General features: G+C 67.3%; 56 protein-coding genes. 34 read left to right on the top strand and 22 right to left on the bottom strand.

The window, feature by feature from the left end:
- The first annotated feature begins 70 nt into the window (after positions 1-70).
- The 3 genes from OE647_RS04000 to OE647_RS03990 all read left to right on the top strand — a co-directional run bounded on the left by OE647_RS04000 (position 71) and on the right by OE647_RS03990 (position 4,354).
- Entirely contained in the window at positions 71-1,720 is a 1,650-nt protein-coding gene (locus OE647_RS04000; protein WP_263720373.1) for an electron transfer flavoprotein-ubiquinone oxidoreductase, read from the top strand.
- 110 nt (positions 1,721-1,830) lie between these two features.
- Positions 1,831-3,531 (top strand): tetratricopeptide repeat protein, encoded by a 1,701-nt coding sequence (locus OE647_RS03995; RefSeq protein ID WP_263720372.1) that lies wholly within the window; start codon positions 1,831-1,833, stop codon positions 3,529-3,531.
- Entirely contained in the window at positions 3,521-4,354 is an 834-nt protein-coding gene (locus tag OE647_RS03990; RefSeq protein WP_263720371.1) for a 4-(cytidine 5'-diphospho)-2-C-methyl-D-erythritol kinase, read from the top strand. Before OE647_RS03995 ends, OE647_RS03990 begins: the two co-directional genes overlap by 11 nt.
- Here OE647_RS03990 and OE647_RS03985 read toward each other — a convergent pair.
- Positions 4,347-5,348, bottom strand: coding sequence for a polyprenyl synthetase family protein (locus OE647_RS03985; RefSeq protein ID WP_263720370.1), 1,002 nt, complete (start codon positions 5,346-5,348; stop codon positions 4,347-4,349). The two genes, OE647_RS03990 and OE647_RS03985, sit on opposite strands and share 8 nt — an antisense overlap.
- A gap of 54 nt (positions 5,349-5,402) precedes the next feature.
- Here OE647_RS03985 and OE647_RS03980 point away from each other — a divergent pair, with 54 nt between their 5' ends.
- From OE647_RS03980 to OE647_RS03970, 3 genes are all read left to right on the top strand, one after another.
- Positions 5,403-5,618, top strand: a complete 216-nt coding sequence (locus tag OE647_RS03980) for a putative signal transducing protein (RefSeq protein WP_263720369.1) — start codon at positions 5,403-5,405, stop codon at positions 5,616-5,618.
- On the top strand, positions 5,618-6,367 hold the full coding sequence (locus OE647_RS03975; RefSeq protein ID WP_263720368.1) for a tRNA1(Val) (adenine(37)-N6)-methyltransferase: 750 nt from the start codon (positions 5,618-5,620) through the stop codon (positions 6,365-6,367). Before OE647_RS03980 ends, OE647_RS03975 begins: the two co-directional genes overlap by 1 nt.
- Before the next feature lie 128 nt (positions 6,368-6,495).
- A complete protein-coding gene (locus tag OE647_RS03970) occupies positions 6,496-6,663 on the top strand; it encodes a YdcH family protein (RefSeq protein WP_263720367.1) in 168 nt (55 codons plus the stop codon).
- On the opposite strand, the gene yddG is transcribed toward OE647_RS03970, so the two are convergent.
- The 4 genes from yddG to OE647_RS03950 all read right to left on the bottom strand — a co-directional run bounded on the left by yddG (position 6,654) and on the right by OE647_RS03950 (position 10,588).
- On the bottom strand, positions 6,654-7,535 hold the full coding sequence (yddG, locus tag OE647_RS03965; protein WP_263720366.1) for an aromatic amino acid exporter YddG: 882 nt from the start codon (positions 7,533-7,535) through the stop codon (positions 6,654-6,656). The genes OE647_RS03970 and yddG overlap by 10 nt on opposite strands.
- A gap of 65 nt (positions 7,536-7,600) precedes the next feature.
- A complete protein-coding gene (phbB, locus tag OE647_RS03960; RefSeq protein WP_263720365.1) occupies positions 7,601-8,326 on the bottom strand; it encodes an acetoacetyl-CoA reductase in 726 nt (241 codons plus the stop codon).
- A gap of 119 nt (positions 8,327-8,445) precedes the next feature.
- Positions 8,446-9,621 (bottom strand): acetyl-CoA C-acetyltransferase, encoded by a 1,176-nt coding sequence (locus OE647_RS03955; RefSeq protein ID WP_263720364.1) that lies wholly within the window; start codon positions 9,619-9,621, stop codon positions 8,446-8,448.
- Positions 9,622-9,748: 127 nt separating this feature from the next.
- Complete coding sequence (locus OE647_RS03950; RefSeq protein ID WP_263720363.1) at positions 9,749-10,588, bottom strand: EAL domain-containing protein; 840 nt, start codon at positions 10,586-10,588, stop codon at positions 9,749-9,751.
- Between the two features lie 80 nt (positions 10,589-10,668).
- Between OE647_RS03950 and OE647_RS03945 the strand changes: the two genes are divergently transcribed.
- Positions 10,669-11,229 (top strand): DNA-3-methyladenine glycosylase I, encoded by a 561-nt coding sequence (locus OE647_RS03945; RefSeq protein WP_263720362.1) that lies wholly within the window; start codon positions 10,669-10,671, stop codon positions 11,227-11,229.
- Positions 11,230-11,250: 21 nt separating this feature from the next.
- Here OE647_RS03945 and OE647_RS03940 read toward each other — a convergent pair whose 3' ends face one another.
- On the bottom strand, positions 11,251-12,321 hold the full coding sequence (locus OE647_RS03940) for a Hint domain-containing protein (RefSeq protein ID WP_263720361.1): 1,071 nt from the start codon (positions 12,319-12,321) through the stop codon (positions 11,251-11,253).
- Between the two features lie 233 nt (positions 12,322-12,554).
- Between OE647_RS03940 and dapE the strand changes: the two genes are divergently transcribed.
- The 6 genes from dapE (at position 12,555) to OE647_RS03910 (ending at position 19,251) form a co-directional block, all read left to right on the top strand.
- Positions 12,555-13,715, top strand: coding sequence for a succinyl-diaminopimelate desuccinylase (dapE, locus tag OE647_RS03935; RefSeq protein ID WP_263720359.1), 1,161 nt, complete (start codon positions 12,555-12,557; stop codon positions 13,713-13,715).
- Positions 13,716-13,818: 103 nt separating this feature from the next.
- Entirely contained in the window at positions 13,819-16,071 is a 2,253-nt protein-coding gene (rnr, locus tag OE647_RS03930) for a ribonuclease R (protein WP_263720358.1), read from the top strand.
- 106 nt (positions 16,072-16,177) lie between these two features.
- Entirely contained in the window at positions 16,178-17,431 is a 1,254-nt protein-coding gene (locus tag OE647_RS03925) for a lytic murein transglycosylase (RefSeq protein ID WP_263720357.1), read from the top strand.
- 70 nt (positions 17,432-17,501) lie between these two features.
- Positions 17,502-18,407, top strand: a complete 906-nt coding sequence (trxA, locus tag OE647_RS03920) for a thioredoxin (protein WP_263720356.1) — start codon at positions 17,502-17,504, stop codon at positions 18,405-18,407.
- A 26-nt stretch (positions 18,408-18,433) separates the two neighbouring features.
- Complete coding sequence (locus OE647_RS03915; RefSeq protein WP_263720355.1) at positions 18,434-19,072, top strand: LON peptidase substrate-binding domain-containing protein; 639 nt, start codon at positions 18,434-18,436, stop codon at positions 19,070-19,072.
- Positions 19,069-19,251 (top strand): Trm112 family protein, encoded by a 183-nt coding sequence (locus tag OE647_RS03910; RefSeq protein ID WP_263720354.1) that lies wholly within the window; start codon positions 19,069-19,071, stop codon positions 19,249-19,251. Before OE647_RS03915 ends, OE647_RS03910 begins: the two co-directional genes overlap by 4 nt.
- Before the next feature lie 44 nt (positions 19,252-19,295).
- Here OE647_RS03910 and OE647_RS03905 read toward each other — a convergent pair whose 3' ends face one another.
- Together OE647_RS03905 and OE647_RS03900 are read right to left on the bottom strand one after the other, a co-directional pair.
- On the bottom strand, positions 19,296-19,715 hold the full coding sequence (locus OE647_RS03905; protein WP_263720353.1) for an ester cyclase: 420 nt from the start codon (positions 19,713-19,715) through the stop codon (positions 19,296-19,298).
- Between the two features lie 68 nt (positions 19,716-19,783).
- Positions 19,784-21,046, bottom strand: a complete 1,263-nt coding sequence (locus OE647_RS03900) for an FAD-dependent oxidoreductase (protein ID WP_412174926.1) — start codon at positions 21,044-21,046, stop codon at positions 19,784-19,786.
- Between the two features lie 48 nt (positions 21,047-21,094).
- On the opposite strand from OE647_RS03900, the gene OE647_RS03895 reads away from it, so the two are divergent.
- The 4 genes from OE647_RS03895 (at position 21,095) to OE647_RS03880 (ending at position 27,317) form a co-directional block, all read left to right on the top strand.
- Positions 21,095-22,423 (top strand): amidase, encoded by a 1,329-nt coding sequence (locus OE647_RS03895; RefSeq protein WP_263720351.1) that lies wholly within the window; start codon positions 21,095-21,097, stop codon positions 22,421-22,423.
- 153 nt (positions 22,424-22,576) lie between these two features.
- Positions 22,577-23,755, top strand: coding sequence for an aminotransferase class I/II-fold pyridoxal phosphate-dependent enzyme (locus tag OE647_RS03890; RefSeq protein ID WP_263720350.1), 1,179 nt, complete (start codon positions 22,577-22,579; stop codon positions 23,753-23,755).
- Between the two features lie 11 nt (positions 23,756-23,766).
- Complete coding sequence (locus OE647_RS03885; RefSeq protein ID WP_263720349.1) at positions 23,767-26,607, top strand: DNA translocase FtsK 4TM domain-containing protein; 2,841 nt, start codon at positions 23,767-23,769, stop codon at positions 26,605-26,607.
- 116 nt (positions 26,608-26,723) lie between these two features.
- Complete coding sequence (locus OE647_RS03880; RefSeq protein ID WP_263720348.1) at positions 26,724-27,317, top strand: LolA family protein; 594 nt, start codon at positions 26,724-26,726, stop codon at positions 27,315-27,317.
- Positions 27,318-27,323: 6 nt separating this feature from the next.
- Here the strand turns inward: OE647_RS03880 and OE647_RS03875 are convergent, their stop codons facing one another.
- On the bottom strand, positions 27,324-27,902 hold the full coding sequence (locus OE647_RS03875; RefSeq protein WP_263720347.1) for a transglycosylase SLT domain-containing protein: 579 nt from the start codon (positions 27,900-27,902) through the stop codon (positions 27,324-27,326).
- A gap of 245 nt (positions 27,903-28,147) precedes the next feature.
- Here OE647_RS03875 and hspQ point away from each other — a divergent pair, with 245 nt between their 5' ends.
- Positions 28,148-28,474: a heat shock protein HspQ gene (gene hspQ / locus OE647_RS03870; protein WP_263720346.1), complete on the top strand. Its 327-nt coding sequence runs from the start codon at positions 28,148-28,150 to the stop codon at positions 28,472-28,474.
- A 3-nt stretch (positions 28,475-28,477) separates the two neighbouring features.
- Here the strand turns inward: hspQ and OE647_RS03865 are convergent, their stop codons facing one another.
- The 3 genes from OE647_RS03865 to OE647_RS03855 form a co-directional block, all read right to left on the bottom strand.
- On the bottom strand, positions 28,478-30,055 hold the full coding sequence (locus tag OE647_RS03865) for a gamma-glutamyltransferase family protein (RefSeq protein WP_263720345.1): 1,578 nt from the start codon (positions 30,053-30,055) through the stop codon (positions 28,478-28,480).
- Between the two features lie 186 nt (positions 30,056-30,241).
- Entirely contained in the window at positions 30,242-30,730 is a 489-nt protein-coding gene (locus OE647_RS03860; RefSeq protein ID WP_263720344.1) for an ATP-binding protein, read from the bottom strand.
- Entirely contained in the window at positions 30,720-31,058 is a 339-nt protein-coding gene (locus tag OE647_RS03855) for an STAS domain-containing protein (protein ID WP_263720343.1), read from the bottom strand. The genes OE647_RS03860 and OE647_RS03855 overlap by 11 nt, the downstream gene beginning before the upstream one ends.
- 91 nt (positions 31,059-31,149) lie before the next feature.
- Here OE647_RS03855 and OE647_RS03850 point away from each other — a divergent pair, with 91 nt between their 5' ends.
- From OE647_RS03850 to OE647_RS03840, 3 genes are all read left to right on the top strand, one after another.
- Complete coding sequence (locus OE647_RS03850; RefSeq protein ID WP_263720342.1) at positions 31,150-32,328, top strand: thiolase family protein; 1,179 nt, start codon at positions 31,150-31,152, stop codon at positions 32,326-32,328.
- Positions 32,329-32,404: 76 nt separating this feature from the next.
- Positions 32,405-32,860, top strand: coding sequence for a GAF domain-containing protein (locus tag OE647_RS03845; protein WP_263720341.1), 456 nt, complete (start codon positions 32,405-32,407; stop codon positions 32,858-32,860).
- A 46-nt stretch (positions 32,861-32,906) separates the two neighbouring features.
- Positions 32,907-33,692, top strand: coding sequence for a GFA family protein (locus OE647_RS03840; RefSeq protein WP_263720340.1), 786 nt, complete (start codon positions 32,907-32,909; stop codon positions 33,690-33,692).
- Between the two features lie 18 nt (positions 33,693-33,710).
- On the opposite strand, the gene OE647_RS03835 is transcribed toward OE647_RS03840, so the two are convergent.
- Positions 33,711-34,133 (bottom strand): VOC family protein, encoded by a 423-nt coding sequence (locus OE647_RS03835; RefSeq protein WP_263720339.1) that lies wholly within the window; start codon positions 34,131-34,133, stop codon positions 33,711-33,713.
- Positions 34,134-34,249: 116 nt separating this feature from the next.
- Between OE647_RS03835 and OE647_RS03830 the strand changes: the two genes are divergently transcribed.
- From OE647_RS03830 to rpsO, 6 genes are all read left to right on the top strand, one after another.
- On the top strand, positions 34,250-34,873 hold the full coding sequence (locus tag OE647_RS03830) for a LysE family translocator (RefSeq protein ID WP_263720338.1): 624 nt from the start codon (positions 34,250-34,252) through the stop codon (positions 34,871-34,873).
- A gap of 10 nt (positions 34,874-34,883) precedes the next feature.
- Positions 34,884-35,780: a homocysteine S-methyltransferase family protein gene (locus tag OE647_RS03825; protein ID WP_263720337.1), complete on the top strand. Its 897-nt coding sequence runs from the start codon at positions 34,884-34,886 to the stop codon at positions 35,778-35,780.
- Between the two features lie 63 nt (positions 35,781-35,843).
- A complete protein-coding gene (locus tag OE647_RS03820) occupies positions 35,844-36,500 on the top strand; it encodes an RluA family pseudouridine synthase (protein ID WP_263720336.1) in 657 nt (218 codons plus the stop codon).
- Entirely contained in the window at positions 36,497-37,000 is a 504-nt protein-coding gene (locus OE647_RS03815) for a DUF1643 domain-containing protein (protein ID WP_263720335.1), read from the top strand. The genes OE647_RS03820 and OE647_RS03815 overlap by 4 nt, the downstream gene beginning before the upstream one ends.
- Before the next feature lie 114 nt (positions 37,001-37,114).
- Positions 37,115-38,056, top strand: a complete 942-nt coding sequence (locus tag OE647_RS03810; RefSeq protein ID WP_263720334.1) for a calcium-binding protein — start codon at positions 37,115-37,117, stop codon at positions 38,054-38,056.
- 151 nt (positions 38,057-38,207) lie between these two features.
- Positions 38,208-38,477: a 30S ribosomal protein S15 gene (gene rpsO, locus OE647_RS03805; RefSeq protein WP_263720333.1), complete on the top strand. Its 270-nt coding sequence runs from the start codon at positions 38,208-38,210 to the stop codon at positions 38,475-38,477.
- A gap of 69 nt (positions 38,478-38,546) precedes the next feature.
- Here rpsO and OE647_RS03800 read toward each other — a convergent pair whose 3' ends face one another.
- Positions 38,547-39,152 (bottom strand): hypothetical protein, encoded by a 606-nt coding sequence (locus OE647_RS03800; protein ID WP_263720332.1) that lies wholly within the window; start codon positions 39,150-39,152, stop codon positions 38,547-38,549.
- 311 nt (positions 39,153-39,463) lie between these two features.
- On the opposite strand from OE647_RS03800, the gene pnp reads away from it, so the two are divergent.
- From pnp to OE647_RS03785, 3 genes are all read left to right on the top strand, one after another.
- Positions 39,464-41,614 carry a polyribonucleotide nucleotidyltransferase gene (pnp, locus tag OE647_RS03795; protein WP_263720331.1) on the top strand — a complete coding sequence of 717 codons (2,151 nt, stop codon included), beginning with the start codon at positions 39,464-39,466 and terminating at the stop codon, positions 41,612-41,614.
- An 89-nt stretch (positions 41,615-41,703) separates the two neighbouring features.
- The gene (locus tag OE647_RS03790) at positions 41,704-42,639 is read left to right on the top strand and encodes a hypothetical protein (RefSeq protein ID WP_263720330.1); all 936 of its coding nucleotides are present in this window, start codon (positions 41,704-41,706) and stop codon (positions 42,637-42,639) included.
- A 6-nt stretch (positions 42,640-42,645) separates the two neighbouring features.
- Positions 42,646-43,389 carry a hypothetical protein gene (locus tag OE647_RS03785; RefSeq protein WP_263720329.1) on the top strand — a complete coding sequence of 248 codons (744 nt, stop codon included), beginning with the start codon at positions 42,646-42,648 and terminating at the stop codon, positions 43,387-43,389.
- Here the strand turns inward: OE647_RS03785 and OE647_RS03780 are convergent.
- The 3 genes from OE647_RS03780 to OE647_RS03770 all read right to left on the bottom strand — a co-directional run bounded on the left by OE647_RS03780 (position 43,386) and on the right by OE647_RS03770 (position 47,212).
- Positions 43,386-44,159: a glycosyltransferase family 25 protein gene (locus OE647_RS03780; RefSeq protein ID WP_263720328.1), complete on the bottom strand. Its 774-nt coding sequence runs from the start codon at positions 44,157-44,159 to the stop codon at positions 43,386-43,388. The genes OE647_RS03785 and OE647_RS03780 overlap by 4 nt on opposite strands.
- 93 nt (positions 44,160-44,252) lie before the next feature.
- On the bottom strand, positions 44,253-45,602 hold the full coding sequence (locus tag OE647_RS03775; protein WP_263720327.1) for a TldD/PmbA family protein: 1,350 nt from the start codon (positions 45,600-45,602) through the stop codon (positions 44,253-44,255).
- Between the two features lie 131 nt (positions 45,603-45,733).
- The gene (locus OE647_RS03770) at positions 45,734-47,212 is read right to left on the bottom strand and encodes a DUF2125 domain-containing protein (protein ID WP_263720326.1); all 1,479 of its coding nucleotides are present in this window, start codon (positions 47,210-47,212) and stop codon (positions 45,734-45,736) included.
- Positions 47,213-47,361: 149 nt separating this feature from the next.
- Between OE647_RS03770 and OE647_RS03765 the strand changes: the two genes are divergently transcribed.
- Positions 47,362-47,976, top strand: a complete 615-nt coding sequence (locus tag OE647_RS03765; RefSeq protein WP_263720325.1) for an enoyl-CoA hydratase/isomerase family protein — start codon at positions 47,362-47,364, stop codon at positions 47,974-47,976.
- 58 nt (positions 47,977-48,034) lie between these two features.
- Complete coding sequence (locus OE647_RS03760) at positions 48,035-48,802, top strand: TIGR01458 family HAD-type hydrolase (RefSeq protein ID WP_263720324.1); 768 nt, start codon at positions 48,035-48,037, stop codon at positions 48,800-48,802.
- Between the two features lie 106 nt (positions 48,803-48,908).
- On the opposite strand, the gene OE647_RS03755 is transcribed toward OE647_RS03760, so the two are convergent.
- The 5 genes from OE647_RS03755 to OE647_RS03735 all read right to left on the bottom strand — a co-directional run bounded on the left by OE647_RS03755 (position 48,909) and on the right by OE647_RS03735 (position 52,104).
- Positions 48,909-49,388 (bottom strand): VOC family protein, encoded by a 480-nt coding sequence (locus OE647_RS03755; RefSeq protein WP_263720323.1) that lies wholly within the window; start codon positions 49,386-49,388, stop codon positions 48,909-48,911.
- A 58-nt stretch (positions 49,389-49,446) separates the two neighbouring features.
- On the bottom strand, positions 49,447-49,869 hold the full coding sequence (locus tag OE647_RS03750; protein WP_263720322.1) for a VOC family protein: 423 nt from the start codon (positions 49,867-49,869) through the stop codon (positions 49,447-49,449).
- 67 nt (positions 49,870-49,936) lie between these two features.
- On the bottom strand, positions 49,937-50,380 hold the full coding sequence (locus OE647_RS03745) for an SRPBCC family protein (protein WP_263720321.1): 444 nt from the start codon (positions 50,378-50,380) through the stop codon (positions 49,937-49,939).
- A gap of 27 nt (positions 50,381-50,407) precedes the next feature.
- Positions 50,408-50,746, bottom strand: coding sequence for a YciI family protein (locus OE647_RS03740; RefSeq protein WP_263720320.1), 339 nt, complete (start codon positions 50,744-50,746; stop codon positions 50,408-50,410).
- Positions 50,747-50,859: 113 nt separating this feature from the next.
- Complete coding sequence (locus tag OE647_RS03735) at positions 50,860-52,104, bottom strand: RNA polymerase sigma factor (protein ID WP_263720319.1); 1,245 nt, start codon at positions 52,102-52,104, stop codon at positions 50,860-50,862.
- A gap of 190 nt (positions 52,105-52,294) precedes the next feature.
- Between OE647_RS03735 and OE647_RS03730 the strand changes: the two genes are divergently transcribed.
- Both OE647_RS03730 and OE647_RS03725 read left to right on the top strand, forming a co-directional pair.
- Entirely contained in the window at positions 52,295-53,374 is a 1,080-nt protein-coding gene (locus OE647_RS03730) for a hypothetical protein (RefSeq protein ID WP_263720318.1), read from the top strand.
- Between the two features lie 3 nt (positions 53,375-53,377).
- The gene (locus OE647_RS03725; RefSeq protein WP_263720317.1) at positions 53,378-54,193 is read left to right on the top strand and encodes a mechanosensitive ion channel family protein; all 816 of its coding nucleotides are present in this window, start codon (positions 53,378-53,380) and stop codon (positions 54,191-54,193) included.
- The last annotated feature ends 287 nt before the right edge of the window (positions 54,194-54,480 follow it).

Here is a 54,480-nt window from a genome sequence, read left to right as displayed (position 1 = left end):
CTTCGGCCCATCCGGTAAGCTAGGAACGCCGGGACTTTTGGACCCGTCTGCCAGCCGAGGGGAAATGGGAATGACCGACGTGACGCGCGAAGCGATGGAATATGACGTGGTGATCGTGGGCGCCGGGCCTGCGGGCCTGTCTGCCGCGATCCGCCTGAAGCAGCTTGACGCAGACCTGAACGTCGTCGTGCTGGAAAAGGGCTCCGAGGTTGGCGCGCATATCCTGTCGGGCGCGGTGCTGGACACCTCTGGCCTCGACGCGCTGCTTCCCGACTGGAAGGCCATGGGCGCACCGATCAAGACCGAGGTGAAGAAGGACAACTTCTACGTCCTCGGCGAAGCGGGCCACATGCGCATCCCGAACTGGCCGATGCCGCCCTTCATGGACAACCACGGCAAGTACATCGTCTCGATGGGCAATGTCTGCCGCTGGCTGGCCGAGCAGGCCGAGGGGCTTGGCGTCGAGATCTTCCCGGGCATGGCCTGTTCAGAACTCGTCTATGGCGAGAACGGCGAGGTCAAGGGCGTGGTCGCGGGCGAGATGGGCCTTCAGGCCGACGGCACGCCGGGGCCGCAGTACGAACCGGGGATGGAACTGCACGGGAAATACGTGTTCCTCTCCGAAGGGGTGCGCGGGTCGCTGGCCAAGGAAGTGATCGCGAAATACGAGCTGTCCAAGGGCCACTGCCCGCAGAAGTTCGGCATTGGCATGAAGGAAATCTGGGAGATTGACCCCGCGAAGCACCGCGAGGGCACGGTGACCCACACGATGGGCTGGCCGCTGGGCAAGAACGCGGGCGGCGGGTCCTTCATCTATCACCTGGAAAACAACCAGGTCTATGTGGGCTTCGTGGTGCACCTGAACTACCAGAACCCGCACCTTTACCCCTACATGGAGTTCCAGCGCTTCAAGCATCACCCGATGGTGGCCGAGCTTCTGAAGGGCGGCAAGCGCGTGGCCTACGGCGCGCGCGCGATCAGCGAAGGCGGCTGGCAGTCGATCCCGAAGGTCGTGGCGCCGGGCGTGGCGATCCTCGGTTGCTCGGCCGGGCTCGTGAACGTGCCGCGGATCAAGGGCAACCACAACGCCATGCTTTCCGGCATCCACGCGGCCGAAGCAGCGCACGCCGCCATCGGCGAGGGGCGCGGCGGCGACGAGCTGGCGGCCTATGAGGCCAACCTGCGCTCCGGCCCGATCGCCAAGGACCTCAAGCGCGTGCGCAACGTCAAGCCGATGTGGTCGCGCTGGGGCATGATCGCCTCGCTCGCCTTCGGGGGCTTCGACATGTGGACGAACCACCTGTTCGGGCTGTCGCTCTTCGGCACGCTCAAGCACGGCAAGACCGACGCCGCCGCGACCGGCGAGGCGTCGAAATTTCCGAAGATCGACTACCCCAAACCCGATGGCGTTCTGTCCTTCGACCGGCTGACCAACGTCGCCTTCGCCGCGACGAATCACGAGGAAAGCCAGCCCTGCCACCTGCGGCTGAAGGACGAAAGCACCCCCATCAGGGTCAACCTGCCCAAGTATGACGAACCGGCCCAGCGCTACTGCCCGGCCGGCGTCTACGAGGTGCTGGAGGGCGAGGACGGTCCGCGGTTCCAGATCAACTTCCAGAACTGCGTCCACTGCAAGACCTGCGACATCAAGGACCCGAGCCAGAACATCAACTGGACCACGCCGCAGGGTGGCGACGGGCCGAACTATCCCAACATGTGACCGCTCCGGCGGCTTCTGACCTGCGGGGCTGCCCTTGGGGCGGCCCCGCATTGCTTTGGGGGGCCGGGCGCACTAGTCTGCCTCGACATGCCCTGCGGAGGAGCCCGACCTTGACCGCCCGTCTTCCGATCGCCCTTGCCCTCGCATGCGCGTTGCAAGCCCCCGTCTGCGCTTCCGCCGACGGGCTGGCCGGGCCCTATCTGGCGGGCCGCCAGGCGTTCTCGGTCTTCGATTACGCGCAAGCGGCCACCTATCTGACGAGCGCGCTTCAGCAGGACCCGGCGAATGAGGCGATCGCCGAAACCGCGATCCTGGCGCAGATCGCCCGAGGGCAGCCCGCCCAGGCCATGCCGATTGCCCGCAAGCAGCGCGAGCAGGGTCTGGACAGCCAGATCCTTACACTCGCGATCCTGACCGATCTGGCCCGGCAGGGGGACTACGCCGCCGCGATTGCCGATCTGGACGCCGGACATACGGCCGGGCCGCTCGTGGACGACCTGTTCCGCGCCTGGGCTCTGGTCGGCGCGGGCCAGATGTCCGAGGCGCTGACCGTTTTCGACAAGGTGGCCGATCAATCCGGGCTGAAGACCTTCGGCCTTTACCACAAGGCGATCGCGCTGGCCTCGGTCGGCGATTTCGAAGGCGCGGACGAGATTTTTTCTGGCGACGCGGCCGGGCCGATCCGCGCCACGCGCCGGGGCATCATCGCGCACGCGGAAATTCTCAGCCAGCTGGAGCGCAACGCGGCCGCGATCGAGCTTCTCGACCAGGTCGCGGGCAGCGCGCTCGACCCCGAGCTTTCGGCGCTTCGCGCGCGCCTGGCGGCGGGCGACAGCGTTCCCTTCGACATGATCACCGGCCCCGCCGACGGGATCGCCGAGGTCTTCGCCACGGTCGCGGGGGTGCTCAACGCCGAAACCGGGGCGCTGGACGCGCTCACCTTCACGCGGCTCGCCCAGTTCATGAAGCCCGGCTACGCCGACGCGATCCTCATGAGCGCTGGCATCCTGGAACGGCAGAAGCAATACGACCTGGCGACCGAAGCCTACAACCTGATCGGCCATGACGATCCGTCCTACATGACGGCGGAGCTTGGCCGGGTGGACGCGCTTGTCGCCGCCGACCGCATCGACGCCGCCATCGAGGCGCTGGAGCAACTGGCGAAGGCCATGCCCGATGTGCCCGTGGTCTGGTCCACGCTCGGCGACATCCTGCGGCGGCAAGAGCGCTTCGGTGAGGCCGTCTCCGCCTACGACAAGGCGATCGGGGCTCTGGGCGCCGAACAGCCCGGCCAATGGGTCGTCTACTACACCCGCGGTATCTGCCTGGAGCGCGAAAAGGACTGGACGGCGGCGGAGGCCGATTTCCGCAAGGCGCTGGAGCTTAGCCCCGATCAGCCTCAGGTGCTGAACTACATGGGCTATTCCTTCCTCGAGATGAAGACGAACCTAGACGAGGCGCTGGCAATGATCGAGAAGGCCGTCGCCGCCAAGCCCGAGGACGGCTACATCGTCGACAGCCTGGGCTGGGCGCTCTACCGGATGGGGCGCTATGGCGACGCGGTGGTCCACATGGAAAAGGCCGTCGGGCTGATGCCGGTCGACAGCATCGTCAACGACCACCTGGGCGACGTCTACTGGGCCGTCGGCCGCAAGCGCGAGGCGGAATTCCAGTGGAAGCGCGCCCTGTCCTTCGAGCCCGAGACCGAGGAAGAGGCCACCCGCATCCGCCGCAAGCTGGAAGTCGGGCTGGATGTGGTCCTCTCCGAAGAGGGCGCGGAGCCGCTGGCCATCAGCAAGAATGGCGACTGAGGAATTCGCGCCGGCAAAGATCAACCTTGCGCTGCATGTGACCGGACGGCGCGCGGATGGCTATCACCTGCTCGACAGCCTCGTCGTCTTCGCAGGCGTGGGGGACAGTGTCCGTGTGGCGTTCGACGCTGAACCGGGCCTGACCATCGACGGCCCGATGGGAAACGGCCTTGCCGCCAGCGACGACAATCTGGTCCTGCGCGCCGCGCGGTTCCTGGGCGAGGAGAATAGCGCGATCACCCTGACAAAGCGCCTGCCGGTCGCCTCCGGCATCGGTGGCGGCTCGGCGGATGCCGCCGCCACGCTGCGTGCGATCTGCCGACTGCGCGGCGGCACCCTGCCGGATCCGGCTACGACGGCCGTGCTGGGGGCGGATGTGCCGGCCTGCCTCATCGGCAAGCCTCTTCGGATGCGCGGGATCGGAGAGGTCCTGGACGCTGTGCCGGCCCTGCCACCGGCCCATCTGGTGCTGGTGAACCCCGGTGTCTCGGTTTCGACGCCGGACGTGTTCCGCGCGCTGGAACGCCGCGACAATCCAGGCCTGCCGCCTATGCCCGCGCTGAAAACGGCGGCGGATCTGGCGGGCTACCTGTCAACCTGCCGCAACGACCTGGAACCCGCGGCGCGCAAGCTGATCCCGTCCATCGGCGCGGTTTTGGCTGCGCTTGAAGCACGGCCGGGCTGCCTGCTGGCGCGGATGTCGGGCTCGGGCGCCACCTGTTTTGGACTTTTCGCGGAGGGGTTGACCGCCACGGCCGCCGCGGCCGCGATCGAGCAGGCGCATCCCGGCTGGTGGGTCGCGGCGGCGCCGATCCTCAGCTGACGCGCGCGACGACGAAATCCGCGAGGTCCGACAGCATCGCCCGCAGCGGATGATCCGGCAACGCCGCAAGCGCCGCCTTCGCGCGGGCCGCCCAGCCGAGCGCATCGGCGCGCGCGGCCTCCATCGCCCCATGCCGCGCCATCAGCGCCATCGCCTGTTCCAGGTCGCCCTCGCGCTGGTCGCCCTTCTCGATGACTCGCCGCCAGAAGGCCCGCTCCTCTTCCGAGGCCTGAGCGACCGCCTTGATCACGGGCAGCGTCAGCTTGCGTTCACGGAAGTCATCGCCGACGTTCTTGCCGATCGTCTCCGTCGCGCCGCCGTAATCGAGCAGGTCGTCGACGATCTGGAAGGCGATCCCCAACGCGTCGCCATAGGTGTAAAGTGCGCGCACCTGATCTTCCGGCGCCTCGGCGATCACGCCGCCGACCTCGGTCGCGGCCGAAAACAGCGCCGCCGTCTTGCCCCGCACGACCTTGAGGTAAACCCCTTCGTCCGTCGCCAGGTCCTGCGCCGCCGTCAGTTGCAGCACCTCGCCCTCGGCGATCGTCGCGGAGGCATTGGCGAGGATATCGAGCACCCGCAGCGATCCTGTTTCCACCATCAACTGGAACGAGCGCGAGAACAGGTAATCCCCCACAAGAACCGAGGACTTGTTGTCCCAAAGCAGGTTCGCGGTCGGCCGCCCGCGCCGCTGCTTGCTTTCATCGACGACATCGTCGTGAAGCAGCGTCGCGGTATGGATGAACTCCACCGTCGCGGCCAGATGGACGTGATAGGGGCCGCCGTAGCCGCAAAGCCGCGCCGCAGCGAGCGTCAGGAGCGGCCGCAGCCGCTTCCCCCCGGCCTCGACCAGATGCGCGGTCACCTCCGGGATGCGGGGGGCGTGTTCCGACGCCATCCGTTCCCGGATCAGCGCGTTCACGCTCTCCATGTCGCCCGCAAGATGTGCGCTGAGGCGGTCGTGCGGTTTCATCGCGGCTTCGTCCAAACTCATCCCGGTCCTGTCCACCCTCGACAAAGGCCGGGGCTTGTCCTTAAGTCTCGGATCATGAAGGAGCTTGTTCGAACCAACGACCCAACCGTGATCGCCCTCGCAACCGCCCTTCTTGAGGCGGAGGATATAGCGGTGTTTCAACTCGACGTCCACATGAGCGTGCTCGAAGGGTCGATCGGAATGCTGCCCCGGCGCCTGATGGTGCGCGAGAAGGATCACTTCATGGCCAGCGCGATCCTGCGCGACCACGGCATCGGGCCCGAGGGCTGATGTTCGCCGACACGGACCTGAGCTGCGATGGCTTTCTTGGCGGGCGTCTGCGGATCTGGCAGCCGCGCGAAGGCTACCGCGCGGCGATGGACCCGGTGCTTCTGGCCGCCGCTTGCCCCGCCCGGCCCGGTGAGACGGTGCTGGAGCTGGGTTGCGGGGCCGGCGTCGCCTCCCTCTGCCTGGCCGCACGGGTGCCGGGGGTGAGGGTCACGGGGCTGGAGCTTCAGGCAGGCTATGCCGACCTCGCACGGCGCAACGCGGCCGAAAGCGGCCTCGGCCTGACGGTGGTCGATGGCGATCTGGCGCATATACCCGCCGGTCTGCGCGCCCAAAGCTTCGATCACGTCATTGCCAATCCGCCCTATTACCCGGCAAGCGGGGGCACGCCCGCGCGCGACGCGGGCCGCGAACGCGCCCTGCGCGAGAAGACGCCGCTGGCGCTTTGGCTTCAGGCCGCGCTCAGACGGCTGCACCCCGGCGGTTGGCTGACGATGATCCAGTCCGCCGACCGGCTGGCGGACGTGCTGGCGTTGAAGGGCGCGGGAAGCATCGCGATCCTTCCGGTGGCCCCTCGCGCGGGCCGCGATGCGACGCGCGTCATTCTCAGGGCCCGGAAGGGCGGGCGCGGCGCGCTCCGGCTTCTGGCTCCGTTTGTCCTGCATGAAGGCGAGCGGCACATGCGCGACGGCGACAGTTTCACCGCTGCGGCGCAGGCGGTTTTGCGCCATGGGGCGGCCCTGGAAATCTGACCCCCGAACCGGTCTCGGCGGAGATTGGCGCTTTGCGTCGCAGGGGGCGATTCGGCCTTCGGTTCCGCGTGACACGACTCATCTTATGTGATGGGATTGTGACAGGTTTCACAGGAGAGGAGACGACGATGTCGATGAGTTCGCACCTGCAGGAACTTCGCAAGAAGCACCAGCATTTGTCCGAAGCCGTGGAAGAGGCGCTTCGCCAGCCCGGCTCCGATGACCTGCAAATTGCGGAGATGAAGAAGCAGAAATTGCGGCTCAAGGAAGAGATCGCCCGTCTCAGTCAGGTCTGAGCGGGGCTTTTCCGGGCGCCGGCCCTGGCCGCCAGGGCCGCGCCCAAGGTGATCAGAAGCGCCGACATGGCAATACGCGGCGTCGCCGCCGCCTGACCGGCGCCGATCAGGACCAGAGTGGACAGAAGCGGCGCCGCGTATGAGGCGACGCCAAGCAGTTGGATGTTGCCGCGCTTCACGCCGATGTCCCAGACATAGAAGGCTAGGCCGACCGGGCCTATGCCCAGGGCGACGCAGCTTGCCCAACCCCAAGCGCTGGCTGGCCAGACGGTCGGCTCGGTCATCACATGGGCAATGGCCGAAAGGATCGCCGTGGCGACGCAAAACACGGCGACAGATGCTGTTGGCGCATGGCCAACGAGGCGCGATCCCACAGAATAGCTCGACCAGGTCAGCGCGCAGAGGAAGGCCAGCCCCAAACCGGTCATGGCCCCCGGGGGCAGGTCGCCGCCCGTGCCGCGCCCAAGGATCAGCGCCGCCCCGGCAAAGGCCAGGAACGCGCCCGCGATATGCCCGCCCGTCAACCGCTCCCCCGGCAGAAGGCCGGAGAAGAGCACGATGAAGAGTGGCCAGAGATAGGCGATCAGGCTCGCCTCGGCCGGCGGCGCCAGACGCAGGGCCGAAAAATAGAGGAAATGGTAGCCGAACAGCCCCGCCGTTCCGAACAGGTAGACCCGCAGGGGCACCCGGCGCAGATCGCCCCAACTGTGCGTCACGCCAAGCCAGATCAGCCCCAGCCCGCCCCCGATCGCGAAGGTCACCGAGGTCAGAAGCAGCGGCGGCATCGGCGCGGTTCCGACCGTCAGCACTGCCAGCAACGCCCAAAGCAGAACCGCCACGAAGCCGGTCGCCGTTGCCTGAGCGCGCGTCATCTGATTCTCCAACGGAAAAGGGCCGGTCGTTGCGACCGGCCCTCCCCTATACTATGCGGTCCGGCTCAGGAGAAGAACTGCCCGCCGTTGGCCGAGATCGTCGAGCCGGTGATGAAGCCTGCCTCGTCCGAGGCCAGGAACACGACGCAGCGCGCGATCTCCTCGGGCTCTCCCAGGCGGCCGACCGGAATCTGCGGGATGATGCGCTCCGCCAGTACCTTCTCGTCGATGGCCTTCACCATGTCGGTGCCGATGTAGCCCGGGCAGATCGCGTTGACGGTGATCCCGGCGCGCGCGCCTTCCTGCGCGAGCGCGCGGGTGATACCGATGTCGCCGGCCTTGGCGGCGGAGTAGTTCGCCTGGCCCGCCTGCCCCTTCTGACCGTTGACGGAGGAGATGTTGACCACGCGTCCGAACTTGCGGTCGCGCATGCCGGACCAGACCGGGTGGGTCATGTTGAAGACGCCCGAAAGGTTGGTGTCGATCACCTCTTTCCACTGCGCAGGGGTCATCTTGTGGAACATCGCGTCGCGGGTGATGCCGGCGTTGTTCACCAGCACATCGACCGGGCCAAGGTCCGCTTCCACCTGGGCGATGCCCGCCTTGCAGGCGTCGTAATCGGCGACCGACCACTTGTAGGTGGGAATGCCGGTTTCCTTGGTGAAGGCGGCCGCGGCCTCATCGTTGCCCGCGTAGTTGGCGGCCACGGAATAGCCTGCGGCCTTGAGAGCCGCCGAGATGGCGGCCCCGATGCCGCGGGACCCGCCGGTAACCAGTGCAACCCTAGCCATGATTCCTCCTGTGAAAATACTGTGGGCTTGAAATCCTGTTATCCAAACGAAGAAGCGGGCGCAACATTATTGCGCCCGCTTTTTCGCTTTTGCAGCAAATTTTCGCTGCGGCGTGGCGATCAGGCCCGTTCAAGGCACATGGCGACGCCCATGCCCCCGCCGATGCAGAGCGTGGCGAGGCCCTTGCCCGCGCCGGACCGCTGCATCTCGAAGAGGAGCGTGTTGAGAATACGCGCGCCCGAGGCGCCGATCGGGTGGCCGATGGCGATGGCGCCGCCGTTCACGTTGACGCGCGCCGGATCCCAGCCCATGTCCTTGTTGACCGCGCAGGCCTGGGCGGCAAAGGCCTCATTCGCCTCGACCAGGTCAAGGTCGGCGGCCTTCCAGCCGGCTTTCTCCAGCGCCTTGCGGCTGGCATGGATCGGTCCGACGCCCATGATCGCCGGGTCAAGGCCCGCCGTCGCGTAGGAGGCGATGCGCGCGATCGGCGTCAGGCCGCGCTTGGCGGCCTCCGCCTCGCTCATCACCAGGACCGCCGCCGCGCCGTCGTTCAGGCCCGAGGCGTTCCCGGCCGTGACGGTGCCGTCCTTGGCGAAGGCGGGGCGCAGCTTCTGCATCGCCTCGATCGTGGCGCCGAGGCGGATGTATTCGTCCTGATCGACGGTGATGTCGCCCTTGCGGGTCTTGACGATGAAGGGGACGATCTCATCCTTGAACTTGCCGGCCTTCTGCGCGGCTTCGGCCTTGTTCTGGCTCGCCAGCGCGAATTCGTCCTGCATCTCACGGCCGATCTGCCAGCGGCTGGCGACGTTCTCGGCGGTGGTGCCCATGTGGTAGCCGTTGAAGGCGTCCCAGAGGCCGTCCTTGATCATCGAATCGATGAAGTTCAGGTCGCCCATCTTCTGACCGGCGCGCAGATGCGCGACATGGGGCGAAAGCGACATGCTTTCCTGACCGCCAGCCGCGACGATGGAGGCATCGCCAAGCTGGACGTGTTGCGCGGCCAGCGCGACCGCCCGCAGGCCGGAGCCGCAAACCTGGTTGATCGACCAGGCGGCGCTTTCCTGCGCCAGCCCCGCCTTGATATGCGCCTGGCGCGCCGGGTTCTGCCCCTGGCCGGCCGTCAGCACCTGACCGAGGATGGTTTCGGAAACCTCGGCCTTGTCGATCCCGGCGCGCGCCACGACCGCTTCCAGAACGGCGGCCCCCAGATCGTGGGCAGGCGTGCTGGCGAACGATCCGTTGAAGCTGCCCACGGCCGTCCGTGCGGCCGATACGATTACGACATTGGTCATGGTTGGTTTCCTCTCATGGCGTATTGCGCGTGCGGGCGGCCCGGCCGGGCCTCCGCGTCGCAGTGCAGCATGACCAATGCCGCGCCTGCGTCAAGCAAAACGCGCAAGTCGTCAGCGGGCGCGGCGATCACGCGCGGCCCTGCGCCTCCGCCCTGGCGCGCCAGGGCGGGCGGACGACGGGCGCGCCAAAGTGATAGCCCTGAAGGCAGTCCACGCCGATCTCCGCCAGGTAGGCCGCATCGCGCCCATTCTCGACCATTTCCGCCACCGCGAACATGTCGAAGTGATGCGCGATCGACAGCAAGGCCTTGGTCAGGCACTGGTTGTCGCGATTGTCCGCGATCCCCCGGATGAACTGCCCGTCGATCTTGAGGATGTCGAAATAGAAGTTCCTGAGGTAGCGGAAAGAGGTGAACCCGGCGCCGAAATCGTCCAGCGCGAAGGCCAGCCCCTGGTCCTGCAATTCGCGCATGAAGACCGTGACAAGGTCCGGTACGACCAGCGCGGAGGCTTCGGTGATTTCCAGGATCAGCCGTTCGCCCAAGGTGGGGTCCGCCGCCAGCCCGCGCCGCAGGGTCTCCCGCCAGCGCGGGTAGCCGATCGAGCGGGCCGACATGTTGACCGACAGCCGGAGGCCGGGCGTCGTGCGAAGCTCCGCCAGGCCCATCTCCAGCGCCAGGCAATCGATATCGCGGCCCAGCTCCGTGGTCTCGATCGCGTCGATGAAGTCGCAGGCCGGGATGATGCGGCCAGCGTCGTCGAGGACGCGGATCAGGGCCTCGTGGAAGGCGGGGCTTGCCGGGGCCGAGGCGGGCACCACCGGCTGGAAGGCCAACATCACCGCCTTACGCTGCACGGCGGCCTCGACCATCTGGATGACATTGCGGTCGCGCGCGGCCAGGGCGGCGGCCAGCGGGCTTTCCTCGGACGGGTCGATGCACGGGCGATTCTCGCGGGCTTTGGTCATGCCGGTCCTCCAATTCGGCTCCAGCATCGACACCAGCGCCTAAGAAGCGGTAAAAGCGTCCCGAAAGCTTGGAGCGCGACATGACCGAAAGATGCGCCTGGTGCGGCACGGACCCGCTCTATGTCCAGTATCACGACACCGAATGGGGCGTGCCCGAACGCGACGCGCGCGCGCTGTGGGAAAAGCTGATCCTGGACGGGTTTCAGGCGGGGCTCGCCTGGATCACGATCCTGAAAAAGCGCGAGGGCTTCCGCGCGGCCTTCCAGGGTTTCGACCCCGAGGTGATCGCCCGCTGGGGCGAGGACGAAGTGATACGCCTGCTCGGCGATCCCGGCATCGTCCGCTCGCGCGCCAAGATCGAGGCGACGATCGGCAACGCCCGGGCCTATCTGCGAATCGCCGAAGGGGACGGTTTCGATCAGTGGCTCTGGCGCTACGTCGATGGCGCGCCGTTGCAGACGAACCTCCGATCCATGGCGGATGTGCCGGGCTTCACCCCGCTGTCCGAACGGATCTCGAAGGATCTCAAGAAAGCGGGTTTCCGCTTTGCGGGGCCGACCATCGTCTACGCGTTCATGCAGGCGGTCGGCATGGTCAATGACCACGTCGTGACCTGTCACCGCCACGCGGCCCTGTCCTGACCGGGACACGCCACCGGGTGCCTAGGCCGCGAAGAGCGCCCCCCGGCGCCGGCGCGAGGCCGCCAGCGCGTCGACCTCGTAGCGCTGCGCATCGCGCAGGGCTGTGCGGCGTTGCACGGGCAGAGTGCCGGCACGCGCAAGACCCGCAAGCGGGGTGCTGAGCGCGAGGCCCGGGTCGCGCGCCAGCGCGCCAATGCACAGGCTTTCCATCGCACAGCCGCCCGGCGCAATGATGTGGTGATCGTCCAGCAACAGCCCATGGTATCGGTAAAGCGGCCCGGTGGGTTCTGGCACAACCGTTTCGCCATCGATCAGCGACCCGGCCTCCACCAGCACCTCGGGCTCCCCGAAAAGGTACTCGATCTCGGCCCCCGAAAGCACGACCCGGTGCCCCGGCTGGACTACCAGGTCGCCACCGCTTCCGAAGGGGGGCGCTTTCAGGCGCACCGGCGCGTAGGAGCCGAGCGCGGGGACCTCGACCGCGCCGCACCAAAGCACGGCGGCAAGCGCACCATCGCGGGTGACGACGCGATCACCCGGATGCAGGTCGGAAAGCCGAACCACACCACGCGGCGTCGGGATCGGGGTGTCGCCCGCCATGCAGATGCCAGGCCCGACGGGATGCAGGTGATCGGCCGCCGCATGCCAAAGCAGCGCGCGATGCCGGTTCTGCCACCGACCCGTGAGCCCCAGAAGCTCCGGCGCGCTGAGCGCGAGGGCGGCGTCGGCGTGCTGCTGCCGAAGCGTCCCTTGGGCGAGGTTCTCCGCGCTCAGCGTGGCCTCGCCCGGAAGGCTGTCCCAGCGCAGCGTCAGGCGCAGGCTGCCACGCGCCGCCGGCCGGTCGTAGCCGGTCGCGATCTGGCAAAAGCGGTCGCCCGCGCGCAGCGCGACATGGGCGCGATCGCCCCGGATCAGGCTCAGCGTGAGCGAGGCCGTCGCCGTGCGCGCCTGATAGATCAGTTGCGGCAAGGGGCCGAGGGCGGAGAAATCGATCTCCCAAACCATGCTACCGGCAAGCGATCGGGCCGAATCGGGCGCGACTTTGGCGACCCTGGGGCGGCCTGTGTGATCTGCGACGACCAGCCAGCTCATGAAACCTCTGCCCACCTGGTTTCGCGGGCGCCCGCCCCATGGGCGGCCTGCCGCGAATTGTCCCGTTCGGGGACCTTTGCCTGCCTTGGGGAAAACTATGCCGTGCCACGGCCGTCTTGGGAATCCGCCGCCGGGGCGCGGCCGGGCGATGGTGCAGGCCGGCAACAGCGCGGGGCGATTGCCCCGGCCGCGCGAAGGCGCTAACCCTGAGCCCGACAACAAGGAGCCCAGTCTTGACCGATACCGCCCACGCCCCCGTCGATCCCGTGGACCTGACCGCCCGGCTGGTCCGCTGCCCCTCGGTCACACCGGAGGAAGGCGGGGCGCTGACGCTTCTGGCGGACCTGCTGGGCGGGGCGGGGTTCGACTGCGTGCGCGTCGATCGCAACGGCACGCCCAACCTATATGCCCGCTGGGGGCGCAAGGGGGCGAACCGGACCTTCGGCTTCAACGGCCATACCGATGTGGTGCCGGTGGGCGATGCCGCGGCCTGGACGCGCGATCCGTTCGGCGGCGAGATCGACGGCGGATACCTTTGGGGCCGCGGCGCGACGGACATGAAGTCGGGCGTCGCCGCCTTTGCCGCCGCCGCCGTGGATTTCGTGCGCGACACCCCGCCCGACGGCGCCGTCGTGCTGACCATCACCGGGGATGAGGAAGGCCCCGCGAAGGACGGGACCGTCGCGCTTCTGGACTGGATGGCGCGCGAGGGGGAGGCGATGTCGGTCTGCCTTGTCGGCGAACCCACCTGCCCCGACCGCATGGCCGAGATGATGAAGATCGGCCGGCGCGGCTCGATGACGGTGACCTTCCACGCCCAAGGCGTGCAGGGCCACTCGGCCTATCCGCACCGGGCGAAGAACCCGCTTCACGCCATGGTCAGGCTGCTCGACCGCCTGGCGTCCGAGCCGCTGGACCAGGGGACCGAGCATTTCGATGCCTCCACGCTGGCGATCACCACCATCGACACCGGGAACACGGCGACAAACGTGATCCCGGCGCGGGCCATGGGGCGGGTCAACATCCGTTTCAACGACGCCCACAGCTCGGACAGCATCACCGCACGGTTGAAGGCCGAGGCGGAGCGGGTGACCGCCGACACCGGCGTCACCTTCGGGATGGAGGTGGAGGTCTCGGGCGAAAGCTTCCTGACGCCGCCGGGCGACTTCGTCCGGCTGGTCGCGGGCGCGGTGACCGCCGAGACCGGGGCAGAGCCGGTCCTGTCCACCTCTGGCGGGACCTCGGACGCGCGCTTCGTGAAGGATCACTGCCCCGTGGTCGAATTCGGCCTCGTGGGCCGCACGATGCACGAGGTCGATGAGCGCGTGAGCGTCGAGCAGATCCGCCAGCTCAAGGCGATCTACACCCGTGTCCTGCGCGACTACTTCGCCTAAGCCCACAGCGGTCATTTCCGGGCCTTGTCGCGATCACTGGCGCGACGGGCCGCACCGTCGCTTTCCGCATGACGCGACCAACGCGCCGTGGTAGGCCCCGGACATGACCCGTATCCCCTCAAAAGCCGAAATCCTCGCGTGGATCGCCGAGCACCCCGGTGCGGCGGCCAAGCGTGACATCGCCAAGGCCTTCGGCATCAAGGGGGCGGCGCGGATCGACCTCAAACGGGTCCTCAAGGAGCTGGAGGAGGAAGGCGCCATCGAACGCCGCCGTCGCACTTTCCGCGACCCGGCGAAGCTGCCCCCCGTCGCGATGCTGACGATCCTCGCCCCCGACAGCGACGGCGACATCTTTGCGCGGCCCGTCGAATGGCAGGGCGAAGGCCCCGCGCCGCGTGTCCTGTTCATCCCCAAGAAGGGTGACACCGCCGTGGGCGAGGGCGACCGGGTGCTCGCCAAGATCACCGAGGTCACGGGTGAGGATCACGGCTATGAGGGTCGCCTGATCCGCAAGCTCGGCACCAACCCGCACCGCATCCTCGGCATCTTCCGCAAGGGGGCGGAGGGTGGGCGCATCGTGCCCATCGACAAGGGCGCGGACCTGGAGTGGATGGTGGCCCCCGGCGCGACGCTGGATGCCAAGGACGGCGAACTGGTCGAGGCGGAACAGTCCGGCCCCAAGGTCCGCATGGGCCTGCCGCGCGCGCGGATCGTCGAGCGGCTGGGCGACCCGACGGCCCCGCGCGCCGTGTCGCTGATCGCGATCCACCAGCACGGCATTCCCGACGATTTCCCCGACGCCGCCATCGCCGAGGCGGATCACGCCAAACCCGCGCCGCTGGGTGAACGCGAGGATCTGCGCCACCTGCCCTTCGTCACCATCGACCCGGCCGACGCGCGCGACCATGACGACGCCTGCTATGCCCATGCCGACGAGGACCCGAAGAACGAGGGCGGCCATATCGTCTGGGTCGCCATCGCCGACGTGGCCCATTACGTCACGCCCCAGTCCGCGCTCGACCGGGAGGCGCGGCGGCGGGGCAATTCCACCTATTTCCCCGACCGCGTGGTGCCGATGCTGCCCGAACGGCTCTCGGGCGATCTCTGCTCGCTGCACGAAGGCATCGCGCGCCCGGTCCTCGCCGTCTGGATGAAGCTTGATGCCAAGGGCCGCAAGGTCAGCCACCGCTTCACCCGCGCGATGATCCAGTCGAAGGCAAGCCTGAACTACGCCGAGGTGCAGGAGGCGCAGGACGGCCGCCCGAACGAGCGCTGTGCCGCGTTGATGGAGTCGGTCATCGCGCCCCTTTACGCCGCCTATGAGGCGACGAAGACCGCGCGCGCCATGCGCCAGCCGCTGGACCTCGACCTGCCCGAGCGGCGGATCGACATCGGCGAGGACGGACATGTGAAATCGGTGGCCTTCCGCGACCGGCTCGACGCGCACCGGCTGATCGAGGAATTCATGATCCTCGCCAACGTCGCCGCGGCCGAGGAGCTGATCCGGCTCCGCCGTCCGCTTCTCTTCCGCGTCCACGAGGAGCCCAGTCCCGAGAAGCTGGACGCGCTGCGCGAGGTGGCGGAGGCCTCGGGCTTCACGCTGGCCAAGGGGCAGGTCCTCCAGACCTCGCACCTGAACCGCCTTCTGGCGCAGGCCGAGGGGACGGAGTTCGACGAGCTTTTGAACATCTCCACTCTGCGCTCGATGACGCAGGCCTATTATCACCCGGAGAACTTCGGCCACTTCGGGCTGGCGCTGAAGTCCTACGCGCATTTCACCTCGCCCATCCGGCGCTATTCCGATCTGATCGTGCACCGCGCGCTGATCCTCGGCCATGGCTGGGGCAAGGACGGGCTGTCGCCCCGCGACATCGAGGATCTGGAGGAAGCCGCCACCCATATCTCGGAAACCGAGCGCCGCTCGATGGCGGCGGAGCGCGATACGACCGACCGTTACCTCGCGGCCTATCTGTCCGATCGCGTGGGCAACGAATTCGCCGGCCGGATCAGCGGCGTCACGCGCTTTGGCTGCTTCGTGCGGCTGGATGAGACCGGGGCCGACGGCCTCATTCCGATCCGCACCATCGGGCGGGAGTTCTTCCATTTCGACGCCAATGCCCAGACCCTGACCGGCGCCGACACCGGCCTTGTCATCGGCATCGGCCAGCGCGTCACCGTGCGTCTGGCAGAGGCGGTGCCCGTCACCGGCGGGCTGATGCTGGAACTGCTGGAGATCGAGGGCCAGGGCCGCCCCGGCGGCGCCCAGGCCAAGCGCGGCAAGCGTGTCATCCGCCGCGTGGGCGCCGCCCGCGCGAAGAACGCGAAGTTCAAGCGCAAGACCGACCGTCGCCGCTGATCGCCGCCGCTGCCCCCGGCAAGGCTCCGCCCGTCCGCGAACCCGGGCCTTTTCCGAAGACCCGATTGCCGCTACGATTCACGCAAAACAAAGAGCGAGCGGTTCCATGCGATATACGGCTTTGGGTCTGGCGGCTTCCCTCTGCGTCCTCGGGGCCGGGTCCGGTTCGGCGGGAACGGTGTCGGGCGAGGCGAAAGGGGGCAGCGTGGGCGGACCGGAACAGATCATCACCACCTCGGCCAATCTGGGCTTCGATCGCTGGATCGCGGGCTTTCGCGCCCGCGCCATCGCCCGCGGCATTAACGAGACGACCTTCGACCGCGCCTTCAACGGCATCTCCTACAACACCTCCGTCATCCAGAAGGACCGCAACCAGTCGGAGTTCACGAAGGCCATCTGGGACTATCTTGACCGGGCCGTCTCCGACCTGCGCGTCGAAAACGGGCAGCGCGCGCTCAAGCGGCACCGGAAGCTTCTCGACCGTATCGAGAAAACCTATGGCGTCGAAAAGGAGGTCGTGGTCGCGATCTGGGGGCTTGAAAGCTCCTACGGGGACAACCGGGGCGACGTGCCGCTGATCGAGGCGCTGGCGACGCTGGCCTATGACGGACGGCGCGGGTCCTTCTTCGAAAGCCAGCTGATCGCAGCGCTGAAGATCGTGCAGTCGGGCGATGTCGCGCCGCGCGCCATGACCGGCAGCTGGGCCGGGGCCATGGGCCACACGCAGTTCATCCCGACCTCCTACCTGTCCTTCGCGGTCGACTTCACCGGCGACGGCAAGCGCGACATCTGGTCGGATGACCCCACCGACGCGCTGGCATCGACCGCCGCCTACCTCGCGCGCTCGGGCTGGAAGACGGGCCAGCCATGGGGGGTGGAGGTGCGCCTGCCCGCCGATTTCGACTTCGGCCTGACGGGGGAGCGGATCACCAAATCGGCCGCCGACTGGGCCAAGCTCGGCGTGCGCGACGTGCATGGCAACCGGGTCGCGAACCATGGGTCCGCCTCCATCCTGATGCCCGCTGGCGCGCGCGGCGCAGCCTTCATGATCTTTTCGAACTTCCACGCGATCGAGCGCTACAATGCCGCGGACGCCTATGTGATCGCGGTCGGGCATCTGTCCGACCGGCTGAAGGGGGGCACCCCGATTCAGGCCAGCTGGCCGCGCGAGGACAGGGCGCTGGTCTTCGACGAGCGGGTGGAACTGCAGGAGCGGTTGAGCAAGGCCGGTTTCGACACCGGCGGCGTGGATGGCAAGATCGGCCCCCGGACCATCGCAGCCGTCCGCGCCTACCAGCGCGCGATCGGGATGATCCCGGACGGCTATGCCAGCCTCGACATCCTTCGACGGCTGCGCTGACGCACCCCCTTGGCCTTTTCGCCCCGTGGCCTCATATAAAGGGCAGCACGGAAATCACGGGGGGGAACCCATGCTCGAATTCGGCCAGAAACCGGCGGAGAACACGGCGGACCTGATCCGCGACACGACCGAAGCGACCTTCATGCAGGACGTGATCGAGGGCAGCAAGGATGTGCCCGTGATCGTCGATTTCTGGGCGCCCTGGTGCGGCCCCTGCAAGACGCTCGGCCCCGCGCTCGAGGCGGCTGTGACCGCCGCGCGCGGCAAGGTCCGCATGGTCAAGGTCAACGTCGACGAAAACCAGATGATCGCCGGGCAGATGCGCATCCAGTCGATCCCGACCGTCTACGCCTTCTGGCAGGGCCGCCCGGTGGACGGATTCCAGGGCGCGGTCCAGGGATCGGAGATCAAGGCCTTCGTCGACAAGCTGGCCGCGCTGGCCGGTGACGGCGGCCTGGGCGAGGCGATCGAGGCGGCCGAGGCGATGCTGGCCGAGGGCGATGTCGCGGGCGCGGCGGAAACCTTTGCCGCAATCCTTGGCGAGGAGCCGGAGAACGCGGCGGCCTACGGCGGGTTGGTGCGGGCCCATCTCGCACTTGGCGAACAGGACCGGGCCGAGGCGCTTCTGGCTGCTGCCCCGGCGGCCATCGCGAAATCGGCCGAGGTCGAGGCCGCGCGCGCGCAGCTTGAGCTGGCCCGCCAGGCCGCCAGTGCCGGGCCGGTGACCGATCTTCTGAACGAGGTCCTGGCCCATCCGGAAAATCACCAGGCCCGTTTCGACCTGGCGCTGGCGCTGCACGCCTCGGGCAAGATCGAAGGCGCGGTCGAGGAACTTCTGGAACTGTTCCGCCGCGACCGCGACTGGAATGGCGGCGCCGCCAAGACCCAGCTGTTCACGATCTTCGATGCACTCAAGCCCAATGACCCGATCGTGCAGAAGGGTCGGCGCAAATTGTCCTCGCTGATTTTCGCCTGAAGCACCGGAGGGGGAAGAGGCGACCCATGCCAGCGCTTGCGGACCTGCCCACGACGATCCCGATCTTCCCCCTGCCGGGGGCGTTGCTTTTGCCCCGCGCCCGGCTGCCGCTGCATATCTTCGAGCCGCGATACCTCGCGATGCTCGACGACACGCTCAAGACCCGCGAACGTCTGATCGGGATGATACAGCCCCGCCCCACGCCCGACGGGGGCGAGGCGCTTTCGGCCATCGGCTGCGCGGGCCGGCTGACCGCGTTCCAGGAAACCGAGGACGGGCGCTACCTGATCACGCTGACCGGCGTCGCGCGCTTCCGCCTCGTGAACGAGCTTGGCGGCTTCACCCCCTATCGCCGGGCCGAGGTCGACTGGGCCCCCTTCGAGCGCGATCTTGGCCCCGCCGAAGAGGATCGTGGCTTCGACCGCGAGGCTTTCCTGGCGCTGCTGTCCCGCTATTTCGCGGCCGAGGGGCTTTCGACCGACTGGAGCAGCCTCAAGGAGGCCGAGGACGAGATGCTGATCAACGCGCTCTCCATCCTTTGCCCCCTCGAGCCGGAGGACAAGCAGGCGCTTCTGGAGGCGCCGACGCTTCAGACCCGGCGCGAAACGCTGGTGACGCTGATGGAGTACGCGCTTTTGGGCGGCGGAGAGGAGCGGATGCAATGAGCGAGGAAATCAAGCTCGACCGCCGGATGCTGGAGGCGCTGGTCTGTCCGCTGACGCAGGCCCGGCTAAGCTATGACGCCGAGGCGCAGGAACTGATCTCCAAACCCGCGCGGCTGGCCTTTCCCATCCGTGGCGGCATCCCGATCATGCTGGTGGACGAGGCCCGCAAGCTGGACTAGGCGGCCCCGCGCCACGCGGCCACTAGGGGCACGGCTGGCACGTTTCAGTCCACCAGCCCAAGCTGCCGCGCGATCGTCGCCGCATCGTAGTAATCGCGCCCCTCGACCACCTTGCCATCCTTGACCCGCATGACGCTGCAATAGCGGGTTTCCTGCCGCCTGCCGCTTGGCGCGAAAGTGCCGAGCGAAGACTCCAGCGGGCCGGTATGGGTGCCACGGTTGACGAATTCCACGACGGCCCGATTGCCGTCCACGATCACGTTGGTGACCTTCACCTCGCCGTCCGGAAACGCCTTGCGCCAGCGTTCGTAATCCATCCGGTAGCCCTCCGGACCGACCTGGCGTTCGTTGCGCGCAACGTCTTCGAACTGGCAGTCCGCCGCGATCACGGCCGCGCCGCGCTCCGGGTCGCGCAGGTCCCAGGATTCGTGGAACTGGCGAACGATCTTTTCCGTGGGATGCATGGCGTGTGGCCCTCCTGCGGCGGGGATATCACCGAATAGAGTGCCCGAAGGCGCGATGAGTCGCCACGTCAGAGCGCACGCCCCTTAAGAAGTTTGGGCAGCTCGTCGGAAAGCCCCGCAGCCTGCCGGATAAAGGCACGGCGGAGGGCCGGGACGGCGTTGACGAGGCCCATGCCAAGGTCACGTGCCGCCCGAAGCGCGGAATTATCATTCGAAAACAGCTTGTTGACCGCATCCATGCCAAGCGCGAGCGTGGTGGAATCGAACCGCCGCCAGCTTTGGTAGCGTTCCAACACATCCTCGGCCCCGATGTCCTCCCCCCGCCGGTAGGCGCCGACGAGGACCTCCGCCAGGGCGGCCACATCCCGGAAACCGAGGTTCAGGCCCTGCCCGGCGATCGGGTGGACGCCGTGGGCGGCATCGCCCACCAACGCCACGCGGGGGGCGATGTAGCGATTGGCCAGCGTCAGGTTCAGCGGATAGGTGAAGCGCGCGCCCGCAAGGCGGATGTCGCCCAGATAGTCGCCGAAGCGCGGGCGCAGGACCTCCATGAAGGCGTCGTCATCCAGCGCGGCGATCGTGCGGGCGTTCTGCTCGGTCTCGCTCCAGACGATGGAGGACCGGTTGCCGGGCAGGGGCAGGATCGCAAGCGGCCCGGTGGGCATGAAGAACTGTTGCGCGATGCCGTCATGGGGGCGGTCATGCTCGACCGCGCAGACCAGCGCGGTCTGGCCGTAGCTCCACCCCGTGCGGCCGATCCCGGCGCGTTGCGCGGTGCCCGATTGGCGCCCGTCGCAACCCGCGATCATGCGCGCCCGCAGGTGCCGCCCGTCGGATAGCGTCACCGTAACCCCGGCGGGGTCCACCTCCTGCGCGGTGACCGTGGTCGCAGGGATATGGGTGATGCCCGCCGTTTCGCCCATCGCGTCAAGGAAGGCCGCGTAAAGATGCCGGTCTTCGAGCATGAAGCCCATCGGGCCTTCCTCAATCTCGGCGCTGTCGAAATGCAGGAAGAAGGGGGCAGCACCCTCACCCGCGCGCCCGTCGCTGGCCTTGATCTCACGGATCGGCTGGACCTTGTCCGCGACGCGGTCCCAGACACCGACCGCCGCCAGAAGCCGCTTCGAGGCGATGGCCAGCGCATAGGCGCGCCCGTCAAAGGCCGCCTCGGCCCGCGCGCGCGCTGGCTGCGCATCGACGACGGTGACCGACAGTCCCGCCCGCGCCAGCGCCAGCGCCAAGGCGGGCCCGTTCAGCCCGCCGCCCACGACGATTACATCCGCATTCATCTTCATGGCGCCAAGTATCGCTTGCGGGCCGGGATTGTCCATGCGCTGCCTTGCCGCTACCGTTCGCGCGAACACCCGAGGGAGGACGGCATGCAGGACTGGCGGACGATGAGCGCGGGCGATCTGGGCCGCGCGATCGGGGCGGGCAGGATCGACCCGGTCGAACTGACAGCCGCTTTCCTGGATGCGATCCGCGAGACCGACCCGGAGTTCCGCATCTACGCCCGCACCACCGAGGCCCGCGCCCTGGCCGAGGCGGAGGCCGCCGGCGCAAGGGCCCGCGCGGGTCAAAGGCTTTCGCCCCTCGACGGGGTGCCAATTTCCTGGAAGGACCTTTTCGACACGGCGGGCACCGCGACCGAGGCGGGCTCGCTTCTGCTCAAGGGGCGCATTCCCCATGCGGACGCGGAGGTTCTGGCGAAGGCCCGGCTCCAGGGCCTCGTCTGCCTGGGCAAGACCCATATGACGGAACTGGCGTTCTCCGGCCTCGGCGTGAACCCGATGGCGGCGACGCCGCCCAATGTGAACGACCCGGCGCTGGCCCCGGGGGGGTCGTCCTCCGGCGCGGCGACATCGGTCGCCTTCGGGCTGGCCGCCGCAGGGATCGGGTCCGACACGGGTGGCTCGGTCCGCATTCCGGCCGCCTGGAACAACCTTGTGGGGCTGAAGACCACCCACGGCCGCCTGCCGCTGACGGGGGTCGTGCCGCTTTGTGAAAGCTTCGACACGGTGGGCCCCCTGACCCGGACGGTCGAGGATGCGTCCCTGCTTCTGGCGGCAATGGAGGGGACCAAACCCGCCGACCTGCGCGGTGCCAGCCTGCGGGGCGCGCGCCTTCTGGTGATGGAATCGGTGGCGCTGCCGGACTGCCGCGAGGCACCGCTGGCCGCGTTCGAAAACGCGGTGGCCCGCCTTCAGGCCGCTGGCGCCACGGTCGAGCGCGACACCTCCCCCGAACTGGAGGAGGCGCAGGGGCTTTCCGGCATCCTCTTTACGACCGAGGCCTATGGCACCTGGGCCCATCGGATCGAGGCGGAGCCAGACCTGATGTATGCCCCCGTCCGCGAACGCTTCCGCCTGGGCCGCAGGTTCGCCGGGTCGGACTATGTAGCCGGTTGGCGCCGCCTGCACGAGCTTCGCGCGCTGTGGCGCGCCCGCACTGCCGGCTACGACGCGGTCTTGACCCCGACATCGCCCATCCTGCCCCCGGATGTCGCGCGGCTCATGTCGGATGAGGCCTATTTCACGACCGAGAACCTCCTGGCGTTACGCAATACGCGGATCGGCAACCTGATGGGGCTTTGCGGGCTGACGCTGCCCACGGGCGTTCCCGCCTGCGGCATCACGCTGCTTGGCGCCCCCATGGGCGAGGAGCGGCTTCTGCGGCTTGGTGCGGCGGCCGAGGCGGCGCTGGCCTGAAGCGCCGCCCTGCCGGGGCCAAATCCCCGGCGGAAATGCCACAATCGGGGCGAACAACCGGCGGGAATCCATTGCTTTTTCTGGACCGGGCGCCGCGCATTGGCTAAAGTTCCTGCAAAACGGGGCGAAATGACCCCGGAAACTGAGGCATGAATGGCGTTTCCCGAGCGGTTCTCGAACCTGCCTGACTACGCGTTTCCGCGTCTGCGGAAGCTTCTTGACGTCCACGCACCGGGCGGCGAGCCTATTGCCATGACCATTGGCGAGCCGCGCCATCCCATGCCCGGCTTCGTGGGCGAGGTTCTGGCCGCCAACCTGCAAGGCTTTGCGCAATACCCGCCGAACGACGGCACGCCCGAACTTCTGGCCGCCATCTCGGACTGGATCGCGCGCCGCTACGGCGTGAGGCTTGGGCCCGATCGCATCATGCCGCTGAACGGCACACGAGAGGGACTCTTCGACGCCTGCATGGCGCTGTGTCCGGAGACGAAGCGGGGCAAGCGCCCCGTCGTCCTGATGCCGAACCCGTTCTACCAGGTCTATGCCGCGGCGGCCCTCAGCGTGGGCGCGGAACCGGTCTATGTGCCCGCGACCGCGGCGACGGGCTTCCTGCCCGACTATGCGGGCCTGGCCCCGGATCTGCTTGACCGCGTGGCTCTCGCCTACCTTTGCTCGCCCGCGAACCCGCAAGGGGCCGTGGCCCCGCGCGATTACCTGGCCGAGGTTCTGGCGCTGGCCGAACGGCACGGCTTCACGCTGCTTGCAGACGAATGCTATTCGGAGATCTGGCGCGATGCCCCGCCGCCCGGCGCGCTTCAGGTCGCGGCCGAGACCGGCGCGGACCCCGAACAGGTCGCGGTCTTCCATTCGCTTTCCAAGCGGTCGAACCTGCCCGGTCTGCGGTCGGGTTTTGTCGCGGGCGGGCCGCAGGCAATCACACGCCTGCGCCAGTTGCGCAACTACGGCGGCGCCCCCCTGCCACTTCCGATCCAGCGCGTTTCCGAACGCGTCTGGGCCGACGAGGCGCATGTGGAGGAGAACCGCGCGCTTTATCACGAGAAGTTCCGCATCGCCGATCAGGTGTTTTCGGGCCTGCAAGGCTACCAATCCCCTGAAGGCGGCTTCTTCCTCTGGCTCCCGGTCGAGGACGGAGAGGCGGCGGCGCTCAGGCTCTGGCGCGAAACCGGCGTTCGGGTCCTGCCCGGCGCCTATCTTGCGCGCGAGGTGGCGGGCGAAAATCCGGGCAAGGGCTACATCCGCGTGGCGATGGTGACCCCCAAGGAAGAAATGCAGCGCGGGCTGATCCGGCTTCGCGACTGCCTCTACGGTTGAGGACGGCAAAGATGGCATCCTATCAGGCACGGCAGCGCGACCCGCTTCTGGACCAGCACACCCAGGCCGTGATCGAACGGCGCGGGAAGGAGCTTCTGGGCATCCTCCTGCTGGCGGCGGGGATCGCGACGGCGCTGATCATCGGCAGCTACAGCCCCGACGATCCAAGCTGGCTGGCCGCCACCGACGAGCCGGCGCAAAACCTGCTCGGTCGTTTCGGCGCGGCCATCGCCTCGCCACTTTACGTCATCGCCGGCTACGGGGCCTGGGGGCTGGCGCTGGTCTTTACCGTCTGGGGCCTGCGCTTCGTCGCGCATGCCGGGGAGGACCGCGCGCTGTCGCGGGTCATCTTCGCCCCGATCGCGATCGCCACGCTGTCGGTCTATGCCTCCACCCACGCACCGGGCGTGGGCTGGCTGCACAGCTTCGGCCTGGGCGGGCTTTTCGGCGACACGGTGCTGGGGGCGGTCCTCGGCATCGCGCCGCTTGATGCGGGGCTGGCGCTCAAGATCGTGTCGGCGCTGATCGGCATCGGCTCCCTCGCGATGCTCGCCTTCGTCCTGGGCTTCGACCGGCGCGAGCTTGCGCAGATCGCGCGCTTCCTGCTGGTCGGCACGATCGTCGGCTATGACTGGGTGCTGCGCATGCTCGGCCGCGGGGCGGTCGCCTCGCTCAAGGGGGCGCAGACGCTGAGCGAACGCCGCCGTGCCCGCCGCGACGAGGCCGAGGAAGAGGATTGGGAACCTGTCGAAGCGGCCCCGCGCCGCGCGGGCGTGCTGCGGGCCGAACCGCGCTTTCCCGCCCCGCTTGCCGAGGGTGGCGCCGCACGTCCGGGCCTTCTGGGCAAGGTGGGCGCACTTCTGCGCGGCGATCCCGAGCTTCGGGTCGAGCCCGAACTGGTGGAACGCGCGCCCTCTCACCATGGTTGGTCCGGGGAAGCGCCCAGCGCCGAGCGTATCCGCGAACGCATCGCCGATGCCGTGAAGTCGCGCACCGGCCAAAGCGCCGCGCGCCTGGACCCGCAGATGCCGGAGCGGGTCGAACCCGGCCTGACCCGCACCGAGCCGGTTTTGCAGGCCGCCTGGCACGATGCCCCGCTTCCCGATGAACCGCCCGTGACCGCGGCCGCGCTCCTGCGCGGCGAGTTGCAGGTCGAGGAGATGGAAGAGGCCAACATCTTCGACGACCTCGACCTTGATGAACCCGCCGAGGCGCCCGCGCTGCCCCGCAGCGAGCCGCGCCGTGTCGTCCAGCACGCCGAACGCAAGCCCCCCGCGCCGTCGCGCCAGGCGCTGGCGGAGGCACAGCCGCGTCTGCGTTTCGACGAACCTGCGGCCGGTTCGACCTATGAACTGCCGCCGCTGTCGCTTCTGACCAGCGCCGTCACGATCGAGCGCCACCAGCTTTCCGACGAGGCGCTGGAGGAAAACGCCCGGATGCTGGAAAGCGTGCTCGACGACTACGGCGTCAAGGGCGACATCGTCTCGGTCCGCCCCGGTCCGGTCGTCACGATGTATGAGCTGGAGCCCGCACCGGGGCTGAAGGCCAGCCGCGTCATCGGACTTGCCGACGACATCGCGCGGTCGATGTCCGCGCTTTCGGCCCGCGTCTCGACCGTGCCGGGCCGCTCGGTCATCGGGATCGAGCTTCCCAACGCGCGGCGCGAAAAGGTGGTGCTGCGCGAGATCCTCGCCGCGCGCGATTTCGGCGACGGCAACCACCGCCTGCCGCTGGCGCTTGGCAAGGATATCGCCGGTGAGCCGGTGGTCGCGAACCTGGCCAAGATGCCCCACCTGCTGATCGCCGGGACCACCGGCTCGGGCAAGTCGGTGGCGATCAACACCATGATCCTGTCGCTCCTTTACCGGCTGACGCCGGACGAATGCCGGCTGATCATGATCGACCCCAAGATGCTGGAACTGTCCGTTTATGACGGCATCCCGCATCTACTCTCCCCCGTCGTCACCGACCCCAAGAAGGCCGTCGTCGCGCTGAAATGGGTCGTGGGCGAGATGGAGGAACGCTACCGCAAGATGTCCAAGATGGGCGTGCGCAACATCGATGGCTACAACGGCCGCGTCCGCGAGGCGCTGGCCAATGGCGAGATGTTCAAGCGCACCGTCCAGACCGGCTTCGACGAGGAAACCGGCGATCCGATCTTCGAGACGGAGGAGATCGAGCCGAAGCCCATCCCCTATATCGTCGTCATCGTGGACGAGATGGCCGACCTCATGATGGTCGCAGGGAAAGAGATCGAGGCCTGCATCCAGCGTCTGGCGCAAATGGCGCGGGCCAGCGGCATCCACCTGATCATGGCGACGCAGCGTCCCTCGGTCGATGTCATCACCGGCACCATCAAGGCCAACTTCCCGACCCGGATCTCGTTCCAGGTGACCTCCAAGATCGACAGCCGCACGATCCTGGGCGAGATGGGGGCCGAGCAGCTTCTGGGCATGGGCGATATGCTCTACATGGCCGGCGGCTCGCGCATCACCCGCATCCACGGCCCCTTCGTCTCTGACGAAGAGGTCGAGGAGATCGTGACCCACCTGAAATCCTTCGGCCCGCCCGAATACATGTCCGGCGTCGTCGAGGGCCCGGATGAGGAGAAGGAGGCCGACATCGACCTCGTCCTTGGCCTTGGCGGCAATACCGATGGCGACGACGCGCTTTACGACCAGGCGGTGCAGGTTGTGCTGCGCGACCGCAAGGTCTCGACATCCTACATCCAGCGGAAGCTCGGCATCGGCTACAACAAGGCCGCAAGGCTGGTGGAGCAGATGGAGGAGCAGGGCCTTGTCTCGGCCGCGAACCACGTCGGCAAGCGGGAGATCCTGGTGCCGGAGCAATAAGCCGCCGCCTGTCGGCCTCGGCGGCGGTGCGGTCGCCGCCAACAGGGATGACGGCATTCCGCCGATCCTCGGCCGGCGTTATGGCATAACATTCGGGAACCTCTTAGATAGGGCGCATGAAAACGCATCTCCTTGCCGCGCTTGCCGCGCTCCTCGCCCTTCCGGCCCAGGCCGAGAAGCTTTCGCTTGCGCAGCTCTCGGGCTATCTCAATGGCCTCACCACGGCCGAGGCCGCGTTCACGCAACAGAACGCGGACGGCAGCGTCTCGAAGGGCCGGGTCCTGATCCAGCGCCCGGGGCGCATGCGGTTCGAATACACGCCCGACGCCACGCTGGTCCTGGCCTCTGGCGGGCAGTTGGCGATCTTCGATCCGAAGTCGAACCAGCCGCCCGAGCAGTATCCGCTGTCGAAGACGCCGCTGAACCTGATCCTTGCGCGCAACATCGACCTAGCCCGCGCCAGGATGGTCGTCGGGCATCAGGAACAGGGGCCGCTCACCCTTGTGGTGGCGCAGGACCCCGAGCATCCCGAATACGGCACACTGACGCTCGCCTTCTCGGCCGACCCGGTCGCCCTGCGCCAGTGGACCGTGACCGATGAAACCGGCAACCAGACGACCGTGGTGCTGGACGCGCTGAAGACCGGGATGACCTACAAGCCCACGACCTTCTCGATCAACTACGAGGCCGAGAAGCGCGGGCTCAACTGAGCCCGCCTAGAGCTTGCCGCAGCGGTAAAGCTGCTGGTGATACATCTGCGCGCGGGCGCCGACATCGTCGGCCACCCGCAAGAGCCAGGCCTTTTGCAGATGCGACCCGCGGCTGTAGCCGTTGCGCCCCTCATGATAGGCGAGATACTGGTTCGTGGCGTCGAATTTCAGGATGCCCAGCTTCTGCTCGCTCTGGTCCATGTACCAGCCGATGAAGTCGGTGGCGTCGTCGATCCGCTGACGCTTGGCCCCCCAGCGCCCGGTGACCCGGCGGTATTCATCCCACGTCCCGTCGAGCGCCTGGCTGTAGCCATAGGCCGAGCTTTGCCGCCCCATGGGGATGATCCCCAGCGCGAACTTGCGCGGGGTCTTGGCGTTGCTGATGAACTTGGACTCCTGGTAGATCGTGGCCATCTGGACCGCGACCGGAACGCCCCACTTCGCCTCGGTGCGCTTCATCGCGCGCAGGTAGGCGGGCCGTTCCTTCGTGATCTCGCACGCATCTTCCAGGTTGCGCGGCGCCTTGCCGCCACCGCCGCACGCCGCAAGCAGCATCACCAGCGCGATGCACAGATATCTGCCCATACTGCCTCTCAGTCTTTGTTTTGCGGTGATTTTAGCGGGTTCGGGCAGCGGTTGGAATCACAATCCCGCAGCGGCGTCGGCGTGAGACCCAAACTCGCCGGGCCCGACCCGTCGCAGCGGCTTTTCAGGCCCGCAAAGGGCGCACTGTCAGGGCAGCGATCACAGACTGTTTCCGCATGATTCGGCTTCGAATATGGACATCGGCGGCCCTGCCGAGGTACCTATTTAAGGGTGGGGACTGATCGATGCTGAAGAGCAATGCAAAATATCACCTCGGCCAGGTGCTGAGACATCGGAAGCACAGCTTCCGGGGCGTTGTCTTTGATGTCGATGCGATCTTTTCCAACACGCAGGAATGGTACGACGCCATCCCGGAGGAAAGCCGCCCGGCGAAAAACCAGCCCTTCTACCACCTTCTGGCCGAGAACGACGAAAGCTATTACGTCGCCTATGTCTCGGAGCAGAACCTGATCCCAGACGCCCTGGGCGGCCCGGTGGGCCACCCCGATCTGCCCGACCTGTTCGGGGATTTCGAGGATGGCCGCTATCCGCTGCATTACCAGATGAACTGAGCGCTAGTAGCCCAGCGCACAGCCGTCCTTTCGCGGATCGGACGCCCCGACCAGAACACCCGTTTCCTCGATCCGGATCGCCTGGCCTCCGCCCAGCGGGCGGTCGAGGCGCGTGACCGCGTGCCCCATCTCGGCCAGTTCCGCAGCCACCGCGTCGGAGTAGCCGCGTTCCAGACCCAGCACACCGTCCTCGGCAAAGGCGCGGGGGGCATCGATCGCCTGCTGGAGGTCCATTCCATGGTTCAGATGGTTGGTCAGGAAGCGCACATGGCCGGTAGGCTGGTAAGCCCCACCCATTACCCCGAAGGGCATGAGCACCCGCCCCCCCTGCCGCAGCATGCCCGGGATGATCGTGTGCATCGACCGCTTGCCGCCGCCCGCCTCGTTGGGATGCCCTTCGGTCAACGTGAAGCCCGCGCCGCGGTTCTGGAACAGGATGCCGAAGCGCTCCGACGCGATGCCCGACCCGAAGCCCCAGTAGGTGGAATAGATCAGCGACACGGCCATGCGGTCGCGATCGACCACGGTGATATAGACCGTGTCGCGATGGACGGCCTCGGTCCGCCAGGTGACCTGATTCATCGCGCGCCGGGGGTCGATCAGGCCCGCGAGTCGCGCCGCCGTTTCCGGCGCCAGCATATGGTCGATCCGGCTGGTATGATCCGGGTCGGCGATGAAGCGGTCGCGCGCGTCATAGGCAAGCTTTGCCGCCTCGGCCTCAAGATGGGCGCGGGCGGCCCCCATCGGATCGAGCGCGGGCAGGTCGAAGTGCGACAGGATATTCAGCATCAGGATCGCGGTCGCGCCCTGCCCGTTGGGCGGATGTTCGACCAGTTCATGGCCGCGGTAGTCCCCGCTGACCGGCTCCGTATAGGCGCAGGCGGTGGCCGCGAAATCATCGAGTGTATGCGTCCCCCCCACGGCCCGCAGCGAGGCAACCATGTCCTCCGCGACCTCGCCCTCGTAAAAGCCCGCGCGGCCTTCGCGCGCGATGCGCCTGAGGACCTCCGCCTGGCCGGGTGCGCGGAACACCTGGCCGACGCCGAGCGCCCGATCCCGATCCAGGTAGAAGGAGCGCGCCGCGCCGGACAGGCGTTCCTCGCCCTCCGGCCAATCGAAGGCCACGCGCGGGGCCACGGGGACGCCGACCTCTGCATAGTGGATCGCGGGGGCGAGGCTCGCCGCCAGGCCCGACCGCCCCCAATCGGCCGAGAGCCGGCAGAGGGCGTCGATCGCGCCGGGGACGGTGACCGATTCGACCGACTCGGTCCCGATCATGGTCTGCCCGCGATCGCGGAGCGCGGCCGCCGACAGCCCCGCGGGCGCCCGCCCCGAACCGTTCAGCGCGATGATCCGCTCTTGCCCGGCAGGTTTCAGAAGGGCGAAGCAATCGCCGCCGATGCCGCAGGACTGCGGCTCCGCAAAGCCCAGCAGGACCGCCCCGGCAATCGCGGCATCAACCGCGTTGCCACCTTCCTGCAACACCCGGAGCGCGGCCTGCGCGGCAAGCGGGTGCGAGGTCGCGCACATCCCCTCGGTGGCAAGAACGGGCGAACGCCCCGGAAACTGAAAATCGCGCATCTGCACCTCCACTGCTTGGCGGAAGCTAGGATGAGATGTCGGGGAAGGAAAGACCTCGGCGCCGCGCTATGGGTGGGGGCTGTTAAACGCGGCGCCGAGGGAAGCCTTTGAAGCTACGCCACCAATCTTGCGCCGCATTCGGGCCGAGTTTTGAGCGAAATGCGGCATGATTGCGACAGACGCGGATCACGGCGACGCGAGTGGGACAACCAGGCTCAGCTCATTCCGGTCGCCCAGGCGGCGATAGACCAGGTCGCGCGCGCAACGCTGGATCAGTGTCCACCCCCAGCCGCCCTCCGGCAACCGGTCCAAGGCGACCTCCAGGTCCGGCAAGTGCCTGTAACGCATGGTATGATCCGGAAAAGGGCGCCCCCAGTCCGCGATCCGGCACTCCAGGGATACGGGATGCAGAACGACGGCGATCTCGATATCGCCCGCCTGGTCCGGCCCGTAGGCATGTTCGACCACGTTATTCAGAACTTCCGCCAGCACCAGTTCGACCGCGCTCGCATTGGCGGGGCCAAGCAGGCGGCCGAATCGGTTCAAGAGCGCGTAAAGCAAGATTCTGACGGACAGCGGATCGGCCGCGACACGGGCCTCGAATCGTTCGGGCGGCGCGACCGGATCGCCGCGCCTCGGCCGCTGGCGAGGTTCGAGCCTCGCGTCAGTCGCCATGGGCCATGGCACCGCCGGGCAGGGCGGCGTGGATGGTGAAGACCGTGTCCATCCGCGTCAGGTGAAAGACCTTCGCCACATTCGGCGTCAGCCCGGCCAGTTCCAGCCGCCGCGCCGGGGCAAGGAACTTCATCACCGCGACAATGGCGCCAAGGCCAGAGCTGTCCACGAACCCCACTCTGGCAAGATCCAGGATCACGCGGGGCGGGGCGGCGCCGGCGATCTCGCGCATCCGGTCCTTGAACTGGATCGCGCAGGCCGCATCAAGGCGTGCCTCTTCCACCCTCACCACCAGCGCCTCGCCCGCCATTGCCGCTTCCAGGTGCATCCGGCCCTCCGCATCCAAGTCACGCCGGCAGGCTAGACGCCATTCCTTACTATTCTGTATGACTTCTGCCGAACCATTCGAAAGGAAGACCATGCAAGACGTCGTCATCGCAGGAGCCGCGCGTACCGCAATGGGCGGGTTTCAAGGCGCTTTCGCCACGACCGAGGCCTCGGTCCTGGGGGGCGAGGCGATCCGCGCGGCACTCGCCGATGCCGGTGCCCGGCCCGATCAGGTCGAGGAGCTGCTGATGGGGTGCGTCCTGCCCGCGGGCCAGGGCCAGGCCCCGGCCCGGCAGGCCGGCTTTCACGCGGGGCTGGGCGAAGAGGTGCCCGCCACCACGCTGAACAAGATGTGCGGCTCGGGCATGAAGGCCGCGATGATCGCGCATGACCAGATCGCCCTGGGGCAGACCGGCATCATGATCGCGGGCGGCATGGAAAGCATGACCAACGCCCCCTACCTGCTGCCCAAGATGCGCGGCGGCGCACGGCTCGGTCACGCCCAGGTGATCGACCACATGTTCCTCGACGGGCTTGAGGACGCCTATGACAAGGGCCGCCTGATGGGCACCTTCGCCGAGGACTGCGCCGAGGCCTTCCAGTTCACCCGCGCCGATCAGGACGCCTATGCGCTCGCCTCGCTCTCCCGCGCGTTGGAAGCGCAAGGCTCCGGCGCCTTCGAGGGCGAGATCGCCCCGGTCTCCGTCGCCACCCGCAAGGGCGCGCTGACCATCGCGGCCGACGAGCAGCCCGCCAGCGCGCGGCCGGAAAAGATCCCGACGCTGAAGCCCGCCTTCCGCAAGGATGGCTCGGTGACGGCCGCCAACTCCTCCTCCATCTCGGACGGCGCGGCGGCGCTCGTCCTTGCCTCGCGCGAGGCCGCCGAGGCCGCGGGGCTGAAGATCCGCGCCCGGATCCTCGGCCACGCCTCCCATGCCCAGGCCCCCGCACTCTTTCCCACCGCTCCGGTCCCGGCGGCCCGCAAGCTCCTCGACCGCCTCGGCTGGAGCCCCGAGGACGTGGACCTATGGGAGGTGAACGAAGCCTTTGCCGTCGTTCCCATGGCCTTCATGCGCGAACTCGGCGTCCCCCACGAAAAGATGAACGTGAACGGCGGCGCCTGCGCGCTCGGCCACCCGATCGGCGCCTCCGGCGCGCGGATCATCGTCACGCTTCTGAACGCACTGGAAAAGCGCGGCCTCAAGCGTGGCCTCGCCGCGATCTGCATCGGCGGCGGCGAAGGCACGGCCATCGCCATCGAACGCCCCTGATCTCTTCTTTTCTCAAATATCCTCGGGGGGTCCGGGGGGCGGAAAGCCCCCCGGCCGCCGGGGCCGGAGCCCCGACATGACCATCGACTACATCGAAACCGGCAAGATCATCGCCAGCCTGACCGAGGGCGAAACGGACGAGGTCGCCCTCATGGCCACCGTGGTGTGCGAGCTTCACCATGCCGACGACCGCTTCGACTGGACCGGCTTCTACCGAGTCACCGAACCCGAAGTGCTCAAGATCGGCCCCTACCAGGGCGGGCATGGATGCCTCGTCATTCCCTTCGCCAGGGGCGTCTGCGGCGCGGCGGCCCGCACGGGCGAGGTCCAGCTCGTCGATGACGTGGACGCGTTCCCGGGCCACATCGCCTGCGCCTCCTCCACCCGGTCGGAGATCGTGCTGCCGGTGCGCGCGGGCGACGGCCGACTGCTGGGCGTGCTCGACATCGACAGCGACCAGCCCGCCGCCTTCACCCAGGCCGATGCCGAAGGTCTTGCGACCCTCCTCGCGTCGGTTTTCGGCCGTCTCTGACGCCGATGCAGGGGCGCGGGGCGGCAGCTTGGCGCAGGATGGCCAAATGGAACGCGGCGAACATCATCAAGGTGGCTGTCTCTGCGGCGGCGTCGCTTTTGAGACCCAAGGCCCGCTGCGCGCGGTCGTGGCCTGCCATTGCAGCCAGTGCCGGCAGACCAGCGGCCATGTCTGGGCGGCAACCTCCGTGGCGCTGGACCGGTTCCGCCTGATCGCGGATACGACGCTCGGCTGGTACGACAGTTCCACCGCCGCCCGGCGCGGCTTCTGCCGGCGCTGCGGGGCAAGCCTTTTCTGGAAGCCCGCAGCCGAGGAGCGGATCGCCATCGCGGCGGGCGCGCTCGACGGCCCGACCGGCCTCGCCCTTGCCCGCCACATCCATGTTGAGGATGCGGGCGACTACTACGCCCCCGAAGGGCCGCCCCCCGCCGCCGCGGCTGAGCCGCCCCTGCGGCTTGACTGCGGCTGCTTGTGCGGGGGCGTGTCGTTCGAACTGCCCGGGCCGGCGGGTGCAATCACGGCCTGCCATTGCACCCAGTGCCGCAAGCTTTCGGGGCATTTCTCCGCCTCCTTCGATGCGCAAGAGGCGGCGGTCCTCTGGCACCGGCGCGAGACGCTGGCGGAGTACGAAACCCCCGCGAAAGCCCGCCGGGGGTTCTGCACGCGCTGCGGGTCGAGCCTCTGGTTCCGTTCTGCCGAAGGGGCGTTCTCGATCGAGGCCGGCGCGGTCCGGGGGGCAACAGGCGGACGCCTGTCCTGCCACATCTTTACCCGCGCGAAGGGCGATTATTACGAGATCGACGACGGCCTGCCGCAAAGCCTCGGGGACTAAGGCCCGGGCCGATCCAGATCAAAGCCGCCGGCTCGGGACCCAGGCATAGCCGTTCGGGCAAAGGATCACGCATTCGCGCAACCCGTGCGGCTTGTCGGCGGGCGCCTGAAGGACGATCGCGCCTTCGGCCGCCTCGGCGCGGGCGGCCGCCGCGTCCGGATCGGTTTCATAAAGCCGGATCTCGATCCCAGCGCCGCGCGCCCCGGCCTCGGGCAGGAGCCCAAGCAGGGGATGCGCGCCGAAGGTTCCGTCCGAATGCAGCTGAAAGACCGCGCCTTCATAGGTCATGATCGCGAAGTCGCGGCTCAGGCGATGGGCGGTCATCCCGAAGACCGCCGTCAGGAATGCCGCCTCCGCCCGCACATCGCGCACGATCAGGTTCAGCCCCAACCCGGTAAGCCCGCGCCCGAAGTTCCCGGCAGAGACCGTTTCGTAGTCCATCGTCCCCTCCTCAACCCGCTTACGCACCGTCTCAGCCGCGCGCCGCGCGGTCAATCCCGGCCTTGGCGCTTGACGGCACAGCCCCGATCGGCGACGGCTGGGCGGGCGGAGGCCCCATGTTCGACCTTGTCACCAGCTACCCCCTGGCGGAGTTCCTGACCTTCCTGGCCGCCGCCCTGGTCCTGAACCTGACGCCCGGCGCCGACGTGATCTTCGCGACCGCCTCGGGCCTTTCCGGCGGGCCGCGCGCAGGCGTGATGGCGGGACTGGGCGTGGGGCTGGGCGGGTTCTGGCATGTGGGGCTTGCGACGCTCGGCATCTCGGCGCTGATCGCGGCGGAACCGGCGGCACTGGCTGCGCTGCGCTACGCCGGGGCGGGCTACCTGCTGTGGCTGGCTTGCCGGTCGTGGCGCGGCGGCGGCATCGCCGAGGGCACGCGCGGGCCGCAGCGCCCCTCCCGCGCACTCTGGCGGGGGTTCGTGACCAACGCGCTGAACCCAAAGGTCGCACTGTTCGTGCTGGCGTTCCTGCCGCAGTTCGTCCATCCCGAATACGGGGCCGTCTGGATGCAGCTTCTGTTGCTGGGCCTCGTCTTTACCGTGACCGGGACGCTGATCACGGCGGGCTATGGCGCGCTGGCGGGCCGCTTCGGCGCCCTCCTGACCCGGCGGGCGCGGATCTTCGACCGCGTGGCCGCTGTGCTTTACGCGGGCCTCGCGGCCAAACTTGTGACGAATTGAGAGGACGGAAATGACCGAGATCACGCTTCTGGACGGAGGAATGGGGCAGGAACTGGTGGCGCGTTCGGGCGATGCGCCGACGCCGCTCTGGTCCACACAGGTCATGATCGACCATCCGGGCCTCGTGCGGCAGGTGCATGCGGATTACTTTGCCGCCGGCGCGACCGTCGCAACCACCAATACCTATGCCATCCACCGCGACCGGCTGTTGAAGGTTGGGATGGAGGATCGCTTCGCCGCTCTTCACACCCAGGCGCTGGCAGAGGCGGCCTCGGCCCGCGCCGAACATGGGTCGGGGCGGATCGCGGCCTCGCTCGGTCCGCTCGTCGCCTCCTACCGGCCCGAAACCCACCCGCCCCACGCCGAGGCCGTGGCGAAATACGACGAGGTCGCGACCATCCTCGCGCCCGCCGTGGACATCCTTCTGGCGGAGACGGTCGCCTCGCTGGCCCATGCCCGCGCCATCCTGGAAGGCGCCGCCGGCCATGGCCGCCCGGTCTGGCTGTCGGTGACGGTGGACGATACCGACGGCAGTCGCCTGCGCTCGGGCGAGCCGCTGTCGGACCTCGGCCCGGTGCTCAAGAAGGGCGGCGCGGCGGCCGTTCTGGCCAACTGTTCGGCACCCGAGGCCATGGCTGCGGCGCTTGAGCTCCTGGGCGGCTTCGGCCTGCCCTTCGGCGCCTATGCCAACGGCTTCCAGCAGATCACGAAGGAGTTCCTGAAGGACAGCCCGACCGTCGATGCGCTGAGCGCCCGGCCAGAGATGACGCCCGCACTTTACGCCGATTTCGCGATGCGCTGGGTCGGGATGGGAGCCACGATCATCGGCGGCTGCTGCGAAACCACGCCCGCGCACATTGCGGAAATCGCCGCCCGCCTGCGCGCTGCGGGCCATACGATCGTCTGACACGGGACCATTGTCCGGCTCGGGGCTGGCCAGCGCTTTGCCAACCGTGCTAACGCGCGCGGCATGAGCGATACCGACTACGCCCCGCCCGACGAACCCCTGCGCGTGATCCACGCCGATCACGCGATCGTCGTCGTGGACAAGCCCGCGGGGTTGCTCAGCGTTCCCGGACGCGGCGAACATCTGGCCGACTGCCTGATCTCCCGCGTTCAGCAGCTTTACCCCGACGCGCTTCTGGTCCACCGGCTGGACCGCGACACCTCGGGTGTCATGGTCTTCGCGCTCACCCGCCATGCGCAGCGCGATCTTGGCGCCCAGTTCGAGGGGCGCAAGACGAAAAAGGCCTACCGCGCGCGGCTCTGGGGGCATCTGGAGCCGAAGGAGGGACAAGTCGACCTGCCCCTGATCGTCGACTGGCCGAACCGGCCGCTGCAGCATGTGGATCATGTGAACGGCAAGCCCGCCCAGACCGACTGGAAGGTGCTGGGCCACGACCCCGACGGCACGACGCGGGTACGGCTTTTCCCGCTGACGGGACGCAGCCACCAGTTGCGCGTCCACATGCGCGAACTGGGGCACGCGATCCTTGGCGATCCCTTCTATGCCGAGGGACCGGCCCGCGACTTCCCCCGTCTGATGCTGCATGCCGAAAGCCTGCGCTTCAACCACCCCGAGACCGGCAAGGGCATGACCTTCACCGCGCCCTGTCCGTTCCGGTGATCATCCGCCGGCATCAGGCGGGCGGTACCGCGTCCGAGGCGCATTATTCGGACTGCGGCCATTACCGTTACCTTCTGACCCGCCGCTGGGGCGCGGGCGACGTGCTGCTCTACATCCTCCTCAACCCCTCGACCGCGACCGAGGAGCGCAATGACCCGACCATCGAACGCTGCGAACGGCGGGCGCGGGCGCTGGGATTTGACGGCTTTGCGGTGGCCAACCTCTTTGCCTGGCGCGCCACCCGACCCGAGGATCTGAAGTGCGCGCCGGAACCGGTCGGGCCGGAGAACGAAGCGGCCCTTCTTGCGGCGGCGGCTGGGGCGGGGATGATCCTCTGCGGCTGGGGCCTGCACGGGGCCTTCCTCGGACGCGGGGCACTCGTGGCCGAGGCGCTCCGCGCCAGGGGGCATCCGCTCTGCCATCTGGGCCTGACAAAGTCGGGCGCGCCGCGCCACCCGCTCTATGTTCCCTATGCCCAGCCCCCGCAGCCCTGGCGCTGAAAGTGCCGACAATTGGAGCGACCGCCCTCCGCCTTCGCCTAGCCTTAACCCCTGGTCCGGCCCAATGCGCCCCGGGGTGGCGCGGCTTGCGCCGGAAATGAGAGGGTGGCCACAATGCTGCTTCTGGCAGGAATACTGGGCCTGTTCGCGCTGGGCGCAGTTCTGGACATGTTCGACGAAGCGCCCGCGCCGGAGGAGGAGGACCCCGCCAGCGCAAAGCCGCACGCAGCCGGCGGAACGACGGGAACCGAGGCTGCGGACATCCTGTCGGGCACCGACGCGGACGAGGGGCTGGACGGTCTGGGCGGCGACGACCAGATCCACGGCTACGCGGGCGACGATACGATCTTGGGCGGGCCGGGCAACGACGACCTTTTGGGCGGCGCGGGCGCGGACCTTCTGTCGGGCGGCCCGGACGATGACCGCCTGAACGGGGGGGGCGGGGATGACAGGCTGGAAGGGGGGCCGGGCGACGACACGCTGACAGGCGAATTCGGGCAGGATTGGCTGTCCGGGGGCGCGGGGCGGGACAGCCTGATCGGCGGGGCCGGGAACGACACGCTGGACGGGGGCGCGGGCGATGACGCGCTGCACGGATCGGACGGCGACGACAGCCTCACGGGCGGGCTCGGGCAGGACTACCTGCAGGGCGGCGCAGGCAATGACACGCTCGATGGGCGTGTTCCCGACGGCACGGGGGCCGATCTCGACGGGCGCGACTTCCTTAACGGCGGCACGGGCAACGACCGCATCGTCCTGGGCCGGTCGGACTGGGCGAACGGCGGCCCGGGGGCCGATGTCTTCACCCTTGGCGACTGGCTGACCGGCGAGGGCGACGCCGCGACCATCGGCGACTTCGACCCCACCCAGGACGCGCTTTGCATCGTCTACGATCCCGCCGCGCACCCTGCCCCCGAGGTCACGGTGGAATATGTGGGCGACAGCGGCGCGCCCGAGGCGCAGACCCGCATCCTGCTGGACGGAGAACTGGTCGCGGAACTGCCCGGCGGCCCAGAGGTCGATCCCGCCCGGATCGCCCTTGTCACCGCATCCTGAGCGGCGGCGAGCCCCGGCGGCCGATTCCCGCTTTTCATCGCGCGCGTTTTCCCCTATATGCGCGCATCCGCCGGAAAAAGGCGGACCTCCACGGGCCCTGCTGGACGACATCCCGGCTTGCGCCATAACCCCTTTTCGAAAGGAGACCCCGATGTCGATCACCGCTGAAGAAAAAGCCCGCCTGATGAAGGAATACGCGACCAAGGAAGGCGACACCGGTTCGCCCGAGGTTCAGGTCGCGATCCTGTCGTCGCGCATCGCCACGCTGACCGGCCACTTCAAGACCCACGCGAAGGACAACCATTCCCGCCGCGGTCTGCTGATGATGGTCGCCCAGCGCCGCAAGCTTCTGGACTACCTCAAGAAGAAAGACGCCGCGCGTTACAACGTGCTGATCGCGAAACTCGGCCTGCGCCGCTGATCGCGTTCCGTCTGACGGACTTGAACGCCCGTGCCGAAAGGCGCGGGCGTTTTGGTTTGGTGGGGCAGATCAGTGCCAATTACGTTCGCACGCAGCGAGGTCAAAAACATGACCCGAACTGGGTGCGGCTTCCTTAGCAACATTCAAGAGATTGCAGTCCACCGCTCTTGGCGTCCAATCACTGCAACTCGCTTCCGGAAGATATTTTGGTATGTATTTTTGGAGGACGCTCCGGCAAAATTCCTCATAGTTACTCATGTTGCCGCCGCATCTCAGGTGCCGAAGGGCAGCCCTCGCACGGCTGTCCATAATCAGGAATGCGTTCGGCCGATGAAAATGCAGATACTTTGAGGCGAAAGACGCTTGCTTGCGCACTTTGCCCGTCGTCAATTCCCGGCTAGCCTTCTCCAGAAACTGAACCAAGGCGTCGTGTATTCCGACAGAGCGTTTTAGAACGCTCTCGTCATCCGGACGATCCAGTTCTCCGACAGAAGCGAGCATTTCATCCAATCCGAGATGAACAAGAGAGCGGCCCAAGTGCGCGAAGAAATCGACGCCTTTGTCACTAGGTCTTCCTGCACCTCGTTGAGGTGAAGCCGCATAGATACGTCCGATCGCAATCAGCTTACCCGCGTTGATGTAGGCGTCGTCGTGCTTCGGATAATCGAGGCACATTCGATAAAGTATCTGATTTTCAAAGGGACCGGCGTACCGGCGAATTCTCGCGTGGTCTGTCGGAGTAGGTTGCACATGCACCTCGTCGTAATCAGTTTAAGGAAGAATGAACGCCTGCGACCCATATGATCCACCCGTAAGTCACCGCGCAAGTCCCTTCCCAACCCGCCCGTTTTCCTGTATGGCCCCGCGCATCTGTGACGTGAGCCCATGCCCCCGGGCGCATGCGATAGGATTGGGGGCGGCGGCAATGGGGCCGCCATATGAACGGGACACCCGGAGGGCCGGGCCGTCCCCTGAGGAACCGATATATGTTCAATGTGACCAAGAAATCCATCCAGTGGGGCCAGGAAACGCTCACGCTGGAAACGGGGAAGATCGCCCGTCAGGCCGATGGTTCGGTCATCGCCACGCTGGGCGAGACCTCCGTCATGGCCAACGTGACCTTCGCCAAGGAAGCGAAGCCGGGGCAGGACTTCTTCCCGCTGACCGTGCACTACCAGGAAAAGACCTATGCCGCCGGCAAGATCCCGGGCGGCTTCTTCAAGCGTGAAGGGCGTCCTTCGGAGAAGGAAACGCTGACCTCGCGCCTGATCGACCGTCCGATCCGCCCGCTGTTCGTGGACGGCTTCAAGCATGAAGTGCTGATCATCTGCACCGTACTGAGCCATGACCTCGTCAACGACCCGGACATCGTCGCGATGATCGCGGCCTCGTCGGCGCTGACAATTTCCGGCGTGCCCTTCATGGGCCCGATCGGGGCTGCGCGCGTGGGCTTCGCCAACGGCGAATACGTCCTGAACCCCGAGGTTGCCGACATGGACAACCTGCGCATGAACCCCGAGCAGCGGCTCGATCTGGTCGTCGCAGGCACCAAGGACGCGGTGATGATGGTGGAATCCGAAGCCTACGAGCTTTCGGAAGCCGAGATGCTGGGCGCGGTCAAGTTCGGCCACGAGCAGATGCAGCCGGTCATCGACCTGATCATCGACTTCGCCGAGGATTGCGCGAAGGAGCCGTTCGACTTCACCTCGCCGGACTACTCGGAGCTTTACGCCCGGGTGCAGGCCGCGGGCGAAGCGCAGATGCGCGCGGCTTTCGCGATCCTCGACAAGCAGGCGCGCACCAATGCGATCTCCGCCGCCGTCGCCGCCATCAAGTCGTCGCTGCCGGAAGAGGACCTGGCGAACGCCAACCTCGGCTCGGCGATCAAGAAGCTGGAATCCTCGATCCTGCGCGGCGATGTCGTGAAGAACGGCAAGCGCATCGACGGCCGCGACACCAAGACCGTCCGCCCGATCGATTGCGAAGTGGGCCTTCTGCCCCGCACGCACGGCTCGGCGCTCTTCACCCGCGGCGAGACGCAGGGCCTGGTCGTGACCACGCTTGGCACCGGAGAGGATGAGCAGATCATCGACGCCCTGCACGGCAACTTCCGCTCCAACTTCCTGCTGCACTACAACTTCCCGCCCTACTCGGTCGGCGAGGTTGGCCGCTTCGGTCCTCCGGGCCGGCGCGAGATCGGTCACGGCAAGCTCGCCTGGCGCGCGCTTCAGGCGGTGCTGCCGGCGCCCACCGACTTCCCCTACACCATCCGCCTCGTGTCGGAGATCACGGAATCGAACGGTTCGTCCTCGATGGCCACGGTCTGCGGTTCGTCGCTCTCGATGATGGACGCGGGCGTTCCGCTGAAATCGCCGGTCGCCGGTGTCGCCATGGGCCTGATCCTCGAAGAGGATGGCAGCTGGGCGGTCCTGACCGACATCCTGGGTGACGAAGATCACCTCGGCGACATGGACTTCAAGGTCGCGGGCACCTCGAACGGGATCACCTCGCTCCAGATGGACATCAAGGTGGCGGGTATCACGCCGGCGATCATGGAGCAGGCGCTGGCGCAGGCGAAAGACGGCCGGATGCACATCCTGGGCGAGATGTCGAAGTCGCTGACCCAGGGCCGGTCGGAGTTTTCCGCCCACGCGCCCCGCATCGAGACGATGACGATCCCGACCGACAAGATCCGCGAAGTGATCGGTTCGGGCGGCAAGGTCATCCGCGAGATCGTCGAGGTTTCGGGCGCCAAGGTCGACATCAACGACGACGGCGTGATCAAGATCGCCTCGGCCAACGCCGACTCGATCAAGAAGGCCTATGACATGATCTACTCGATCGTGGCCGAGCCGGAAGAGGGCAAGATCTACACCGGCAAGGTGGTCAAGCTCGTCGATTTCGGCGCCTTCGTGAACTTCTTCGGCAAGCGCGACGGCCTGGTGCATGTGTCCCAGATCGCCAACAAGCGCCTGAACCACCCGAACGAGATCCTGAAGGAAGGCCAGGAGGTCAAGGTCAAGCTTCTGGGCTTCGACGACCGTGGCAAGGTCCGCCTTGGCATGAAGATGGTCGACCAGGAGACCGGGGCCGAGATCGTGCCCGAGAAGAAGGAAAACGCAGAGCAGGCGGATTGATCTGCTGAACTCGCGTTACCAGAAGCCCCGGACCCGTCCGGGGCTTCTTTTTTCGTGCGCCGCATAGTAGCAGAGAGCAGGGGTTCATTTTGAACAAACAAGAAAGCGAGCTCGACGTGACACCGAAAGAGTATCTCGCGCGTGCGGGTCTTTCGCCACGATCGCTGGATGATGCCTTGTCCAGCGGCAAGAGAATCGTCGCCCATATCCGGGATCCGAAAGCGGGGGATATTGCTTGTACGGCTAGCCTCCCTGAGGAGATCAGAATGCTCAGGACCGAAGGCGGCACGCCACCGCTCTTCGTGTCCTACTACACCAGCGACACGCCGTACGAAGCGCTGGCCGCGCAGCTTCGGGCCTCGCTTGACCGCTATGGCCTACCGCATCGCATCGAGGCCATCCCTTCGCGCGGCTCGTGGGTCGCGAACACCGGATTAAAGGCGCGATTCATCGAACGGGTCTGGGCTGAAACGGAGGGCCCGATCTGCTGGCTCGATGCAGATGCGGCGGTACTTCGCCCCGTCGGCTTCCTGTGCGAGAACCCATTTGATTTCGCCATAGTCCGTCGCGGCGGTTGGGAGGATCTGTCCGGGTTTCTGTACTTTGGGAAATCTCCTGCGGCGGAAAAGCTTGTCCAGACTTGGTCACAGCTATGTGCTGCCAATCCCCACGTCTGGGATCAGGTTCTCCTTAGCCTCGCGTGGTTCACCGTCGCACGCCACGAGCCGCTCGCAAGCATGTGGCTGAACCCAGGCATCTTCCGCTTTCCCAGACCGAAGATCCGCGATCTTCGCGACGGGCTTTTGTACTACCCCTTCGACCGCAAGATCCGGCCCTTCATTGACCAAAAGCAAGCCTCGCGAGAGTTGAAGGCGTTCGTGAATGCCTCGGCGAAGATACGCGATGAACTTGGTAGCGATGATCTCTCCGACACGTTCAAACGCGCCGTGGCGCAATACGATTTCAGTTCTGAGACAGGCGTGGAGACGATTTTCTCTCGCCCCCTTCATGCCGCGGGACTTTGAAGAGCGATGGTCGAGCGAAAGAAGCTGAGGCTCGAACGGTTCCTCTCGCTCAACCAGCACCGCAAGCGCTGGGGGGCCAAGCGCCATGTGGCGGCCGATGCCGATCTTGTCGCGATGCGGGACCGGATCATCGAAGCGGGTGAGGCGGTGCAGACGCGGGGCTCGGCCAAATCGCTCGATACACATCTGGAAAACCTTCGCCGCGAATTTTCCGGTCAGCCGGAGCTTGTCTTTCACCATGCCAGGCTGATCGTTCTGATCCGGCGCGAATTCCGGCTAGAGGAGACCTTGGCGCAGTTCTTCGCTCTCTGGCGCCAGGAAGCCGCATTCCTGTGCGGCCATCTGAACCTGCGCTGGCTGATTTCGGCGGCCGATACCCTTGCCGAGCACGGGCAAGACAGCGAACGGGCGATCGCGATGATGGCCGCCTTGCTGGCCAATACCGTGAAGGTCTGCGAGTCCGATCGCTACATCCGCGGCGCGGAGACGCTGGAGCCCATTGCCGCACGCATCGAGAAACTTCAGACGGATCTGGTTCCGCTCTTCGAGGGCACTTCGGTTTTTACCGTGGGTACCGACGACACGCTACGCAACATGTACTGGCGGCTTGAGCCCTTTTTCGCCGAAGGCGTCGCCGGAGCCATCCTGAAGACGATCTATGACCGGCTTCAGGTCAACGACACCGCCTTCGCCCGGCTGCGCGCGCTGCACCGCCGCGACCGCACGGGATGGTGGAGCGACGAGGGCTAGCGAAAGTCGGATGGGTCGAGCGGAACGCGTCGCCAGCGCGCCCGCCCGAGATGGGTCGGTCCACGCAGGGCCAGCCGCAATTGCATGGCGATGCGCCGCCACCTCTGTGCGGAGGCTGGCGCGGGACGCGCCGCACTGACACCATCGATTGTGGAGCGGGTCTCGATCGGGGGTGTCAGGCCGTACCAAGCGCACACGTCGAGTTGGACCGCCTGCGCAGGTTCGGCCTGCCAGCTTGACAGGTCATAGGCGGTGGCGATGAGCGCATCGGCAAGTGCCACCTTCCGGCCAGCCCTTGCAACCAGCTTATCTGCCCCCGCAGGCCAAAGGACATAGGCGGCGGCCCCGGTCCGGTCCTGATAGAGCCGGCTGAGCTTCAGCCCGGCTACCTCGCGCGGGTGAAGGCCCAGCAGCTTCTTGCGCCCGCGCACCTCAAGCGACACATGGTCCAGGCCGCCCATATTGGCGAGGCCCGCCAGAAGCGCCGGCACCCGGCGCGACAGAACCGCATCGTCTTCCAGGACAAGCGCGGGCCGGCCACGGGCGGCGATAGTTTCCCAGGCCGCGACATGGCTCAGAAGGCAGGCGCGCTCGGCCGGTCTCAGCGGGCGTTCCCAGCTTTCCCAGTAGTTCTCCGACCGCAAGGCGGAGGCGGCATCGGCTGAGACGGCTTCGACCCGCTCGAAAGGCAGGCCCAGTGCCGCAAGCTGGCGCGACTGGAAGGCCATGCGCTCCGTCGAACCGGCGAGATTGATGACAAGCACGTCCATACCGGCCCCCGGCCAACCCGCAAGATGAAGCCTCGACTAGGCGCAGGGCCGTCCAGCGTCAAGGCGCGGCGCGCACCGCCTCAACCCGAGCCCTCACTCCCCCGCCAGCATCAGCCCCTCGACCAGCAGGCTCGGCACGACATAGGACAGATGCGCGCGCGCGTCGTTGGCGGGCGTGATACGGCGCATCATGTCGCGGAGGTTGCCCGCCAGGGTGCATTCGTTGACGGGATAGGCGATCTGCCCGCCCTCGATCCAGAAGCCCGAGGCGCCGCGGGAATAGTCGCCCGTCGTCGGGTTGATGGAGGCCCCGATCAGCGAGGTCACCAGAAGCCCGGTCCCCATCTCGGCGATCAGCGCCTCGCGCGGGCGCTCGCCCTGGGTCAGGGCGATGTTGCTGACACCCGGCGCGGGCGAGGATCCGGGCCCGCGCACCGCCGAGCCGGTCGAGGCCAGCCCCAGCTTGCGCGCGGTTCCCAGATCGAGCGTCCAGCCGGTCAGCACGCCGTCCTCGACGATCGCGCGGCGCTGCGGCGCCAGCCCCTCCCCGTCGAAGGGGCGAGAGGCGGAGATCCGCGGGCGCGACGGGTCCTCGACGATCGACAGGCCGCGGGGCAGGATCTCCTCCCCCAGCGCGTCGCGCAGCCAGGAGGCCCCGCGCACGATGGCGCTTCCGTTGATGGCCGCCAGCACATGGCCGACCAGACCCGAGGCCACGCGTTCGTCATAGATCACCGGGTAGGCGCCCGTCTTGGGCTTGCGCGCGCCATGGCGGGCGACGGCCCGTTCGCCGGCGAGCCGCCCGATCACATCGGCATCGGGCAGGTCGGCCTGGAAGGTGCGGCTTTCGGCCGCCCAGTCCCGCTCCATCCCGAGGCCGGTACCGGAAATCGCAACGGCGGAGATCGCGCGCGAACTGCGGGCGTACCCGCCCGAGAACCCGTTGGTGGCGGCAAGGTGAACGCTGCGCCGGCTGTAGCTGGCGGAGGCGGAATCGATCTGGGTGACACCGGCGACCGATTGAGCCGCAGCCTCTGCCCGGCGGGCGTCGGCCTCCAGCGCGGCGGGGTCGGGTTCGGGCGACACGTCGCAAAGCTCCAGCGCGGCCAAGTCCCAGCCCCGCGCCAGTTCAGTCGGATCGGCCAGGCCCAGCGTCGCGTCCTCGGGCGCCTCGCGGGCCATGGCGACGGCGCGTTCGGCCATGTCGGCGATGGTGCGTGCCGACAGGTCGGAGGCCGAGACCACCGCCTGCCGCTTGCCGATCAGGACCCGCAACCCGATCTCCACCCCCTCGGACCGCTCGGCCTGCTCAAGCTTGCCCTTGCGCACGTCGATGGACAGGGCTGTGCCGTCCACAGCCATGGCGTCGGCGGCCTCCGCCCCGGCCTTCTTCGCCGCATCGAGAAGCTGGTGGGTCAGGGATTCGAGGGTCGGTGCCGTCATGATGTTCCGCCGTGCTCTTGCGCCGTGATGTACAGCGCAGGTAAGCGCTGGCCGATCGCCGTGCAAGCGATGCCCGCGCATGGAACGACCGCCCGGCGAAAACCGGGCGGCCGCAGGTGCCGATCAGATCGTCACTGGATCTGCTGGCCGTTGGCAAAGATGCTGCCGTCTTCCTTGAACTCGATCTTCGAAGCCAGCGCGTCCTCGCCGTCGGGCACCGCGAAAAGGCCGAGCATCATCTGCGCGCCCATCATCTGGTCCTCGGGCAGCAGGCCCATGGTGACAAGCTTCTGCATCAGCGCGTTGGCGCCCACGAGCCGCAGATCGACCGCGCCATCCGGCACCGGCATCGGGCCGCCATTGATGATCTTTGCCGCGCCCGAGCCGGTCAGCTCCGCCCCGACCGCGCTCAGCTTCACCTCGTTGATGGTAACGGAGCTGACCTCGCCCGGAGGGGCGTCGGCGACGGATTCGATTTGCACCGGATCAAAGATGTCGATGCCAAGCGTCCCATCGCCCGCGATGTCGATGATCAGCGTGGCGGGGTCGCGGGGCAGTTGCGCCGTCGGATCGAACATGCCCCAAAGCATGTCGGACACCTCCACGTCGATCAGCTTCATCACCAGGCCGAAGGGCTGCGTCTCGTCGCTTTTCGAAACCGGCATGGTCAGGTCGAAGGCGGATTCACCGACCTGGAAGTCGATCGGCACCGGGAACTCCACGAACTGCATCTGCATCGACATCAGGCCACTATCGCCGCCGTAGTTCAGCCCGTCCTGCGACATCGCGACCCGCAGCGTTCCGGGACCGGCGGTGTAGTCGATACTGCCGCCTTCCGCGCCTCCGACCAGCGATTGCCCGGACGCGGCGGTATAGCCATAGGACCCGGCAAAGCGCAGCCCGGCGCGCAGCGCCTCGGCCATGTTGCTCATGTCCACGCCCTCGGGCAGGTTGAATTCGCCCGCTCCGCTCAGCCCCTCGACCGACCCGCCGAAGGCGAAGGTCGAGGCGGCGTCGGTGCCCTTGACGTCATAGGTCACCGACCCCGCGTTGAAGCTGGAGGTCCCGGACTTTCCGGCGTTCGACACGACGTGATAGCTTCCGCTACTGTCCGCGATATTGACCGTCATGTTGACGGGCGCGGCCTCTTCGCCGTCCATCATTTCCATCGCCAGGGCGAGCACCGGCACGGAATAGTCGTAGGTCACGTCATCGGCGGTACCCGACGCGATCAGCGACAGGCCCGACTGTGTGATCGTGGCGCTCATCTCGATCGGCGTTTCGCCTTCCGGCGCGCCGGAGGCGGTGAAGGGCACGCTCGGCGACATCGTCACCTCGACCCGGCCATCGCCCATGTCGCGCAGCCGCACCTCCTCGATCGTCAGACCGGCGGCGACGCCGAGGTTGTCTTGCGACATCGCCACGCCGCTCACGACAAGCGTGTCGCCCTGCCGTTCGGTGGAGGCGGTGGTGACGGTCTGGCCGAAGCCCTGCGCCAGTTCGCTCCAGCCTTGCCAGACCTCTTCGGGCGTGATGTCCGCGAAGGCTGAGGAACTGCACCAGAGCGCCGCAAGCAGGGTGGAGGAACCAAGTCCCGTTGACCGTTTCATCAGAATATCCTTTGAGCCTGAATCCGTTCGCGCCAGCATCCCGTCGGGGGCGCGCAAGGTCAATAGCACGCGCGGCCTCTGGACAGATTTGGCGGCGGACGGGTACGAAGGCGCCCGGACGCGCAAGAGGACAGGCAAGGGGACGGGCAATGATCGAGTTGAACATCACGGACGGGCTGTGGACGGTGACGATCGACCGGCCCGACAAGGCCAACTCCCTGACCGGGGCGATGCTTGAGGATCTGGCCACAATCGTCGGGCGCGCGGGCGCGGAGGGCGCGCGGGCGCTGGTGCTGACCGGGCGGGGCAAGGTCTTTTCCGCCGGCGCCGACCTTGACGAGGCGCGCGCGGGCCTTGCCACCAGCCCGGTCTGGGAACGGCTCTCGGGTGCCATCGCCGGTCTTCCCTGCCTGACCATCGCGGCGCTGAACGGCACGCTGGCGGGCGGGGCCTTCGGTATGGCGCTGGCCTGCGACCTGCGGATCGCGGTGCCGGCGGCGAAGTTCTTCTACCCGGTCATGAAGCTCGGCTTCTTGCCACAACCCTCCGACCCCGGGCGGCTGGTCCGGCTGGTCGGTCCCGCGCGCGCGAAGCTGATCCTGATGTCGGGCCTCAAGGCCACCGCCGAGGAGGCCCTGGCCTGGGGGCTTGTCGACCGTATCGCGGCGCCCGAGGATCTGGAGGCCACGACAGGCGCGCTCGCCAGCGATGCGCTGGGGGCCACCGCGGACCACGTCGCGGCGATCAAGGGCATGATCGGCTGACGCAGCGCCTTGGTGGCCGGGCATTGACGCCCGCCCCCGGTCCCTGCACAGTTTTGCCATGGCAAAGGCTGTTCTGATCGACCTGTCCGGTGTGGTTTACACGGGCCAGACGCTGCTGCCCGGCGCGGCTGAGGCACTGGACCGCCTGAATGCCGCGCAAATGCCCTATCGCTTCCTGACCAACACCACGCGGCGGTCGAAGCGCGATATTCTGCGGCTGCTCCGAAACCTTGGCCTCGATATCCGTGGCGACGATCTCTTCACGCCCGCCCGAGCCGCCTGTGCCTGGCTGAAGGAAAAGGACCTCTCGCCGCATCTGCTCGTCCACCCGAACCTCGCAGAGGATTTTGCCGGCTGCGCGGCTGACCGGCCCAAGGCCGTGGTGCTGGGCGACATGGGCCCATTCTTCAACTACGAGGTGCTGAACGCGGCATTCCGGCTTCTCGCAAGGGGCGCGCCGTTTCTGGCGCTGGCGGCAAACCGGGTGTTCCTGGACGACGATGGCGCATTGAGCATGGACGCCGGCGCCTTCGTGCGAGCGCTGGAATATTCGAGCGGCGCGCAGGCGCTTTTGATCGGCAAGCCCGCCCCCGCGTTCTTCGATGCGGCCGCGGCCAGCATGGGCTGCGCCCTGGCCGAAACGGCCATGATCGGCGACGATGCCGAAGCCGATGTCGCCGGGGCGCTTCGGGCCGGCGCGGGGCAGGCGATCCTCGTTCGCTCCGGGAAGTACCGTCCGGGCGACGAGAGGGCGGCTGAGCCCCGCCCCACGGCGGTCCTCGACGGGATCGCGGATGCGGTCGAGGCGGTGCTTGCGGGGACCTGACCCCTAAGGCCAGCCGGGGCCGAAGACCGTGCGAAGGCGCCCGCAGGGGGAATTGACCGCCCGGATGGCAACCCCAACCTCCCTTGCAGACTGGAAGCCTCCAAGTTCAGCCGCGGCGCGCGGCCTCGATCGCGGCGACGTCGATCTTTCCCATCTCCATCATCGCGTCGAAGGCGCGCTTTGCCTCCGCCCCTCCTGCGGCCAGCGCCTCAAGCAGTGTGCGGGGCGTGATCTGCCAGGACAGCCCCCAGCGATCCTTGCACCAGCCACAGGCGCTCTCCGTACCACCGTTGCCGACGATGGCGTTCCAGTAACGATCGGTTTCCGCCTGGTCGTCGGTCACGATCTGGAAGGAGAAGGCCTCGCTTTGCCGGAAGGCGGGGCCACCATTCAGCCCCATGCAGGGAATGCCGATGACCGTGAACTCCACCGTCAGGACGTCCCCCGCCTTGCCGGAAGGAAAGTCGCTCGGCGCGCGGTAAACCCCGCCGACGAAGCTGTCGGGGAAGGTCTCCGCGTAGAACCGCGCGGCCGCCTCGGCGTCCTTCTCGAACCACAGGCAGATCTTGTTCCTGGGCATGGTCATGGCGTCTCCTTTCGTTGTTCCGGTCGCGGGATGCGGCGGCACGGGGCTTTGGCCCGCGTCAGACCGGCATTTTCCTTCCTGCGAAGTTCAGCATCCACGGCGTCCCGAAGCGGTCGGTGAACATCGCGAAACGCTCGGCCCAGAAGGTCTCGGCGGGTTCCATCGCGACGCTTTGCGCGGCCTTGGCGAGCGCGGCGTAAAGGCGGTCGAACTCCTCAAGCGAGGAAGGGGCCAGAGACACGCGAAAGCCTTGCGGCGCGCTGTACCACTCACCCGGCGCATCGGAGGCCATGATCGCCGCGCGGCCCAGGGTCATGCTCATGTTCATGATGAGGTCGTCGCCGCCGGGCATCCGGCTTTCCGGATCCGGCGCATCGCCGTTGCGGAAAATGCCGGTGATCTGGCCATCAAGCGTTTCCGCATAGAACTGCATCGCTTCCAGGCAGTTGCCGTTGAAGAAGAGGTAGATGGTCGGCTCCATCGCCATGTTCCTTTCGCTGTCGTGACGGATTTTTCATCGTTCGGTCATTCTAGGGGCGCCCGTGCGATCACTGCGGGATGTCGGGTTCGACCAGCCGCGCCAGGTTGGCCAGCGATTGCTGCCAGCCAAGGTAGCAGGCCTCGGCCGGTATGAGGTCCGGCACGCCGCTCTGGGTGATCTCGATATCGGTTCCGACCGAGACCGCCCTCAGCGCCACGGTGACGCGCATCTCTCCGGGAAGGTTCGCGTCATCGAAACGGTCGGTGTAGGCGATACGCTCGTTCGGGATCAGTTCGAGGTATTCGCCGCCGAAGGAATGGCTGCCGCCGGTGGTGAAATTCCTGAAGCTCATGCGAAAACGTCCGCCGACCTTTCCTTCGAACGCATGAACCGTGCAGGTGAAACCGTCGGGCGGCAGCCACTTGGCCAGCGCATCGGGCTCCAGGAAGGCGCGGTAGAGCTTTTCGGGAGAGGTCGCGAGGACCCGGTGAAGACGGATGGTGCTTGGCATGGTCAGATCTCCGGTGTTTGGCGACGCTCAGCTTTCAAGTTGAAGCTGGCGGACGGGGCGGACTTCGATGCTGCCGTATTTGGCCGGGGGGATCCCGCCCGCGATGCGGATCGCCTCGTTCAGGTCGCGGGCATCGATCAGGTAGAACCCGGCAAGCAGTTCCTTCGTCTCGGCGAAGGGGCCATCGTAAAGCTGCATCTGCCCGTTGCGGATGCGCAGTGTCGTTGCGGTCTCGACCGGGTGCAGCGCCTCACCGGCGACAAGCGTGCCGCTCTCAGCCAGCTGCCCAGCGTAGTCGGCACAGACCGGATCGGGACAGGCGCTCCAGTGTTCATGATCGAGATAGACAAGGCAAAGATATTTCATCGGCGCATCTCCTGTGGTCGGGAAGGCCCGCGGCGTTCGGCCCATTGTTGGCGTTCTCGGGTATTGGTCGAACGGCGGATGCTGGAATCGACAGGGCTCGTGAAGATTTTTTCTCAGCCGCCGAGTTCCCTCAGCCGCCGCTCCAGGAAACGGCACTCGGGCTCCTGCCGGGTCAGCGTCAGCGCCGTCGCGTAGCTCGATAGCGCCTCCGGCCCACGGCCCGCGCGGCGCAACAGCTCCGCCCTGGCGGCGTGGGCAAGGTGATAACGGTCGAGCCCGCCCCTGATCAGTGCCTCCACCAGCGGAAGGCCCGCATTCGGGCCGTCGCGCATCCCGACAGCCACGGCCCGGTTCAGCGCGACGACCGGCGAAGGCTGGACACGCATGAGCAGGTCATAAAGACCGACGATCTCCGCCCAATCCGTCGCCTCCGGCACGGGCGCCGCGGCGTGGACGGCGGCGATCGCCGCTTGCAGCGCATAGGCGCCTGCGCCCCCCGACAGCAGCGCGTCTTTCACGAGCGCGCTGCCCTCGGCGATGGCCGCCTTGTCCCAAAGCGAGCGGTCCTGTTCCTCAAGCGGGATCAGATCGCCCTCGCGGGTCGTGCGGGTCGTTCGCCGGGAATCCTGAAGCAGCATCAGCGCCAGAAGGCCGCGCACCTCTGGCGCGGGAAGAAGCGCCAGCAAAAGGCGCGCCAGGCGGATGGCTTCGGCCGAGAGTTCGGGACGCAGCAGATCGGCACCCTGCGCCGCTGAATAGCCCTCGTTGAAGACGAGGTAGACCACGCGCAGCACCCGCCCGAGACGCCCGGGCAGCGCGTCCGCATCGGGCACCTCGTAGGGGATGCGCGCGTCACGGATCTTGGCCTTGGCCCGTACGATCCGTTGCGCGAGCGTGGTGGGCGCGATGAGGCAGGCGCTGGCCACGGCCTCCGTCGAAAGCCCGCAGATCTCGCGCAGGGTCATCGCGACGGCCGCTTCCTCCGACAGGCTCGGGTGACAGCAGGTGAAGATCAGGCGAAGCCTGTCGTCCTCCACGGCCTCGCGGTCTTCGGGGAGCGGCGCGGGATCCACCAGGCTCTCGGCCGTTTCGGCGGCTGCGCTCCAGGGCGCGACGCGACGCTGGCGCCGGAGGTGATCGATCGCGCGGAACCGCCCGGCGGACACGAGCCAGGAAACCGGATTGGCGGGTATCCCCTCCTGCGGCCAGCGCTCCGCCGCCGCGACGAAGGCGTTCTGAAGCGCCTCCTCCGCCAGGTCGAAATCGCCGAGCAGCCGCACAAGGGTCGCGAAGACACGGCGGCTGTCGCGGCGATAGACCTCCTGAACAGGATCGTCATGCACTGCCGGTTTCATCATCTCACGCGCAAGAAGCTGTGACGACGTTGCCACCTCGGGGATGCTACTCTGAAAGGCCGGGGTGGAGCGTGTCAAGTGACCCGCCCCGGTGCGGGTGGGCGCCGAGCGGGATCCGGCAACAAAATTTCCCGCCGCCGGGAACGCCGGGCTAAAGTGGACCTTACTGCGAAACAGAAGGCCGCCGTTTTCGATGCAGCACTTGCCTGACGCCCTCGTTTCCATCCGGGACTTTGCGCCGCCGCGAACCCGCGCGACGAACCGTGTGCGGGACGCCTATCTGCGATTGCGCAAGAAGCTTCACATCGAAGGGAACCAGGGCGACAGCGCGCTCGTCCCCGAGGATCTGGAGCGGATCAGGGACCCTATCCTTGGCCCCGAAACCTTCGAGCGGCTTGAGAGCCATGTCTTCGACCTTCTGGACAAGACCTTCGCCGCCTGGATCGATGAAGAAGAAACGCCCCACCGGTTTTGCGCCTGCCTGCACCAGGAAAGCGCGCCCGACGACCTGTTCGCGCGATGGGCGGCCGCCCGCGGCCACGACATCCTTGCCGATGGCAAGCCGGACGGGCGCCGCCGCTTCGCGGTCCTTCCCTCGCTCGATCCGCTCTGCGCCCGTGACCCCGAAGGGCTAAAAAGGCTGCGGCAGTTCTGCGACAAGATCGAGGGCCAGAAGACCAAACTGCTGTTCTGCGGCTCCGCCGTCCAATGGGGCTTCCTGCGGCGGGTAAGCCCGCTTGGCCTTCAAGTTACCGATGTGCGCGTGATACCGCCATTCGACGGGCGGGCGCTTGCCGACCTGCTGGGCATCGAGAACGCGTCGCGCCAGTTCAGATCGCGCAGTTCCGGTGCCGACATCCTGAAGATCAAGGGCAATGAATTGGAGGATGATTACCTGATCGATCTGGCCGCCGGGGTCAGGGGCTGTCCCTGGGCCGCGCTCCAGATGGTCAACCGGTCGGTGTCCAGCCAGCAAGATGCCGACGATGCGGGGGCCACCTGGCTGGCCCGGTATGACTGGCCCGGCCTGCCGCCCCAGCATGCGCGCGTCAGCCGGTTCCTGTTGCACGCGGTTCTCATCCACGGCGAACTGGCACCCCAGGATCTCGGGTCGGCCCTGCCCATCCCGGTGCCGCCGGGCCTGGTCCGCGCCCTCGCCGGGCTCGGCTATCTGCAGCTTGCCGAAGACGGCGCGGTCCGGATCGTGCCCTGCATGGCGGCGCATATCCGGCGGGTGCTGAGCGAGGCCGGATTTCCCCTGGGCGAGGTGTAGGTCATGGAAGGGCGCGCCGAACAGATCAAGACCCTCCTGAACGACTTCGGGACATGGAGCGTCTTGCAGGCGGCCGGCATCGGGCTGCTGTTCTTTCTGATCTACAAGGCGGTGCAGTTCGTCCTTCCGCGACTGGCGGAGCTTTTGCCCGCCAAGCTTCGGATCATGGTGCTGAACGCGGTCCCGCTGTCGCGGCTTGTGCTGATGATCGCGGCCCTAACGCTGATCGTCCCGCTCTTGTTCAACATCACGGTCGAAAACTTCGTGCTGGTCCTCAGCGCGCTCGGCGTGGCGCTGGGGTTCGCGCTCAAGGACTTCGCCACCAGTGCCTTTGCCGGCCTCGTCGCGGTGTTCGAAAAGCCCTATCGCTCCGGCGACTGGGTGCGGATCGGGCCGGACTATGGCGAGGTGATCGAACTGGGATCGCGCGCGCTGAAACTGCGAACGGCGGATGACGACGTGATCACCATCCCGCATTCGCGCATCTGGAGCGAGAACATCATCAACGCCAACAACGGGGAAAACACCCTGATGTGTGTGGCAGAGTTCCTGATTGACCCGGCCAGACCCGCCACGGGGATCACCGGGCTGCTGACGGATGTGGCCCTCACCAGCCCCTATCTCGACTGGGATCGGCCGGTGGCCGTGGTCATGAACAACGAAACGCAGGGCACGCGGGTGCGCCTGCGCGCCTATCCGTTTGAGATCCGCGATCAGTTCGCCTTCATCTCGGACCTGACCGAACGGGGCCGCGACGCGATGATCGCGGCCGGCGTCCGGATCGTCAGCCTTCCCGATTTTTCCGGCGGCAAGGGGTGACGGCGGGTATCCCGGCCGGGGCGTCCTGCTGTTTCCAAGCCCGTTTGGAGCGCTCAGGCTAAGGTGCCCTCGATGATCAGAAACTCGCGCCGGGAGGCCTTCCACGCCTCATCGCGGGCCTGCTTGTAGACGGGATCGTCGTGGCGGGCCCTGGCGCTGGTGACCTGCCACGGGATTTTTCCTCCACCTGCGATTAGAGTCCGACCCAACGAAGGGACGGACGATGAAGCGAACGAGATACAGCGACGAGCAGATCATCGGCATTCTGGCCGAGCATGAGGCAGGCG

Origin of the sequence: Albidovulum sediminicola (genome assembly GCF_025751575.1) — a bacterium.
GTDB classification, from domain to species: domain Bacteria; phylum Pseudomonadota; class Alphaproteobacteria; order Rhodobacterales; family Rhodobacteraceae; genus Albidovulum; species Albidovulum sediminicola.
This window is presented reverse-complemented; position numbering and strand designations above follow the sequence as displayed.

Coding starts and splice junctions, on each gene's coding strand:
- OE647_RS04000 (WP_263720373.1), top strand. CDS start 71: ATGACCGACGTGACGCGCGAAGCGATGGAATATGACGTGGTGATCGTG.
- OE647_RS03990 (WP_263720371.1), top strand. CDS start 3,521: ATGGCGACTGAGGAATTCGCGCCGGCAAAGATCAACCTTGCGCTGCAT.
- OE647_RS03985 (WP_263720370.1), bottom strand. CDS start 5,348: ATGAGTTTGGACGAAGCCGCGATGAAACCGCACGACCGCCTCAGCGCA.
- OE647_RS03980 (WP_263720369.1), top strand. CDS start 5,403: ATGAAGGAGCTTGTTCGAACCAACGACCCAACCGTGATCGCCCTCGCA.
- OE647_RS03975 (WP_263720368.1), top strand. CDS start 5,618: ATGTTCGCCGACACGGACCTGAGCTGCGATGGCTTTCTTGGCGGGCGT.
- OE647_RS03970 (WP_263720367.1), top strand. CDS start 6,496: ATGTCGATGAGTTCGCACCTGCAGGAACTTCGCAAGAAGCACCAGCAT.
- yddG (WP_263720366.1), bottom strand. CDS start 7,535: ATGACGCGCGCTCAGGCAACGGCGACCGGCTTCGTGGCGGTTCTGCTT.
- phbB (WP_263720365.1), bottom strand. CDS start 8,326: ATGGCTAGGGTTGCACTGGTTACCGGCGGGTCCCGCGGCATCGGGGCC.
- OE647_RS03955 (WP_263720364.1), bottom strand. CDS start 9,621: ATGACCAATGTCGTAATCGTATCGGCCGCACGGACGGCCGTGGGCAGC.
- OE647_RS03950 (WP_263720363.1), bottom strand. CDS start 10,588: ATGACCAAAGCCCGCGAGAATCGCCCGTGCATCGACCCGTCCGAGGAA.
- OE647_RS03945 (WP_263720362.1), top strand. CDS start 10,669: ATGACCGAAAGATGCGCCTGGTGCGGCACGGACCCGCTCTATGTCCAG.
- OE647_RS03940 (WP_263720361.1), bottom strand. CDS start 12,321: ATGAGCTGGCTGGTCGTCGCAGATCACACAGGCCGCCCCAGGGTCGCC.
- rnr (WP_263720358.1), top strand. CDS start 13,819: ATGACCCGTATCCCCTCAAAAGCCGAAATCCTCGCGTGGATCGCCGAG.
- OE647_RS03925 (WP_263720357.1), top strand. CDS start 16,178: ATGCGATATACGGCTTTGGGTCTGGCGGCTTCCCTCTGCGTCCTCGGG.
- trxA (WP_263720356.1), top strand. CDS start 17,502: ATGCTCGAATTCGGCCAGAAACCGGCGGAGAACACGGCGGACCTGATC.
- OE647_RS03915 (WP_263720355.1), top strand. CDS start 18,434: ATGCCAGCGCTTGCGGACCTGCCCACGACGATCCCGATCTTCCCCCTG.
- OE647_RS03910 (WP_263720354.1), top strand. CDS start 19,069: ATGAGCGAGGAAATCAAGCTCGACCGCCGGATGCTGGAGGCGCTGGTC.
- OE647_RS03905 (WP_263720353.1), bottom strand. CDS start 19,715: ATGCATCCCACGGAAAAGATCGTTCGCCAGTTCCACGAATCCTGGGAC.
- OE647_RS03900 (WP_412174926.1), bottom strand. CDS start 21,046: ATGGACAATCCCGGCCCGCAAGCGATACTTGGCGCCATGAAGATGAAT.
- OE647_RS03895 (WP_263720351.1), top strand. CDS start 21,095: ATGCAGGACTGGCGGACGATGAGCGCGGGCGATCTGGGCCGCGCGATC.
- OE647_RS03890 (WP_263720350.1), top strand. CDS start 22,577: ATGGCGTTTCCCGAGCGGTTCTCGAACCTGCCTGACTACGCGTTTCCG.
- OE647_RS03885 (WP_263720349.1), top strand. CDS start 23,767: ATGGCATCCTATCAGGCACGGCAGCGCGACCCGCTTCTGGACCAGCAC.
- OE647_RS03880 (WP_263720348.1), top strand. CDS start 26,724: ATGAAAACGCATCTCCTTGCCGCGCTTGCCGCGCTCCTCGCCCTTCCG.
- OE647_RS03875 (WP_263720347.1), bottom strand. CDS start 27,902: ATGGGCAGATATCTGTGCATCGCGCTGGTGATGCTGCTTGCGGCGTGC.
- hspQ (WP_263720346.1), top strand. CDS start 28,148: ATGCTGAAGAGCAATGCAAAATATCACCTCGGCCAGGTGCTGAGACAT.
- OE647_RS03865 (WP_263720345.1), bottom strand. CDS start 30,055: ATGCGCGATTTTCAGTTTCCGGGGCGTTCGCCCGTTCTTGCCACCGAG.
- OE647_RS03860 (WP_263720344.1), bottom strand. CDS start 30,730: ATGGCGACTGACGCGAGGCTCGAACCTCGCCAGCGGCCGAGGCGCGGC.
- OE647_RS03855 (WP_263720343.1), bottom strand. CDS start 31,058: ATGCACCTGGAAGCGGCAATGGCGGGCGAGGCGCTGGTGGTGAGGGTG.
- OE647_RS03850 (WP_263720342.1), top strand. CDS start 31,150: ATGCAAGACGTCGTCATCGCAGGAGCCGCGCGTACCGCAATGGGCGGG.
- OE647_RS03845 (WP_263720341.1), top strand. CDS start 32,405: ATGACCATCGACTACATCGAAACCGGCAAGATCATCGCCAGCCTGACC.
- OE647_RS03840 (WP_263720340.1), top strand. CDS start 32,907: ATGGAACGCGGCGAACATCATCAAGGTGGCTGTCTCTGCGGCGGCGTC.
- OE647_RS03835 (WP_263720339.1), bottom strand. CDS start 34,133: ATGGACTACGAAACGGTCTCTGCCGGGAACTTCGGGCGCGGGCTTACC.
- OE647_RS03830 (WP_263720338.1), top strand. CDS start 34,250: ATGTTCGACCTTGTCACCAGCTACCCCCTGGCGGAGTTCCTGACCTTC.
- OE647_RS03825 (WP_263720337.1), top strand. CDS start 34,884: ATGACCGAGATCACGCTTCTGGACGGAGGAATGGGGCAGGAACTGGTG.
- OE647_RS03820 (WP_263720336.1), top strand. CDS start 35,844: ATGAGCGATACCGACTACGCCCCGCCCGACGAACCCCTGCGCGTGATC.
- OE647_RS03810 (WP_263720334.1), top strand. CDS start 37,115: ATGCTGCTTCTGGCAGGAATACTGGGCCTGTTCGCGCTGGGCGCAGTT.
- rpsO (WP_263720333.1), top strand. CDS start 38,208: ATGTCGATCACCGCTGAAGAAAAAGCCCGCCTGATGAAGGAATACGCG.
- OE647_RS03800 (WP_263720332.1), bottom strand. CDS start 39,152: ATGTGCCTCGATTATCCGAAGCACGACGACGCCTACATCAACGCGGGT.
- pnp (WP_263720331.1), top strand. CDS start 39,464: ATGTTCAATGTGACCAAGAAATCCATCCAGTGGGGCCAGGAAACGCTC.
- OE647_RS03785 (WP_263720329.1), top strand. CDS start 42,646: ATGGTCGAGCGAAAGAAGCTGAGGCTCGAACGGTTCCTCTCGCTCAAC.
- OE647_RS03780 (WP_263720328.1), bottom strand. CDS start 44,159: ATGGACGTGCTTGTCATCAATCTCGCCGGTTCGACGGAGCGCATGGCC.
- OE647_RS03775 (WP_263720327.1), bottom strand. CDS start 45,602: ATGACGGCACCGACCCTCGAATCCCTGACCCACCAGCTTCTCGATGCG.
- OE647_RS03770 (WP_263720326.1), bottom strand. CDS start 47,212: ATGAAACGGTCAACGGGACTTGGTTCCTCCACCCTGCTTGCGGCGCTC.
- OE647_RS03765 (WP_263720325.1), top strand. CDS start 47,362: ATGATCGAGTTGAACATCACGGACGGGCTGTGGACGGTGACGATCGAC.
- OE647_RS03760 (WP_263720324.1), top strand. CDS start 48,035: ATGGCAAAGGCTGTTCTGATCGACCTGTCCGGTGTGGTTTACACGGGC.
- OE647_RS03755 (WP_263720323.1), bottom strand. CDS start 49,388: ATGACCATGCCCAGGAACAAGATCTGCCTGTGGTTCGAGAAGGACGCC.
- OE647_RS03750 (WP_263720322.1), bottom strand. CDS start 49,869: ATGGAGCCGACCATCTACCTCTTCTTCAACGGCAACTGCCTGGAAGCG.
- OE647_RS03745 (WP_263720321.1), bottom strand. CDS start 50,380: ATGCCAAGCACCATCCGTCTTCACCGGGTCCTCGCGACCTCTCCCGAA.
- OE647_RS03740 (WP_263720320.1), bottom strand. CDS start 50,746: ATGAAATATCTTTGCCTTGTCTATCTCGATCATGAACACTGGAGCGCC.
- OE647_RS03735 (WP_263720319.1), bottom strand. CDS start 52,104: ATGATGAAACCGGCAGTGCATGACGATCCTGTTCAGGAGGTCTATCGC.
- OE647_RS03730 (WP_263720318.1), top strand. CDS start 52,295: ATGCAGCACTTGCCTGACGCCCTCGTTTCCATCCGGGACTTTGCGCCG.
- OE647_RS03725 (WP_263720317.1), top strand. CDS start 53,378: ATGGAAGGGCGCGCCGAACAGATCAAGACCCTCCTGAACGACTTCGGG.